The sequence below is a fragment of the Microbulbifer mixtoriginis (SeqCode) genome (assembly GCF_052467515.1).
The window spans coordinates 3,897,501-3,955,171 of the sequence record NZ_CP174314.1; the positions used below are offsets into that span (position 1 = coordinate 3,897,501).

The window sequence follows — 57,671 nt, forward strand, 5'->3', positions numbered from 1 at the left end:
AGTGACATAATCACCGTACTCTGCAGTATTGGAAATAGAATAGCGCATGTCAGCAATACCGCCCTGATACATCAGGTCGACAATCAACTTCAGCTCATGTAGGCACTCGAAATAGGCCATCTCAGGCGCGTAACCGGCCTCAACCAGAGTTTCGAAACCAGCGGTCACCAGGGCGGAAACCCCCCCGCACAATACAGCCTGCTCTCCAAAAAGATCTGTCTCAGTCTCCTCACGGAAATTAGTTTCAATAATTCCAGAACGGCCGCCACCATTTGCACTGGCGTAGGAAAGTGCCAGTTCTTTCGCATTGCCGGAAGCATTCTGATAAACCGCAATCAGAGTTGGCACACCGCCCCCTTCAAGATAAGTGGAGCGTACAGTATGCCCGGGACCTTTTGGCGCAATCATAATGACATCTATATCTGCCGGCGGCTCAATCAGTTCGAAATGCACATTGAACCCGTGAGCAAAGGCGAGTGCCGCACCAGATTTTAAATGGGGGGCCACTTGCTCTTTGTAAATATTGGCTTGGTACTCATCCGGTGCCAGAATCATTACCACATCAGCATCTTTGACCGCACTCTCTACCTCGGCAACACGCAGGCCGGCACTCTCCGCTTTGCTCCAGGAGCCAGAACCCTTGCGCAAACCGACAACAATATTTTCTACACCGGAATCCTTGAGGTTATTGGCGTGGGCATGCCCCTGAGAACCGTAACCGATAATCGCAACATTTTTCCCGCGAATTAAAGACAGTTCACAATCTTTATCGTAATAAACTTGCATGACTAAATTCCTATTTCCTGCTATCTAAACACTTAATACTTTTTCACCGCGGGCAATTCCAGAAACCCCGGAGCGCACGACTTCCATAATGGTGTGCTCTCCCAATGCCTGTAAAAATGCATCGAGTTTTTGACCGGTACCGGCAACCTGAACCGTGTACATACTGCTGGTAACATCCACTATCTGCCCACGAAAAATATCTACACTTCGTTTGACCTCATCGCGCTGGGCTCCATTGGCGCGCACCTTTACCAGCAATAATTCCCGCTCAATGTGAGAGCCTTCCGTAAGGTCAACCAGCTTCACCACATCAATTAATTTGTTGAGGTTTTTTGTTATCTGCTCGATCTTGTGATCATCACCTATGGTCACCATGGTGAGGCGTGACAAAGTGGCGTCTTCTGTAGGCGCCACAGTCAAGCTCTCAATGTTGTAGCCGCGCTGGGAAAACAATCCCACAACTCGGGATAGCGCTCCCGGCTCGTTCTCCATCAAAACCGAAATAATTCTCCGCATTTCCCTAACCCCTATGTCCGTTCGGTTTTGCTCAGCCACATATCACGCATGGAGCCACTCGGCATGACTTGCATCGGGTAGACATGCTCAGAGGGATCGACGTAGACATCGATAAACACCGTGCGATCTTTATGCGCAAAGGCCTCTTGCAGTTTTTCATGCAATTCTTCTCTTCGCTCAATCTTCACACCCAGGTGGCCATAGGCTTCTGCAAGCTTGACGAAGTCCGGCAGAGACTCTTCGTAGACACTGTTGGAAAGGCGCCCTTCGTACTGCATTTCCTGCCACTGCTTCACCATGCCAAGTGCCTGGTTATTGAGACACAGAATCTTAACCGGCAGATGGTATTGAGTAGCGGTGGACAATTCCTGAATACACATCTGGATACTGCCCTCACCGGTCACACAGACAACTTCTTTATCTGGGTGGGCAATCTTCACTCCCAGGGCAGAAGGCAGACCAAAACCCATGGTGCCGAGCCCGCCGGAGTTAATCCAACGGCGCGGCTTGTCGAAATGGTAATACTGGGCGGCAAACATCTGGTGTTGTCCAACATCAGAGGTCACGAAGGCATCGCCCTCGGTGATATCGTAAACCGCACGAATGACCTCCTGCGGCATGATCAGGGCGCCGTCAGTTTTGTATCGCGGAACGGTATAGAGGCCGTGACGTTCACGCCAGTCGTCTATCTGACGCCACCAGTCAACGATTGCTGACTGGTCCGGCTGTTCCTCACTGGATTTAAAGGCTTCCAGCATATCAGCCAGTACTGACTGCACAGTACCAACGATGGGAATATCGGCGACGATGGTTTTGGAAATAGAAGCCGGGTCCACATCAATATGAATAATCTTGGCTCCCGGACAAAATTTGCTGGGAGTATTGGTAACGCGGTCATCGAAACGCGCTCCCACCGCCAGAATGACATCTGCATGATGCATAGCGGTATTAGCCTCGAAGGTGCCATGCATGCCGAGCATACCGAGAAAACGTTTATCGCTACCGGGAAAAGCGCCGAGTCCCATCAAGGTATTGGTCACGGGATAATTCAAATGGCGAGCCAACTCAGTGAGCAGTTCGGAGCCATCTCCCTGAACCACACCACCGCCAGCGTAAATTACCGGTCGCCGCGCCGATAGCAACAACGCCACCGCCTTGCGAATTTGTCCACTGTGGCCCTTGCCCGCCGGAGTATAGGAGCGCATGCGCAGCTTATCCGGGTAGCGGTAGGGAAAGCGCTCGGCGGGGTTGGTTACATCCTTGGGTACATCAATCACCACAGGGCCAGGGCGGCCAGTCGTGGCTATATAGAAAGCTTTCTTAACGATCTCGGGAATATCCTCGGCGTTCTTCACCAGGAAACTGTGCTTTACGATTGGCCGCGAGCACCCAACCATATCGGTTTCCTGAAAGGCATCTTCACCGATCTTATCGCTGGGCACCTGACCCGAAATCACCACCATAGGAATCGAATCCATATAGGCGGTAGCAATTCCGGTAATCGCATTCGTGGCCCCTGGACCCGAGGTCACAAGTACAACACCCGCCTTGCCTGTTGAGCGGGCATAGCCGTCTGCAGCGTGAGTAGCACCCTGTTCATGCCGCACCAAAATGTGTTTGATGGACTTCTGCCTAAAGATGGCGTCATAGATATGCAGTGCCGAACCGCCCGGGTAGCCAAAAATCAGATCTACCCCTTCATCCTGCAGCGCGCGAACCAACATATCGCCGCCGGAAAGTAATTCCACTTGAGTCTCCTCAATTCACCTAGTTGGTAGGATAGCCATCACCAAAGAACCGCTAACCGAACGAACAACAAGAATGTTGAACGGCAATTGTAAAGGAAAATGATGACAGATATCAGCCTGTTGCGTGTTTACATGCCGATTTTTAGGATGAGATCATCGCGCGTAGTAAAACACCCAGCCTGAAACCGACACGGCGGTGTCCGAATTGCAGGCTAGCAGGCCTCCAGGGGTAGGGAGAGCCTCTCGGCGGAATTGCGGCGGAGGGGTGGTCCACCTGTGCTAGTGTCCTGGCCGCGGGTGTGCGGAGACGACTACTCGCCGAGGAAACAGTCGATTTTGCCAATCCAACATTGACTGTCAATAGACATGACTGAAAGTGTTAAGAGAGTTACAGGAAAGTCCACCGTTACCGGTACAATATGTCGGGTAAGGAAAGATACAACGATAAGGGGTAATCCAATGCGCGTCGCACTCGCAATGCTATTCTCCGGCCTGGCACTGGCCGCTCAAGCCAACGGCATCTACAAGTGGGTGGATGAGAACGGCGTGGTGCACTTTGGGGAGCAGCCACCCAGTAGCACTAAAGTTGAAGTTATAAAGAAGCCGAAGTCGGAGCGCTACAAACAATGGGAAGCGGAACAACAGGCTGCGATAGCTGCAGAAAAAGCCAACCAAGTGGCTGCCAAGCCCACTCCCGAGAGAAAAAATACCACAAAACAAGAAGTCCAGAGCCCCTCAAAAGTGGATGAGCAAGTAGCCCGCGCCCAGGCAGCTGCACGCGCACAACGCTGTGAGTCCTCCCAGAAAAACCTGAAAGCCCTGACTACCCACGCTCGGGTACGTGAAATCGACGAACAGGGCAATCACCGTATGCTGGGAGAAGATGAACGCCAGGAACGCATTACCAAGGAAAAACAGAGTATTCGCGATAACTGCTAAGCCCTAGCTTTTAAAGCTCTTTATAGGGCGTTTCGTTAAACTGCTCCAGGCTGTAACGCTCGGTGTAATAGCCGGGTTCAAACAGCCTATCTGCCCTGGGCACCGTCACCCGCGCAATACTCAGCTGCTTAACCAGATAGGGGCCATCCTGATCGGCATCGCGGATCATCAGACCGTAAAATTCGAAGGGGATCCAGTGGCGCCCTGGAGAAAGCTCAACCGCATATTGGGTGCTGCCAATGGGCGTCTGCTCATCGTTGTAGAGGGAACCACGGAAGTAAAAACGGCCCTGTTGCAATATTTCCACTTCGGCTTCCACTAGTAAATTACCCTCACTGGTAAGCGAGTCCCGCAAGTTGCCGGTATAGCTGCCCGTATCCTCTGACAGTGTAAATGCCGCTGCATCGCGCAGGCCATCGATATCCGTATCCACGATGATCTTATAAATACCCGTTGGCAGCGACTGTCCTTGGTAAGCTCCCGCCTCTATCTCCGCCTCGTAAACCAAGTCCCCGTTGCCATCTTCAAAGGTCAGTGAACCCAGCACATGTTGGTCATCCAACACCATCAGGGCGGTCAGGTCCGCTGGTACCTTGACACCATCGCTATCGGTCTGAAAGGCGAAGACACGCACGGTATCACCATACAGATAGAACTTCTGATCAGTCCACAGGGTCAAGGTGTCTCCATTGTCACTATAGGTAGTGCGCTGGTCTGGGGCATGGGTCTGGGAAATCGGATCCTGCGAAGCGCTCTTGATCGCGCGATTTTCCGGTGGATAGCGGTGAAATTTTGCCAGATCAGAGAGCAGTGACTGGTGCAATTCGGTCTTGACTGGCCGCGCCTGGATCTCCTGCCAAACCTGAATAGATTTATCCTCGACCGGTTTCTCTTCAACCAGCGCTACCTCTTGAAGCTCGGCCCTCTGTGGCTTTGGGGCATGGAGCCCGCCAGCTTCCGCCTTGGCAACAACCGCTGTGGATACTTCCCCACCCTCACCAGTGAACCAATAAGCCACAGCTGCGGCGATAAGGACAATGGATCCCAGGATGACTAAGCGCCCCTTGAGGCGATTGTTGCTGACGGACATGGGCTAGCTCCCGCAAAAATTACTGAGTACAGGCGGCAATTCGGCCGGCGCTGTTTTTACCAACCCCACAATTCAAACCATCGGGGATGCCATCGTAATCCGGAGACAAAATACCGCCATTGCGCTGAGCATCGTGATCGGTATAAATGCTGGCCAGATTGTAGGAACGAGCAGTACCCTTATTGTCGTTATCACAGGAGAAGGTGGCACTGCCGTAGGCAATACCCATGAAGGTGTCGTACTGCTTGAGGTTTGACCAGAGGCTTCGTTTGCCGGAACCAGAGCAGTTCATCTGGGAGGCGAGATTAATATAACCATCATCTTCACCATTCAGCAGTGCCGAGGAAACGCTTTCTGCACCGGGAAAGCCCGCGTAGCCGCCAATGGTATAGACAGGCGCACCCAGATTAGTGCCCACGTAATTACGCACGGTATAAATATCGTTGGTCTGCATATAGCGCACCGCGGCACACTCCCTGCCAAAGAAGAGGTCATTGATCACCTCATCATACCAAGTGCCATTACAGATACGATCCACGCCCTCGGTACCGGTGATTGCTCCACCAGTGGTGAAGATCGCAGCCACTCCGCTAATCGCACTATCAAAATCCACAGTAACCGCGTTGGCATCACTCAGGCTGGCAACCTGTACTTCCTCAGAAACGGTTTTACAGCTCTTGCTGCCCCACCAAGTTGTCGAGCACTTCTTAACATCCTGTACTTCAGTATCAGTGTCGTACTGATTGTAAGCACGGTTGTAGTAAGGTGATCCTTCAACAGCGTTGCCAGCGATATACATCATCTGCGCAGCGCCCTGGCTGTGGGAAATAATCCAGAAGGTATCATCGGCAGAACACTGGTTTTCGTGTTCGAACCTGTCTCCGGCTCCACTGCGGATCTGAATAATTTGCCGTGCAATTTCACCGGAGGTTTTATCGTGCCAGTAGGGCAGCTCACCCTCATCGGTAGAGTTGTACCCCACTACTCCGTAATTGCCGCCGCTGATTAGCAGCTGGTCGATAAAACTGCTGTTTTTATATTCATCGAAATAGGTTTCGCTCCAATAGTCCAGTGCCGGTTGCACTAAACTCCCATCGCTCGCTGTACTGGTTGTATGCCCCTCGACTCCATGTCCATGGACCAGGATGTAGCAGTTCTCCGCTACCGCTGCAGAAGTGCCTACCATCGCAGCAAAAAAAACAGACAGGCCTGCGCCCAGTCGTTTAGACAGTGTCATGGTTATTGACCTTTATAATTTTATAAGTGGATATTTACTGACCGCAGAGTCTCGAGGTATCCGTTTCGCAACACACTGCAGACCCCTGCAACTTATCTGCTGAGGTGGGTGCCGCAATAGGATTTATGGCGCCACAGGATGATCAAGTGCGCCACATGAGGCGACCGGTTCGTCATAATTCACATTATTGTTTTCTTAGATTGATACGCCTTTGCTATGATCGAATTAACGCCACCCGGACGGCAAAGAGTCATGAGAGACCAGAATAAAAATATGTCCGGCCATGCCGGCGTGCCTAAAATATTTGCGCCCTATTTCGTTACAGCTGCTGCGCGGCTGGGTATTCCTATTGGTACTCTAATTGAGCGGCTGCCTTTCGCATTTAGCTGGAATCCCCGCGAGAACGAGCGACTGAGTTACAGCGAGTTCAATGCACTGATTGAAAACCTGGTAGCACTTTCCCCAGTTTCTTCGCCGGGACTCAGTTTCAGTCGCTTTCCTATTATCTTGTGGCTGGAAGAAACCATTATCGAGGCGCAACCCTCCCTGCGGCGGCCACGGGAAATACTGCGCCCTGCGGAAATTGTTTTATCGCAAACCCTGGCGCCGCTACTAAGATTCGAAACAAGACAAGAAAAAGAATGTGAAGTCCTCACTCTGCAATGGCGCTTAGAATTATTTAGCGAACCGGTAAACCATTTCTTTGCCGAAATGTTAATGGCCCGAATCGCGGAATTATTGCGTACGCTGAACCCCCAGTTTACTGAGGTATGCGGTGTTAAGTTGCGCAGGCCAAAACCCGAGGATGATTCTATTTATGCCCGTATATTCCAAAGCCCAGTAGAATTTGACTGTGATACCAACGCCATTATTCTTGGCTCTGAAACACTGGATTTTCCTATCCCCAGCTACCACAAGTTACTGCGTAGCCAGAGCCGAAATGTTTTAAAAACTGTTTTACACAATACGCTATCGAGTTACAACTTAGCTGCGAGCCTGCGCTCATGGCTGGAAAAACACATTCTTCGCGAGGAAGTCACCATTAAACAGGCCGCCGCTCACTTTCGCACCAGCGGCCGCACCCTGCAAAGGAGATTGAAAGAACAGGGGGTTACTTTTCAGGAGCTAAAAGACAGCGTCACCCTGGCCCTGACCAAACGTCTACTGCTGTCCTCCAGTGAATCTGTCGAGAGTATCGCAATAAAGCTGCACTTTGCCGAGCGCGCGGTATTTACCCGCTTCTTTAAAAAACACGAGGGGGTTACTCCCAGTGAGTTCCGCCGCAGTAACACCACAAGAGGTATCCTCGACGCTTAAAAGTATCATGCACGAGGCCATTAATTGCCCTGCACTTGTGCCCTTATCTTTTCGTAATCCCGCCCCAAATAAAGATACATGGCAGGCACCACAAAAAGGGTAAACAATGTGCCAATCGTCATACCCGAGGCGACGACCAGCCCCATGGCAAAACGGGCCCCACCACCGGGCCCTGAAGCAATCAGCAGTGGCACCATTGCCAGCACCAGTGATGCCGTTGTCATCAATACCGGCCGCAGACGAATAGAAGTGGCCTCCTCTATAGCGGTACGCTTATCCACTCCCCCCATTTGTAATTTATTGGCAAACTCCACAATTAGAATTCCATGCTTGGAGATAACGCCGATTAGAGTCACCAGTCCCACCTGGGTGTAGATATTAAGTGTGGTTAGACCAAGACTTACAAAGATCATAGCGCCGCACACACTCATCGGGACAGTCACTAACATAATGAGAGGGTCGCGCCAGGACTCAAACTGGGCGGCCAGCACCAGATAAATTACTATCAGTGCAAAGAAAAAAGTTATGACCAATTCAGAACCTTCCGTTTTGAATTGACGGGATTGACCGGAGTAGTCCACAGAATACTCGGCTGGCAGTATTTGCCTCGCCGCATTTTCCAAAACGTCCAACGCTTCACCTAGGGTGACACCCGGGCGCGGCACTCCGGATATCGTAACCGCATTAAGTTGCTGGAAGCGTTTTAATTGCTGTGGTTCAACGATTTGGCGTAGATTAATCAGAGTATTAATAGGAACCAGGTCCCCATTAATCGCCCGGATATAATATTGCTTCAACTGGGCAGGAGTCAGGCGATCAACTCGCTCGACCTGGGGGATCACCTTATAACTACGATTATCGAGTGAAAAGCGATTAACATAAGCACCGGAAAGCATTGCCCCCAGGTCACGACTAAGGTTCACCATATCCACCCCCATAGTCGCAGCCTTCTCTCGGTCTATTTCAATAACGACCTTAGGCTTATCAATTTTCAGATCGGAGTCCAGAAAAATGAACTTCCTGCTTTGCAAGGCCTTTGCCATGATTTCACTGGCAACATCGGCGAGATTCTCCACTGGCTCTGTTGCCCCGATAACAAATTCCACCGGCAGTTGACCACCTGCAGTGGGCAAGCTCGGCGGCACAACCACAGCCACTTTAAGACCAGCGATGTTGCGCACATCCTCACTGATTAGTTCCTGCATTTGTGCAGTGTCACGTTTGCGCTTTTCCCAGGGCCCTAATACAAAGCCCGCCGTAGCATTATTGACACCACTGCTAAAAGTACCGGCGCCATTGAGCAGGAAAATATTTTCCACCTCAGTATAGAGATCAGCAATATCCACCAACTCCCCTGTATATTGCTCAACATAATCCAGTGTGGCATAAGCATCTGCTGTGGATATAGTGAGGACCAAGCCCCGATCTTCTGTAGGCTCCAGCTCCTGCGGTGAAGTAATAAAAAGAAAATAACAGCTCACCAAAACAATCAAACCGAAAAGCAAAATAACGCTGCGTTCCTCTAATGCGTTGTGCAGGCGCTTTTCAAAACCCTTCTGTAAATTCGCAAAGCGCCGCTCCAACCAGGCCTCCAAGCGTGTCCCCCCACCGTCACGCGGCTTCAGTATCCTAGAAGCCATCATTGGTGAAAGTGTTAGCGCGACCACACCCGATAGCAGTACGGCACCGGCGAGAGAAAAGGCAAACTCGATAAACAGAGTTCCGGTAAGGCCACCGAGAAAGCCAATAGGAATATACACGGCGATCAAAGTGGTAGTCATGGCTACTACTGGCCATGCTAGTTCTCGAGCCCCTACAATGGCTGCTTCGCGAGGCGTGAGCCCCTCTTCAATATGGCGGTGCACATTTTCCAAAACGATAATCGCATCATCCACGACTATGCCAATAGCCAGCACCATACTTAACAGAGTTAGCAAGTTGATGGAAAAGCCCATCAACAGCATCAGAAACATTGCACCCACTAGGGAAAGAGGAAGTGCGATGGCAGGAATCAAAACACTGCGCAAAGACCCCAGAAACAGGTAGATGACCACGATAACGATGATCACTGCCTCAACAATGGTACGCACCACTTCAGAAATAGAGTCCTGAATATACTCAGTACTATCATAGGGAATCTCTCCCTGCATCCCCTCCGGTAGCTGGGGAAAAATTTCACTCTCCAGCTTTTCCCGTACATGCTTGATAACATCCAAGGAGTTTGCATTGGGGGCGACTTCAATAGCAATAAAAGTTGCAGACTGCCCGTTAAATGTCACCGAGCTATCGTAAGTCTCCGCTCCCAACTCAATATCCGCTACATCTCTAAGTCTTACCAATTGATCGCCGCTCGCCCGCACCACCAGATTTTGAAAATCCACTTGGCGGGAAATATCCGTGTCTGCACGTATTTCTATTGCTACTCTAGAGCCCTTGGTAGCCCCCGCTGCAGAAAGGATATTGTTATTGCGCAGGGCATTGGCTACGTCTTCAGGTGTCACCTCCAACGCAGCCATTTCTTTAGGCTTCAACCAGGCGCGCATAGCAAAAATACTGTCCCCAAGCAAACGTGCACGCTGTACCCCGGCTATAGTAGCCAGCTTGGGCTGCACAACCCGAACTAAGTAATCGGTAATTTGATTGTTAGCAAGGATCTCCGAGGAAAAAGAAAGGTACATGGCAGCGGTTGTTTCCCCTTGCTGCATCTCCACACTGGAATCCTCAGACTCTTCGGGCAAGTCGCTGCGCAATTTATTTACCTTGGCAACAATTTGAGTCAGCACCTCGTTGGGGTCGTAATCAAATCGCACATAGGCATTGATGGTCGAGAGCCCCTGTACGCTGGTAGATACCATGTAATCTATGCCATCCGCCGTTGCAATCTCCTGTTCAAGCGGCGTGGTAATAAATCCCTGTACAAGATCGGAGTCTGCTCCCACATAGACAGTAGTGACTGTAATAACTGCATTCTCCAGTTCCGGATACTGGCGAATATTTAATTCAGTTATTGAGCGCAAACCCAGTAGAAAAATAAATAAACTGACTACTGAAGCTAATACCGGTTTACGAATAAATATTTCTGTAAAATTCACCGCAACACCCAGTACAAATTAACTGTTTTCAGGAGTGGGAGATGGGTCCTCTGGCGGCTTGTTCTCATTGTTGATTACCGCAGCCTCACCGTTGCGCAATTTGAGCAAGCCGCTGCTGGCCACCTCATCGCCCTGTAGCAATCCTTCTACAATTTCCACCAGATCACCGCGCTCCTCCCCGGTTTTAACAAAACGTTTGTTTGCGGTGACACTGTTATCAGAGGCATCCGTTTCCAACACAAAGACCGATACGCCATAGGGAGCAAACAACAGGGCCGTTCGGGGGACCGAAAGTACTCGACGGCTGGCTTCAATTTTTACAGAAACCTGGGCAAACATACCTGGGCGCAGGTGCTTCTTGGGGTTTTCGAGCGTAGCCTGTATCAGGAAATTGCGGCTGGCCCTATCTACTCTGGGGTCTACCGCGGTAATTCTCCCCAGATAGGTTTTACCGGGAAAAGCATCGGTAGTCAGGCTGATTGGCATCCCCTCCTTAACCAGAGAGTATTTCTGCTCTGGCAGGGAAAAGTCGACAAAGATAGGCGTGAGCTGTTGAAGAGTGACTACCGCGTCCCCCGGGCTGACATTCTGCCCAAGATCAATACGGCGTATACCTAGAACACCATTAAAAGGCGCCAGCACTCTACGCTGATCCACCCTGGCGCGCTGTACCTCGATATTGGCCACTACCTGATCCAAGGTGCTACGTGCACTATCGAGCTCTGCTTCAGTGGTCACACCACGAGCGGTAAGCGTTTTAATTCGTGCATAATTGCGCCTTGCCAAACGCAGCTCAGCATCCAGAACCTGCAGCTGTGCTTTCTCCGGCTCGGCGAATATTTCCACGAGAAGGTCGCCTTTGTGTACATACTGGCCGGACTTGAAGTGGATAGCACTAACCACACCCTCGGCCTCTGTCGTAACCTCAACACCATTGACGGCACGGACTGTACCAACCCCGCTTAAATCCTCTGGCCAATTTTGCACCTGCGCCTTCGCCGAGGTCACTGTAGGAGCCGGCAAACGCATATTGTCCAGAAATTGATTCACCATACGCTGGGCAATAAATTTATACGCAAAAATACCGCCAAAAAGTACCAGGCACCCGAGCAGCATAAGCACCATGCGTTTACTGATAATTTACCCCCGATCATTCACAACAATGCCGCGGATCAACAAGACGGGAAGTCTGACTCTGGGAGCCACCAACTGAACAGACCACCAGATTTAGTTTATAAAGAAAATCCCGTGCGTATTGTTAGACTCTCATTGGATTAGCCTGAAATGATATTTGAACGCCACGGAAGGGACGGAAGTGACGATAATGGTGAAAAGATAGGTACCTGCACCCAATTTTTGAGCGAGATTAAAGAAGGAGGAAGAAAACGAAATATCCTACTCTAAGAGTCGATGAAACAGATGTATAACCACCTGTTTCATCGACAGACAAACGAATAATACCGACTAGCGAAATACCGCCCGATCACCCTCGACATCCGCGTGGATAGTGGTGCCGGGAGTAAATTTACCTGCGAGCACATCTTGCGCCAGTGGGTTTTCCAGCCAGATTTGTATCGCCCTTTTCAGTGGCCGCGCGCCATAGACCGGATCAAAGCCCACCTCAGCAAGCTTATTCAACAGGCCCACGGAAACCTCCAGCTTCAGATCACGCTCGCTCAGACGGCGGCACAATTGTCGCAACTGAATTTCCGCAATGGAGCGCACTTCCGCCTTATCCAGCGGGTGGAATACCACTACCTCATCAATACGGTTAATAAATTCTGGGCGGAAGTGATTGCCCACCACTTCCATCACCGCATTTTTCATCTGTCGATAACGAATTTCGGCATCCAAGTCATCTCCACTCTCGGCGCTGGCAAACTTTTGGATCAGGTCCGACCCCAAGTTGGAAGTCATCACTACAACAGTATTGCGAAAGTCCACGGTGCGACCCTGGCCATCGGTCAAGCGACCATCATCCAGCACCTGCAGCAGGATATTGAATACATCCGGATGTGCCTTTTCCACTTCATCGAGCAACACTACTGAGTAGGGTTTACGACGCACCGCCTCAGTCAGATAGCCGCCCTCCTCGTAACCCACATACCCCGGAGGTGCGCCTATCAGGCGGGCCACCGAGTGCTTTTCCATAAATTCCGACATATCGATGCGCACCATGGCATCTTCGGTGTCGAAGAGAAATTGTGCCAACGCCTTACAGAGCTCAGTTTTACCAACCCCGGTGGGGCCCAGAAATAGGAAAGAGCCGTTGGGGCGATTAGGATCAGCGAGACCCGCACGGGAGCGCCTCACCGCATTGGCGACAGCTTCCACCGCTTCACCCTGGCCTATAACACGTTTGTGAAGCTCGTCTTCCATACGCAGTAATTTTTCCCGCTCGCCCTCCAGCATTTTGGAAACCGGGATACCTGTCCAGCGAGAAACAACTTCGGCCACTTCTTCATCGGTCACCCGATTGCGCAACAGGCGCGGCTCTTCACTTGCCTCATGGGTTGCAGCAGACTTCAACTGTTGTTCCAGCTGTGGGATAACACCGTACTGCAGCTCCGACATTCGGGTTAAATCACCGGCGCGACGCGCCGATTCCATATCCAACTTGGCCTGTTCCAGTTTCTCTTTCAGGTCGTGGCTACCCGCAAGCTGGGATTTCTCCGCTTTCCAAACTTCCTCGAGATCGGAGTATTCCTTTTCCAACTGGTGAATTTCCTCCTCCAACTTGGCTAAGCGCTTCTGTGTGGCCTCGTCATCTTTATCTTTTTTGACTGCCTCGCGTTCGATTTTAAGTTGGATTAAACGGCGCTCCAGTTTATCCATCGATTCCGGCTTGGAATCTATTTCCATGCGGATACGACTAGCCGCTTCATCGATCAGGTCGATGGCTTTGTCCGGCAGCTGACGATCGGTAATATAACGCTGGGACAATTTGGTGGCAGCAATGATGGCCGAGTCGGTGATATCCACGCCGTGGTGCACTTCGTAGCGTTCTTTTAATCCCCGCAATATGGCAATGGTATCTTCCTCGGTGGGCTCATCCACCAGTACCTTTTGGAAACGACGTTCAAGGGCCGCATCTTTCTCGATGTACTGGCGATATTCATCCAGGGTTGTGGCGCCAACACAGTGCAACTCACCACGCGCTAGAGCCGGCTTAAGCATATTACCGGCATCCATAGCACCCTCAGCTTTGCCCGCCCCCACCATGGTGTGCAGCTCATCAATAAACAGAATGATCCGCCCTTCCTGCTTGGAAAGCTCATTGAGAACAGCTTTTAAGCGCTCTTCAAATTCTCCACGGAACTTGGCGCCGGCTAGCAGAGCGCCCAAGTCCAATGACAACAGACGCTTGTCTTTGAGGCCCTCGGGAACCTCACCGTTCACAATTCTCTGAGCGAGCCCCTCGACAATCGCGGTTTTACCTACACCGGGTTCCCCGATCAGTACCGGGTTGTTTTTAGTGCGACGCTGCAATACCTGTATCGTACGACGAATTTCATCGTCGCGACCAATCACCGGATCCAGCTTGCCGGCTATCGCGCGTTCGGTCAGATCCAAGGTGTACTTATCCAATGCCTGACGTGCCTCTTCCGCATTGGGATCGTCAATTTTTTCATCACCACGCACTTTTTGTATCGCTGCCTCTAATTGTTTTAAATCGCCATTGGCATTGAGTATTTTGGCAATTTCCCCTGCAGCAGAATCAAACGCAGCGAGTAAAACTGTCTCACTGGAAATAAAACTATCACCATTTTTTTGCGCTTTTTTATCCGTGAGGTTCATCAGGCGCATCAGCTCCTGCGACATACCCACGTCCCCAGTGGGGGAACTGATAGTTGGCAGGTTATCCAGCCTTTTAGCCAGGTCATTGCGCAGACCATTTAGATTAAATCCGGCCTGCGACAAAAATGCAGGCACGCTGCCGTTATTTTGGTTGAGCAGCGCAAGCAACAGGTGCTCTGGATAAATTTGGTTGTGATCTCTGCCAACGGCCAGAGATTGTGCATCGGCAAAAGCTGCCTGCAGCGGGTTTGTCATTCTGTCTATACGCATGAATGCAACCTCTCCTACTCGGGGATTTTGTGTAGTACTGGGTCGATAGCAGCCAAGCGGCGCCACGCTTCAGTGTAGTGTTGGGAAATAAAATAGGGGCGGGAGGAAGGTTTTCAATGATTTAAATCAATTGGTGGGAATTCCTGACGTAAATCATTAATGCGCAAAATATTTTTTCTTAAATCTAGTTTAAATCCACACCTGAAGCTTGATTTTTGCAAGTAAGGCCCCAATAGATAGAAAGCACAGCAAAAATCACTCGCCTTTCTTTACAGTGTTCTCAGCTTTCATCATCCGCCAACCAGATTAATGAAGCCATTCGTCCGGTAGTTCTTTCCCTGCGGTAAGAAAAAAAACGTTCGGCTTCATTCACTGTACAATATTCCCCCCCATAAATATTTTCTATGCCAAGTTCAGCCAATTCAGCTCGCGCCAGGGCATAGATATCAGCAAGAAAGTGCAAGGGTTTCCTACTGTGGGGACGAAAACACTGAGCAATCGCCTCGGTATGCGTGCCACTTTGCGCATGCTCGAAAAAGGCTTCTAAAACATCGACGCCCGTTTCAAAAGCTTCGGGGCCAATCGCAGGCCCCAGCCAGACTAGTAATTCTTTTGGGTCGCAATCAAGCGCAGTAACCGTGTTACGCAAAATGCCCTCGGCCAAACCGCGCCACCCCCCATGTGCTGCAGCTACCCTGGTGCCCGTCTTGTCGCAGATAAGCACCGGCAGACAGTCGGCTGTGAGAACCGCGCAAGCAGCGCCACCGCCAAGGTTAAAGCTGGCATCAGCGGTACGCACAAGCCCATCGCTCTGTGCCTCAATGACCTTGTCACTATGAATCTGCTCCAGCCACTGAGGCACCGCCGGCAGCTTCAACTCCTCCGACAACTGCTGCCGATTGGCCATTACTGCAGACTCCTCATCCCCCACATGGGCGCCGAGATTGAAGCTGCTAAAAGCTCCGGTGCTAACACCGCCATTGCGCAAGGTAGTGACGGCACGCACCCTGGCTGGCGCCGGCCAAGAGGGAGTCAGGTAATGATCGAGGGACATAGTTTTTCTGCTTTATATCGATGTTGCGGAGCGGGCCGTGACTGCACACTCCACCTCCAGTGAAGATATAGTCACAGATTTCACTCACTCCGATCCCTATTGAGGAGCTCGAGCAACTGAAGCATATCCGTTGGCATAGGAGCACACCAGTGCATATTTTCCCCGGTGCGCGGATGAACCAGAGCCAACTCTGCAGCGTGTAGGGCCTGACGGGGAAACCCCTGAAGTGCCTCAACCAGCTCCCTGTTAGCTTCGGCGGGCAATTTAGGCCTCCCACCATAAAGCGGGTCGCCGACCAATGCATGACGTATATGGGCCATATGTACCCGAATCTGGTGGGTACGCCCGGTTTCCAGCTTGCAGCGCAACAGGGTGTGGGCACGGAAGCGCTGCTGTACTTGATAGTGCGTGATGGCTTCTTTACCACCAAAATCGAGTACCGCCATTTTCAGTCGATTCTGGCGATGGCGACCGATAGGCGCGTCGATGCGACCGGGGCCGGTAATATAGCCTTGTACCAAAGCGTCATACTGCCGACTGACCGTCCGCTGCTTCAATTGGTCTACAAGGTGTACCTGTGCCGGTAAAGTCTTGGCGACAACCATTAGGCCACTGGTGTCTTTGTCCAAGCGGTGCACAATGCCAGCACGGGGAATCACCTCCTGATTTGGGCAGTGGTGCAGCAAGCCGTTTAGCAAAGTGCCATCAGGATTACCCGCAGCCGGGTGAACCACTAGGCCTGCAGGCTTATTGATCACAATGAGACTATCGTCTTCATAGACAATATTCAGGTCCAGGGCCTGGGCGCTCCAGCTTCCCTGAGCCTCCAATTCCGCGCGTAGACTGAGCTGCTCACCGCCAAATAGCTTATCCTTAGGCTTGGCAACAGCACCATTCAAGGTGAGCTGGCCGCCTTTGATCCAGGATTGCAGGCGAGCGCGGGAGTAATCGGGAATTAATTCGGCTGCTGCCTGGTCTAATCTTCGACCAGCCATACTGGCCGGAACTTCAATATCGAGTTTTAGGTGGTCATTCATCAAACAATTGCAAATACTTTGGGCAGCTCCGGGACTGTGTTTAAATGTCTGGAGCGCCAGATTAATCTTGGCGGATAGTTTAATAAGGTAGAGTGTGAGAATGATAGAGCGAGGGGCTATGCAAGCCTGGAAAATGCTGTCGCTGGCCTTGGTGTCGGTATTATTGGTTGCCTGTGCCAACACCGATGACTCAGAAGAGGGCCTGCCCACTGGCAACCGCACTGAACAAGCCTTCTACGAGGCTGCCCAGCGGCAACTTCGCACTAGCCAGTGGGATCTGGCGATCAAGAACCTGCGCGCCCTGGAAGACAACTTCCCCTTCGGCAACTATGCAGAACAGGCCCAGCTGGAGCTGATCTACGCCTATTACCGCAACTATGAAAACGATGCCGCCATCGCCGCAGCGGACCGTTTTATCCGGCTGCATCCGCAACACCGCAACGTCGATTACGCCTACTACATGAAGGGACTATCCTCCTTCACCGAGGGCGCCGGCCTGTTTGAGCGCTTTATGCCTACCGACCTCACCAACCGAGATCCAGGCGCTGCTCGCGAATCCTTCGCCTACTTCTCTCAGTTGATGGCCCGCTATCCGGAAAGCCGCTACGCCGCAGATGCACAGAAACGCATGATTCACTTGCGTAACCTGCTGGCTCGCTATGAGATCCATGTGGCCAACTACTACTTCAAGCGCGGCGCCTACCTCGCCGCCGCCAACCGTGGCCGCTATGTTGTGGAAAACTTCCAGCAGACTCCGGCCGTACCCGATGCACTTGCAGTGATGGTACAGGGCTACCACATGATGGAGATGCCGGAGCTGGAAGCCAACGCCCTGAGCGTGCTGCGCAACAACTATCCCAAGCATCCAGCGTTCAATGAAGATGGCACTTTCAACTATGACTTCTTCAAAGGCGCTAGCGGTCGCAGCCTGGTACACCGTGTTACCCTCGGGTTGTTTGAAAAGTCTGATCCCGAAGGTTTCGATAGCCGCGAGCTGTATAACCCCGAGTACAACCGCGATGAAGCCCCTCTCCCTCCGGAGCTGATGTAATACCCTTACAGAACATAAAACGGCGCCTTTCGGCGCCGTTTTATGTTCTAGTCCAGCTTACTCGCCAGCCTTCCAACCATTGGTTATCGGGTAGCGCCGATCTCGGCCAAAACCCCGCTCTGAAATCCGCACACCCACGGCAGCCTGGCGACGCTTGTACTCATTGCGTGATACCAGGCGCACCACACGCTCAACAATGCTGCGCTCAAACCCCTGCTTAACAATTTGCTCGGCACTGAAGTCTCTGTCGACGTAGAGATTCAGAATCTCATCCAACACTTCGTAGGGAGGCAGACTGTCAGTATCCGCCTGATCTGGGGCCAACTCAGCACTTGGCGGCCGTGTGATAACAGTTTCAGGAATGACTTCCGAGACCGTATTTCGATAGCGCGCCAACTCAAACACCAGTACCTTGGGCACATCTTTTAGCGCGTTGAAGCCCCCAACCATATCTCCGTAAAGAGTCGCATAACCGACTGCCATTTCACTCTTATTACCGGTGGTCAGTACCATGGCCCCCTTCTTATTGGAGATCGCCATCAGCAATACTCCGCGAGCTCGCGCTTGCAGGTTTTCCTCGGTGGTATCTCTCGCACTACCAGCAAATTCTTCCGCCAATGCCCCCATGAAGGCATCGAAAATGGGCTCGATTCCAATTTCCCGGTAATTGACGCCAAGGCGCTGTGCCTGATCGGCGGCATCGGTCTTACTCAGATCTGAAGTGTAATGGAATGGCATCATCACTGCTTCCACCCGATCTTTGCCCAGTGCATCCACGGCAATCGCCAGGGTCAAAGCCGAGTCAATGCCACCTGAGAGTCCCAGTACCACACCGTTAAAACCATTTTTATTAACATAATCGCGTACTCCCAGTACCAGCGCCTGATAAACCGATGCCAGATCCACCATAAGAGGCGCCACCTCACCGGGTAATAGGGTTACTCTTCCACTCTGCTGGGAAACCGATACGGGCAGTAACTGCTCGGCAAATTCTTCTGCCCTGGCGCAGATCTGTCCATCGGCATCCACAGCCATTGAACCCCCATCGAAGACCAGCTCATCCTGACCACCACACCAATTCACATACACAATTGGTGTTTCCGCTACACGTGCCTGAGTGGATATCAACTCCTGTCGCTGAAGAGATTTACCGCGATGAAAGGGAGAGGCATTGATATTCAGAATCAATTTGGCCCCTGCCTCTACGGTTTGCTGTATGGGTTCCCGATGCCAGATATCCTCGCAAATGCTAAAGCCTACTGAAATACCCTTGATATCCACGACACAAGGTCGATCACCTTTGGTGAAATAACGCTTCTCATCGAATACTTGATAGTTTGGCAATTTTTGCTTGGCATACTCCGCCACCAACTCTCCGTTGGCAATCAGGCCCGCCATATTAAATAGCTTGCCGTTTAGATGTCGGGGATAGCCGATCAGAATTGCACAGGGCAGCTGAACAACTTTCAATGCTTCCAGTGCAGCCTCAACGCGAGTTTGCATACTGGGACGCAGCAGTAAATCCTCTGGAGAATAGCCACACAAAGTCAACTCGGGAAAAAGGACCAGATCGGCACCCAATTCACGGTGGGCCCTGTTAGCCACCTCAATCACTCGAGCGGTGTTACCTGGAATATCTCCTACGAGAGAATTGATTTGTGCCAGCACTAGCTGCAAAGTAGACATGGTTAAACCTCGGACAAGACAGGCCGCCATTGTAACCCCTGTGGGCTATAACGGCAGCGGTCACCATAACAACATACCGGGAAACCACCTTGAGTAGTGCCAACGACACCAGTACAACCCCCTCTTTTCAACACCATGAGCTATTGCGAATTTGCGCAATTTATCGGCTATCTATCGCCCTAGTGTTACTTGGAATTTTCTATTCAGATATAGGAGCCGGCGCCCTTGGAGATACTGCACCGCTACTTTTCTTATATACAAGCGTGGTGTATTCCCTACTTAACTTTGGCTGGTTAATTTTTTTACGCCAGCAGGCCTATCAAGTAGGCACAGGGCAAATTGGTATCATTCTGGCCTGTGATATTCTGGTTTTCCTTCTTTTAATTGAATCCAGTGGTGGCTTGAACTCCGGTCTCGGCTATCTACTGCTAATCAATTGTTCAATCGGATCTATTCTTTTAGACCGCCGAATGAGTGCCTTCTTCGCGGCGCTGGCAAGTCTCGGAGTCATCGGCCTAGAGTTGTATAATTTGATCTCAGGTAAAGGCACTAGTCAGGATATTGTCGCCGCAGGAAGCTTAGGCCTGTTGCTATTCGCCACGGTGAGCGCATTACAGTATTTGTCTGTACGTATTCGTAGTGCCAATATTCGCGCCGACCAGCAAAGCCGCCAAGCTGCACACCTTCAGCGGCTGGCACAGCAGATTATTGAGCGTATGGGCACCGGAGTACTGGTAATGGGCCCTACTGGCCAGCCCGAGCTGATAAATCAGGCAGCCCGACGGCTCTTGGGAGAGCAGTTACACGCTGAGAGCCTCGCAGGGAGCTCACTACTCCAGTCGATTCGCCAGTGGCGAGATACTAAAGGACCCGATACTTCACTGTTACAAGGGGACAATGGTAGAGAACTGCACCTAAACTTCGCGAAGCTCGAGCATGAAAGCGGCAACAGTACACTGGTATTCGTAGAAGATAATCGCAAGCTAGCCGTAGCTGCACAGAAATTGAAACTTGCCTCTCTCGGACATCTCACCGCCTCCATCGCCCATGAGATTCGCAACCCTCTCTCGGCTATCAGCCATGCTGCCCAACTGTTGTCTGAGTCCTCCCAATTGGCTGAGGAAGATCACTATCTCACCGAGATCATCTGTAGGCAGAGCCAGCGGGTTAATCAGATTGTCGAAAATGTTATGCAACTCTCGCGGCGCCGAGCAGGCGATCCACAGGAACATGACATCAGTAGCTGGCTACAACAGTTGATCCAAGACTATAACGCCGGATCCATTGGGGCAGATCAAGTTGAGCTCGACCTACCTGAGAACCCCCTCAAAGCCAGGTTTGACTCGGCACAAATGGCCCAGGTGGTCACCAATTTAACCGACAATGCCCTGCACCACTCTCAAGTAGCCTCCGGCAAGAGACATGCCTCAATTAGTGTGTACTACAATTCTGAGCGCGGTTGTACTCAATTGGATGTGAAAGACCAAGGGCCAGGGGTTCCACAGGCACACCAAGACAAGATTTTTGAGCCTTTTTTCACCACCGGCAGCCGCGGCAGTGGTCTGGGTCTTTATATTGCCCGAGAACTCTGTGAAACCAATCAGGCCAATCTCTACCACTGCCGTAGCAAGGATGATATGAGTTGCTTTAGAGTTGAATTTGCTCACTAAAAGAATGTGACTTGATTCTGCTCAGGAATATTTCCCAAAATGTATGAGAATATTCGTAAAGAATTTCTGACATAATCAGAATCGGCACCTTTGCCCACAATCTCCACAAAACAAGAAAAGACAGAGAATTGATGCTACCTCTGGCCCTGGTTGTCGATGACGAACCGGATATCTGCAAACTAATCACACTCACTCTGCAGCGCATGGATGTGAACTGTCACACCGCCGCCAGCTTAGCGGAGGCAACACGCCTGCTTAAAGAGAACCACTACGATTTTTGCCTGACCGACCTGCGTCTGCCAGATGGCGATGGTCTACAGCTAGTCGAGCATATCCAGAGCGGTGTTCTTCGAGACTTGCCCACCGCAGTGATTACCGCGCACGGCAATATGGATACTGCCATTAAGGCGCTAAAGCTCGGCGCATTTGACTTTGTCAGTAAACCGGTCGATTTAGAACGGCTGCGCAACCTTGCTCAGCTGGCCCTACGCCTGAATAGAGAGCGAGATCCACAACAGAGCAAGAGCGCGAAACAGCTGCTTTTAGGGGAAGCCCCCAATATGCGCAAGCTGCGCGAACAGATAGCCAAAGTTGCGCGCAGTGATGCCCCGGTTTATATCAGTGGCGAATCGGGCTCAGGTAAAGAACTGGCTGCCCGGTCCATTCATTCCCAGGGAGCCCGTGCCGACAAACCTTTCGTCCCCATTAACTGTGGAGCCATTCCCACTGACCTTATGGAGAGCGAGTTTTTTGGGCATAAAAAAGGCAGTTTTACCGGCGCACATAAAGACAAAGCGGGCCTACTACAGAGTGCTCAGGGCGGTACTCTATTTCTCGACGAAGTTGCCGACCTACCCCTGGATATGCAGGTCAAGCTTTTGCGTACAATACAGGAAAAACGTATTCGGGCTATAGGCGCAAGTCAGGAAACTCCTATCGATGTACGTATCCTCAGCGCTACTCACAAGGACCTAGCCAAAGAGGTCAGCGAAGGGCGCTTTCGCAACGACCTCTATTACCGCATCAATGTAATCGAAATATCCACACCCCCTCTACGCGAGCGCAGTGAAGATATACCCTTATTGGTCGATGCCATTATGCAGCGTATTGCCCAAAATTCAGGGACAATACCCCCTGGCATATCTACCGATGCCATGCAAGCCCTACAGGCTTTCCCCTTTCCCGGTAATGTTCGCCAACTCGAAAATATCCTCGAACGCGCCTTTACCCTATGCGATCATCAGGAAATTTGCCTTGATGACCTGCTACTGGAGAAGGATGAGCAATCGCAAGATCGAGAGGCTTCCTCTACTAGCACTAAAGGTGAAGCCTTAAATAGAAACCAATCGGAAGAAAACAATCGCTTTGATCCCAGCCAGTACAACTCCCTAGATGAATTCCTGCAGGATATTGAAAAAGAAGCAATTGAAAGCGCACTCACCAAGACTCGCTGGAACCGTACCGCCGCAGCTCAGAAACTTGGTATCAGTTTTCGCTCACTGCGTTACCGGTTGAAGAAATTGGGGCTGGAGACTTAAGGTGGTCAAGGGATATCACACTGATCCGTGTGATATCCCTTAGACATTCTTTTTAGCCATTAACAAAGTAAAGAGTAAAAAAAGAAGAGTCTCACCAGCACTCTGAAGTATTTGATCCAGTTGCCGTCCTAGCTCCTGCTTCATCCAACTTTAGCGCAGTGCATTCACTGTCTTTACTTTGGCTCTTTCCTGCAACAGGTTGCGCAGTAAGATCAAAAGTTGCTGCCGCTAAAATACCTGTGACTGTGTAGTAACCTTTCTCAGATTCAATACTGTTTCCCTCTGTGATTGATGCTGCGACGGCACAATTATCATTATTGTAAGTGCTATAAGTTGTAAAGCAGCGCTGTAACCTATGTGCAACGTCATTTAATACGGTTTGCGCATCAGTTCGATTCCCCTCTCTTATCATTTCCATATACGAGGGGATGGCTACAGCGCTGATGATCCCAATAATCAGAACAACAACCATCAATTCCACTAGAGTAAAACCTGAATTTGGTTTTTTAACATTCATTTTCATAAGCTACTTTCACCTAACGTATCCGTCTCCAAGAGATCCTTTCAATACCCCCAATCCGAAAACCGCCAGTAGTTCCAGCATTCCCACCAACATCTATGTATGGAGCAATAATTTTTCTTCCCGCAATAATTACATCGGAAAAACCGATAATAGCCTCGTCAACTTTTTTAGATCCACCAATGATCGACTCTCCAGCAAATCTAGGATCACCCAATGCTACTAATTCCATAATCCAGCCTGAGGCACCGGCAACACAAGGATCATCCGAAGGGATCAAAGTTGGGAAAATCAAGCGGTCATTAATCAGCAGGGGTTTACTAATTACTCTCTCTCCACTTATTGAAGAACCAGTAGAATTAAAATCCAAATACCATCCACTTTTTGTCGGCCACCAACTAGTGTCCCCATCGTTGGTAACGCTCCTAGAATTACCAGTTTCAACTATACTTTTTTGCATCAAATCAGAACGGTTGGTGCCTGACAAAACCACCCCTTTATCCACTATTCCATAAAAGCTATGAATAATGCTTCCAGCGGTTTGATCTGTTTGGCTTACATATTTCCCTGTACCAAAGTAAACCATAATCGCCCCATCTACTTCCGCATTAGAACCAAGTACCGGGGTAGAAGTAATTGGTTGAACCTTTCCATTTGGGTCCCTCGCAGTAAATAAGGGAGCATTACCTGAAAAAGCTAACTGCCATTTGCTGCCGGAAATGTCGAACTTCCACATATTACCCATCAAGTCCCCAGCATAAGCAGCATGCACCACTCTATTTGAGTCAATCAGTAATGAGGGACCGGCCAATCCATTATCCGTATTAGTATTTGTGGCAATTACCTGGATATCAGCTGGGTCAGCTAAATCAATCACCAGCAACTTAGCTTTATCATTGGCTGAATTATAACCATTACCAAATATAACTTTCCAACCATCCTCTGTAGGGGCAATTATTGGTCGCCCAAGAATATTGCCAATATCAGGATTAGAACCATCAATTTCAAATAGTATGTCAGGATTCTCAGGATCAGTAATATCTAAGGCAAATAATCCTTTAGCCCCTGCGCCATAAGTTCCAACGAGAACATTCATCCACTTTGGGCTACCGCTTTTATTCTTGGCAAAGTAGGCATCACTGACAAACAAAGGACCATCAACAAGATATTGATGCGGGTTATCCTCAGTACCATAATCCAGCGCTGCAACATTCTTTAATTTTGAATATATAGCACTGGGGACATATGCAAACTTTTCTGATCCATCAGATGAGTCAAAGGCATGCAGCATGCCATCATTCGAACTTACATAGAGAATTTCACTGCGGTTATTTTTTCGACCTTCAAGGTAGTCCTGATAGCTATTCCCCCCAAGATTGTCTGGAAGTGTTTTAAATTTTTGATCTTTATTACTCGCCAATACAGGGCTTGCATTTACAACATCCCCTAGTAAAACAGCCCTGTCACGTAGACCATCGACGTCTTCACCACGCACCCAGCTCAATCTTTGCTTTGCCAAATCTTCATCGTCAGTACCAATTAAGGCCGTCTTCTGGCTACTGGTTAAATTTGACCAAGAAAAATTAACCGTATCAGAACCATCAAAAGTTATGATATCTCGATTATTCGTTGGAATTTTTCCCGCTGTTGAGGTACTCCAAAGAGTCGTATCAGAAAGTGTTCCATCACTCTCCAGCCTAATAGATTTTATTTCGCCACTCCAATCACCCGAGTTGAAAATAGCTTGAAAGATTGCACTGTCTGTGCTCAACCTCGTTGAATTGGCTGCAACAGATGAAGAGGAAGCCTCTCTCTCATTTATTCTGGTAAGTAGATCGGAAAGCTGAGATGCAAATACAGTCGCATTTGCTGCATTGTAAAACCCCCCCCTACTGTTAACCCCAGCGTGGAGTAAATCATCTAGCTTCGCCGCATCACTATTATTAGGGTTTGGCCAGGAAATTGCCGCACCAGATTCAATAGCATTAAAAGCGGTATCAGAGTCAACACTACCTGTCACTCCTAAACCTACACCAAAGGTTACCATATGTTGCCAGTCTGCCGGATCAGCGTCCCCACTATCGACTTTATTATCGAGACTGCCATGTAAATCATTTTCCCAGTAGTACCTGGCTATATCTGCAAGAGTATTCGAACGAGAATCCTGAAATGGATTTCCATCATTACCATCTACATTACCAAAGCTAGATATACTGCTGTAATCATTACCATAACCATCTGTCATCAAAATGGTATAGCTCGCCCTACACGCAACTTGAGCACTGGAGTCATTAGTTCCAGGTTCCCCTGCCCAAGGACCATTCCTATCCGTTCGACTGTAATAGTCACCAACTCGCTTTAAGGCACTTAAGAGTGGAGTACCTGCCTGAGGAATATCTACACCGTAAAGATTTTCAAAAAAATCTTCACGATCATCTCCAGAAAAAGCGCGTACACCACTAATAATGGTACCCGTACTAACCTGATCTACATTGCTGGTTCCTTTATTTAGGGTTCCAAACCCCACTCTGAGACCTTCTGTTTGAGAAGAAAATGCCTTACCAATTCCAGCACGGGAAAGTAATACCCGGGAACGGTAATATGAATACCAATTAGCAAAATTCTGGATCTCCTCCTCATAACTACAAGAAGTAGTCGATAGTTTACAATCCGTTCGATCTTCGCTACGAGGGAAAGTCAGACCGGATCGAATCTCTTTACGGGTATAGCTTGACGAATCAAAAAGACTACCATTACCGCTATATTGGAAGTAAGTAGCCGGATAAAAATACAAATAACCATTGCCACAAGCATCACTTTTATGGGAGTTCTTATTCGCAGAATCCCATAGCCAGCATTTTGCACGCTGATAATTATCAACTGTTAGATTTCTCCAACCTTTTGAAGTATTTGCTGGGTTATGGTAAGCCGCCTCTGGATTTGCCGCCGGCCAAAGAGAACCATCCTCCTTCGACCATGGTTCGTAGCGTATTTCTGGATTATAATATGTCTTATTATTATGAGCAGAACGGAAATAAGCCGCCCACTTATTATCATCTTCAAACCTTGGTATCGCCTGATCACCATTAGCCCAGTAATCACAACTTGATGTATCCCCATCTGCATATGGACAGGGTACAAATTTTACAGAGGAACTATTTGTTTCCGTATTTGGAAAAACATAGACGACCCGATCCAGCTTATTAAAGTAATTAGCCACTTCAGAAGGAGTAATCTCGAACTGCATTGAACCTGAGTCATCAAGAACAAACATAATATTCGGATCAGTACCCTGCTTTAAAAATAAAGGCTGTTGGGATAGCGTTAGGGACGCAGCACTATGGGCAATTCCAAGCGTTAGTGATGCGGCAATTACAGCAGAGAAACTTTTAATTTTTCTAGATATAAATGACATAGCTACTTTTCTCATCACCACTCAATCTTTCATAGTAGATTGCAAAATCACAACCGTATTTTCAGTACCGCCAACACCTCTACTAGTTATTCGGTAATAATTGGGAGGGACACCTTTATCCACAGACTCAAGATCAATAGCACCACCAGTTTCACCTGTATTACTTGCTTCAGTCGTCACCTTTTCCACAATATAAATTGGCTGGCTAGCTATATTTTCTAGATCAAGGTCAGCCTTTACCGACACACCAGACCAGCTAAAATCCAGCCAGAATCCACTATTTTTCGAACCATCTAACTCCTCACCATATCCAACAGTATCGCCATCAAAAATTGTACTAATAGGTTTATTAAGCTCGGTTATTAGATTTTCTTCAGCAACTCGAAGAGCAGACTCTGCGGCCTGAAACGCCAATTGACGATCCCGCATATTGCCTGCCATAAGTTCCTGCATACCACTCCCACGGATAGCCGCAAGGCCAATAAATGTCATTAGCAACAACATGACCAAGCCAACTAACAAAGTGGCTCCTCGCTCCTGCTTGAAAGTACTGATTTCTTTATACATAGGAGACCTTATTATAATTAGGGCACACGGCTTCTTATTGTTACAACACTGGTAAACACCTGCCGAAGACGACGATCCCCTGGGTTATTTATAACTTTACCGTCAAAAGTGTATGGCTGGGCTTCTTGTAAAACACTGTCTTCAATACTAGCCACTAGTAAATCTAAGCGAACAGTTGAAACTTTCTTCCAATCAAGAATAGAACCGATTTTTTCTGCAGTTTGATAGGCATCAATAACATCATCATCATTGATATCCAAACCATAAGTGATCTGCATATCTTCAACACCTTCGAGCAACTCTTGTTGCTTTCCATTTACTTCCCTAAATAAGCTAGGGCGCCCGGAAGTTCCATTGGCAATATAGTAAAAAGTTGATTCTAAATTAATTACTTGAGCATCTTTTCCAAAAGAATTATGTCCGTCAGTAGTCTCATCGCCCCAAACTGCTACTTTGTTACCTGGCTCAAAAGAGGCATCCGAATGTTGTATTCCAATAGTTTCACTGGAGCTGGAACCAACAAAGCCGGTTGCCTGAAAAACTCTCACATAGCTACAACTTGATACTACAACGATATCACCTTCACAAAATCCACTATATTTATCTTTACCTTTATCACACTCTCCACTTTCCACTCCAGTATTCTCTACAAATATCTGGGTCGGATTACTCATATCCGCTACTCCAACGCCACTACCAAAGGCACTGCGAATTAAAATCGCATCAGTGCCTGCCAGTGCGCCATTTGGAAACCCAGCGACATCCTTGGAAGAATCCTCACCTTCTACAGCAACATCATATCTATAACTAATCAAGTCGCTGTTATTAAGGAAATTTTTCATATCTCCGCTACCTGAATGACGCGAAGGGTTTGCACATCCAACATAGCCAGCCATTCGAATATCTTCACTTAAAAACTCTATCGCCAAACGCCCAGTTTCCTGAACTCGCGACATTGCATTTTGCGTACTAAAGGTTAGGTTACTCGATAGAAATAGTTGGGTGACACCAGCTAGAAGCACTAGACCTACGGTAATTGATACCATAAGTTCTACCAGGGAGATCCCCGATTGTTCACGCATATACATCCCTCTAAATTCTCGTCATATACTGGAAGTTACTTTTATCCGCATTACCATCTGATCCGGTGGCATCATGTTCAGCCCATTGGATGACCACAGTACAAATATTATTTGTATCACATGAAATACCACCAGAGCCTTCTGGTAATAGCTCATTAAGTGCTTGTCGCCACTCGATCAGGTCAGATTGTGCCTGATTACCACTAGCCATTGGAGGAGCATCATTAATACCTAAATTATAATCAGCCAATCTGCCACGGCTCGCTCTCATTCGATCTAATAAATCGTAAGCAAGAATATTTGCTTGAGATCGCATGTAGGCACTATGATTGTACTGAAGTGCCCTGCTCTGTAGTGCGGCCAAACCAAGTAAAGATGTTGATAAGATCAATACGGTTACCATCACTTCAATTAAACCAACACCATACTGTGCATTAAATTTTTTCATATTATTCACAGCTTGTTTTAGATATTGAAATAACACCGGAGCTAGCGAGCACAATATTTTTTGCGCTATCTCCTGTACAGCCAGATGTTTTTACACTGATATTCGTCTGGACAAACCGACCTAGTGTACCCATACCCGTAAACCGCACAAACTTTGTTGCCGCATTTTGCGTAACACCAATAACAGCTTCCTCACCCTTAAAATCCCAACTGCGCAAAACACTATCAACAACAGGGTCAATAGCATTTTCTGTCAAGGCTCCATCAACAAAAACTATCCAGCCATCAGACCATTTATTTTCTCCTGCACAACTAGAGCCATTACTACTTGCACAAATTGATACATTAGTACCGCGTTTTACCGCCTCACTACGAGAATAATGAAGCGCATTAATAAAATCATCGGCTAATGCAAATGACCTGTAATTATTAATCATATCTGTAAAGCTTGGGATAGCGACCGAGATTACAATTGCTAATACTGTCATAGCTACCAACAACTCAATTAAAGTAAAGCCGCTTTGAGTCTGCTTTTCCCCATGAGTACTTATAAATCGCTTACGATGCATTATTTCCTCAATTTACTCATAACTTACGTTCACTCATCCGCCAAGCATCTAGCAGTTAAAAGTCACCCAACGGTATAGTTAACAATTTAGCATCCTCACTTTCTTATCTCTATTAGCGACCGACAAGCGGCTTTTTCTGGGGGCTTAATGGTCTTCATAAGGAGAACTACTTCAAGGAGTAGAGATATGTATGAAGAATAAACAAGGGTTCACATTGCTTGAATTACTGATAGTACTCACTGTATTGACGGTACTGGTGATGATCGCAACACCAAGCTTTATTTCAATGATTCAAGAGACACGCCTAAAAGCAGTAACCGAAGAACTGTTTAATGCTGTTCAATTGACTCGTACAAATGCTATTACCCACAATCAAAGAGTAACCATGAGAAACTTCGGAAGTTGGGAATTAGGCTGGGAGATTTTTCTGGATCCTGATAATGACGGTTTACGCAGTAACGATGAACACTTAATTCTCAAAAAAGAAGCCCTGAAGGAAGTGCAAATAGCACCTAACTCGCCAGTAAAGGACTATATTTCTTTTATAAGCTCAGGTGAAAGCCGGAAAACAGGCTCGCCATTGGGGGCGTTCCAAGCTGGAACACTACATGTCTGCGCTCAGGAGGTTCAGGCCGCACAGGCTCTAATCCTATCAAGAAGTGGGCGAATGCGGATTGAAAAGGCAGATATCGGCAACTGCCCCTAAAAAGGAAGTTACAATTATCAACATTTAGAAAGGCGCTAGCGCAGCTCCTTGGGCAAAGAGAAGCGAATATTCTCCTCACGCCCATCCATCTCTTCTGGCACTGTGGCACCAAGCCGTTGCAATTTGCCAATCACCTCTTGCACCAGTACCTCTGGAGCCGAGGCACCGGCGGTGATGCCAATGGATTTTTTGCCTGTGAGCCAATCGGCATCAATATCAACAGCGCCGTCGATTAATTTGGCATCGGCACCACAGCGCTCGGCCAGTTCGCGCAGGCGGTTGGAGTTGGAGCTATTAGGGCTGCCCACAACCAACACCAAGTCGCTCTCCAGAGAAAGTTGGCGGACAGCATCCTGGCGGTTTTGGGTGGCGTAGCAGATATCATCCTTGCGCGGACCGCGGATGTTGGGAAAGCGCTGTCGCAAGGCATCGATTACCCGGGCAGTATCGTCCATGGATAAGGTGGTCTGGGTAACATATGCGAGATTATTCTCGTCATTCACCTTTAGCTTGGCCACATCCTCCTCGTCTTCGACCAAGTAGATAGCACCACCAGCAGTGCCATCATACTGACCCATAGTGCCCTCTACTTCCGGGTGTCCGGCGTGGCCGATTAGTATGCACTCGGCGCCATCACTGCTGAATTTGCTGACTTCGATATGCACCTTGGTAACCAGTGGACAGGTGGCATCGAATACACGCAGGTTGCGATCTTCTGCTTCCCTTTGCACAGCTTTGGATACACCGTGGGCACTGAAAATAACGATAACATCATCGGGCACTTCCGACAGCTCGTCCACAAACACGGCACCGCGCTCGCGCAGGCTTTCCACCACAAACTTATTATGTACCACCTCGTGACGTACATAGATGGGCGCACCAAAGACATCTAAGGCACGGTTAACAATATCAATCGCGCGGTCGACGCCGGCACAGAAGCCACGGGGATTAGCCAGTCGGATTTGCATTTTTACTTCAGCACTCTTTCGATAATCTATTCAACGGGTGAAAAATTGCCCTTATTGAATCGAATCCACTGCGATAATTTTTACGTGGAAGCTCAGTGTCTGCCCTGCCAGAGGGTGGTTGAAGTCAACGGTTACTTCATCTTCCTCAATCTCGCGAACTACACCGGGTAATTCACCACTTCCATTATCAAAGGAAACTACCAAGCCAGGCTCCAGTTCAATATCCGGAGCGAAGCTGTCGCGGCGCACCTTTTGCATGTTGGCCGGATTACGCTGACCGAAGCCCAGCTCAGGGGGGATTTCGATTTCCGCCTCATCGCCAGCTTTGAGACCGAAGAGGGCTTTTTCAAAGCCTGGCAGCAGGCTGCCATCCCCCACACTAAAAGAAGCGGGATCGCCTTTGAAAGTGGAGTCCACCTCGGTACCGTCATCCAGCTTAAGGCTGAAGTGCAGAGTTACGCGGCTGTGCTCGCCGATAACGCTATTACTCATGGTTCGTTAAACTTCCGCGTTATTTTTTGTCTTGTCGCCGTCTTTTTCTGCAAAGAAAAGCAACTCTATAACCAGCATGGCCGCGCCGATACTGATACCCATATCCGCCACATTAAACACTGGGAAATGCCAACTACCGTAGTACACGGAAATAAAGTCCCGCACATATCCCAGCAGAATGCGATCCCACAGATTTCCGAGAGCACCACCCAAAATCAGGGCCAGGGCACAGGGTTCCCAGCGCTTTAGCGCTGGCAAACGCCACAACCAGATAATGACCACAATGCTAAACACCATTGCGATCACACCAAAAAACCAGCGCTGCCAACCACCCGCATCAGACAGGAAGCTGAAAGCTGCACCATAGTTTTCCGCATAGGTGAACTGCAGAAAGCCCGGAACAATTTGCACCGATGGGCCGTACATAAATTCGCCCACAGCCCAGACTTTAGTGGCAACATCCAGAACCACCACAGCCAGTGCCAGCCAATACCAGCGCCAGGGGTGGCCGAATAGCAGATTAGTCTTAGGCATAGTGCCTTACCTCGCCCTCACCAGCCACATTCTCTACACAGCGACCGCAAATATCCGGGTAATCACTGTTTTCACCCACATCTGCACGGTAGTGCCAGCAACGCTCACATTTGGGGTGATCCACTTTGCTCACACCAATTTTAAGACCTTCAAGCTCGGTGCTTTCAGCACCCGCCGCATCGCTGAGAGGCTGCACTGAAGTGGAAGAGCAAATCAGTACGAAACGCAGTTCATTCTCCAACTCGAGCAATTTCTCGCGTAGATCATCATTGGCATACAGAGTAACTGCCGCCTGCAGAGACCCACCAATTGCTCCAGCAGCGCGCTGCTCCTCCAATACCTTGTTTACCGCCGTTTTCACTTCGGCCATTACAGCCCAATAGGCCGCACCTTTATCGGCTTCGGCTGACAGTTTGGGCAGCGGATACCACTCTTCGATAAACACGCTATCGGCATTATTACCAGGAATAAACTGCCACAACTCTTCCGCAGTGAAGCTGAGGATTGGGGCAATCCAGCGCACAAATGCCTGCACAATATGGTAGAGCGCGCTCTGTGCGGAGCGACGCGCGACACTATCTTCCTTGGTGGTGTACTGGCGGTCCTTGATGATATCCAGGTAGAAACCACCCATTTCAACCACGCAGAAGTTATGCAGCTTCTGGTAAATCTGGTGGAACTGGTAATTATCGTAGGCTGCCAGGATCTCATCCTGCAGGTGTGCAGCTTTATCCAGTGCCCAGCGATCTAGTGCCAGCAACTCTTCCTCCGGCAACAGGTCTTTTTGCGGATCGAAACCGGCTAGGTTAGATAGGAAGAAACGGGCGGTATTGCGCAGGCGGCGATAAGAATCGGCGGTGCGTTTAAGGATTTCGTCGGAAACGGCCATTTCACCACTGAAGTCGGTGGCCGATACCCACAGGCGCAGTACATCTGCACCCAACTTATTAATTACATCCAGGGGAGCAACGGTATTGCCAATAGACTTCGACATTTTGCGCCCCTGCGCATCCACGGTGAAACCGTGGGTGAGTACCTGTCTATAAGGCGCGCAACCATTAATGGCGATAGAAGTCTTCAGGGAAGATTGGAACCAGCCGCGATGCTGGTCGGACCCTTCCAGATATAGATCGGCGGGGAAGCGCAGCCCTTCGCGGCGCTCCAACACCGCGTAATGGGTCACACCTGAGTCGAACCAGACATCGAGGGTGTCGGTAACTTTCTCGTAATGTTCCGCCTCATCACCCAGAAGATCCCGAGCATCCAGATCAAACCAGACATCCATACCCTTTTCGTCAACCAGGGCCGCCACTTTATCCATCAACGCAGGAGATTCCGGATGCAGCTCGTGGGTCTCTTTGTTCACGAACAAAGCGATAGGCACCCCCCAGGTGCGCTGGCGGGAAATACACCAGTCCGGGCTGCCATTGAGCATGGAGTCGATTCGGGCCTTACCCCAGCCGGGAATCCACAATACGTCATCGGCGGCTTTTTGCGCCTGATCCAGCAGGTCATTTTGCCGCATGCTGATAAACCACTGAGGAGTCGCACGGTAGATCAGCGGTGTCTTAGTGCGCCAGCAGTGCGGGTAGCTGTGCTCCAGCTTGCCCTTGTGCAGCAGCACACCGCGCTCCTCAAGTAATGCAACAATCTTGTCGTCCACTTTATAGACATGCTCGCCAGCAAATAGCGGCACACTGTCGCGATAAACACCATTATTATCAATGTAATTGAGGGTCTCGATACCGTAACGTTTGCCTACCTGGAAATCGTCCGGACCGTGGTCTGGGGCTGTATGTACACAGCCGGTTCCAGCATCGGTAGTGACATGATCGCCCAGGACAATGGGCAGCAACTTGTCGTAGAAGGGGTGATGCACTTTCAAGTGCTCCAGGGCCGCGCCGCGAATGCGACCCACAACTTCCCCTTCGAAGCCTGCGCGGGCCAGTACCGCATCCTTTAAGGCTTCTGCGATCAACAGGCGGCGCTTGCCTGCCTGCACCACCACATATTCCAGTTCACCGTTTACGGAGACCCCCTGGCTCGAAGGTAAGGTCCAGGGTGTTGTAGTCCATATCACCACCGACAGTGGGCCTTCTCCGGCATGGCCACCAGAGGCATCGGCTATGGCCAGGTCCGCCTCTTCACTCACTGGGTAGCAAACGTCAATGGAATAGGAGACTTTATCTTGATACTCCACTTCCGCTTCCGCCAACGCGGAACCCCCCACCACACTCCAGTAGACCGGTTTGAAACCGCGTGCAAGATGGCCATTTTTCACCACACGGCCGAGGGCGCGAATAATATCGCCCTCAAACTGAAAATCCATGGTGCGGTAGGGGTTGTCCCATTCGCCAAACACTCCCAGGCGTACAAAATCTTTCTTCTGCCCATCCACCTGCTTGGCGGCATATTCACGGCACTTCTGACGGAAAGTCTTATGGTCCACCTTGCTGCCAGCTTTGCCAATTTTCTTCTCTACGCGGTGCTCAATCGGCAGGCCGTGGCAGTCCCAGCCAGGTACGTAGGGAGCATCGAAACCACTCAGGGTTTTCGACTTGATAATGATGTCTTTGAGAATCTTGTTAACTGAGTGACCAATATGAATATCGCCATTCGCATAGGGAGGGCCGTCGTGCAGGATAAATTGCTCGCGCCCGGCACGCGCTTCGCGGATTTTTTCGTAGAGCTTGTTGTCCTGCCATTTTTTCAGAATTGCCGGCTCACGCTGCGGCAAATTGCCGCGCATGGGAAAATCGGTCTCAGGCAGATTCAGGGTCGCTTTATAATCAGTCATTGGTTGTCTACTTCAGCTCTAGTAGAAAAATAAATTAGGTCGTCTCAGTTTATTGGTGCGGTCTAGGATTTTGTTTAAACCACTGCCGGGCATTTTCAATATCCTCGGCGATACGAGCCTTGAGAATATCCAACGAGGCAAACTTCTCCTCGTTGCGCAACTTGTGGCAGAACTCCACTGCGAGCTCTCGCCCATAGAGATTGCCATTGAAATCAAACAGGTTCACCTCCAGCAGGGGGCGCGCGCCCTCGCCCTCTACAGTGGGACGAAATCCCACATTGGCCACGCCATCTATGTCTTGGCGCCCCGTAGCAAGCTCAGAACCATCTGTGGCAGTGGTGCGCACCGTATAAACGCCAACTAACGGGGAGCGGTAGCGCTGCAGGCGCACATTGGCCGTGGGCGCGCCCAGCTGACGACCGAGTGAACGCCCAGGCGCCACCCTGCCGGTAATCTTGTAGGGCCGCCCCAAGAGGGCCTCGGCCAGCTCAAAATCACCATTCTGCAGGGCTTCGCGAATACGGGTACTGCTCACCCTGGAGCCGCGTATTTCCATAGTCGCGGTATCTTCCACGGTAAAGCCATGCTGGGCGCCCATCGTTTGCAGGAGGCTATAATCTCCACTGCGGTCGCAGCCAAAACGAAAATCATCGCCCACCACCAGATGGCGAATGCCCAGGCCATCGAGCAGTATCCGCTGGATAAATGCCTCAGCACTGAGGCCGCGCAGGGTATCGTTAAACTGCAGGCACAAGACTCGCTCCACGCCCACATCGAACAGCGCCAGCACTTTTTCCTTAAAACGCATCAGCCTCGCGGGAGCCTGCTCGCCAGAGAAGAACTCGTGGGGCTGGGGTTCAAATATAATGGCTACCGAAGGAAGGCCCTGCTCAAGCGCACGCTGCTGCAACTGGGCAATGATCGCCTGATGACCAAGATGTACGCCATCGAACGAGCCGATCGTCGCCACGCATCCTCGGTGGCGGGGGCGCAGGTTGTGCAACCCGCGAATTAGTTCGCGTTCCTGGGCCAAAACGATCTTCCCATCCTCATAAAATCGAGCCGCACAGTATAGCGGATTCCCACAGGGCGGCCAGTAGCGACTGGCCCATAGAATTCATGCCATATTGGCGTCTATTCAAAGTTAACTGGTGGCGCGGAAGTGACGTGGGCGCAGGCCTGACACAAATAGGGTAAACAGGTAGGCCAAGCCCCCTGCGGCTACTATTACACCCATACGCCAGGCCCGTTCAAACCAGCCCCAGGCACTCCAACTTTCCCAGACGTGAAGGAGCCCCATCAGCACAGCGATCATCGCCAAATTCGCCGCTATCAACCGCAACAGGAATCGCCCCCAACCCGCCTCAGGCATGTAAACGTCATCCCGGCGCAAACCCTTGTACAGTAACCAGGCGTTGATTGCCGCTTGGCAGGCGGTAGCCAGCGCCAGTCCCATATGGCCGAGTTTAAAATAATGATTCAGCGGGATAACAAACAGAAGGCTCAGCACCATCTTGGCCGAAATTGCGATCAAGCCGAAACGCACCGGTGTATAGGTATCCTGACGGGCAAAATAGCCCGGCGCTAGCACTTTGATCAACATAAAAGCCAACAACCCCAAGGCGTAAGCTCGCAGGGACCAGGCCGCCATCTGCATATCTCTGGGCTGCATCTGGCCGTATTGGAATAGCGTGGTCAATAGCGGCTCAGCTAATACCACAAGGGCTACCGCCGCAGGTAGGGAGATAAGGGTAACGCTGCGCAGCGCCCAGTCGAGGGTATGGCGAAAGCGGCGCGGATCTCCATCGCTGTGCAGACGAGACAAGCTCGGCAGTATCACCGTTGCCACAGCCACACCAAATACCCCCAGCGGTAATTCGGTCAGGCGATCGGAAAAATACAACCAGGAGACGCTGCCACTGGGCAGGAATGAAGCCAGCAGCGTATCCAATACCAAACTGATTTGAGTGACCGAGACTCCAAAAATTGCCGGAGCCATCAGGCGCAGAATTTTGCGCACCCCCGGGTGGCTCCAATCCCACTTGGGCCTTGGCAATAACCCCTCGCGCGCCAGAAAAGGCAGCTGAAACAGCAATTGCACCACTCCGGCCAAAAGCACACCCCAAGCCAAGGCCAGTATCTCCGGATCGAACCAAGCCGTACCTATAGTTGCCGCACCAATCAACACCAGATTCAACATAATTGGCGTCAGTGCCGGGATCGCAAAGCGATCAAAGCTGTTCAGAATAGCGCCGGTGAAACCCGCCAGTGAGATCAACATCAGGTATGGGAAGGTAATTTGCAACATGCCGGTGGCGAGCTCAAACTTTTCCCTTTCGCTGCCATCCCACCACCAGCCAAATGCAAAGATCCCCGTCACCAGAGGCGCGCACAATACGCCAAATAAAGTAACCAACAACAAAACACCGCCGAGTGCTCCCGCGACGCGATCATTGAGCTCTCGTGCTGCAGCAATGCCCCCCTTTTGGCGGTACTCCGCCAACACCGGCACAAATGCTTGGGCAAAGGCGCCCTCAGCAAACAAGCGGCGGAAAAAGTTAGGGATTTTAAACGCCACGAAAAAAGCATCGGCGGCATCCCCAGCCCCGGCAAAGCGCGCCAGGGCCATATCCCTGGCCAGGCCGGCAACCCGGGACAACATCGTTGCGGCCCCCACCACCGAGCTGCCGCGCAGGAGTCTGGATGTACCGGTTTTTTCGACGGGCTGGTCTTGGGTGGGCGGCGACTGGGGCAACGCTGTGACTCCTGGATTTGGGCGATATCTGCTGGCCGGCAAGTCTACCGCAATTCCACAAAAGTCATTGAGAGATGGATATCTTTATGCTCCTACGACCTGGAGCCCACGAGCCTATACTAGCTGTGAATTAGTGACGCGTCCCACGGAATCGGTGGCGCGGGGAGAAGACAGGATGACCATTAACGCTTTGATTATTGCCCTGGCACTGGCGATTGTGCTTTACATTGCGATAATGCGTGGCCCCCGCCCCCAGCGTGTGCGTGTCCGCGTAGATTCGCCCCGCGACCGGCGCTACCACCGCCTGAAATAACAGGACACACCGGTTGCCATCTTTCGCCACAATTGCGCAGCGATTTGCCACCACTGCGCCACGCCAGTGCCTCCTTGGAGCTTTTTAATAGCACTCAAACGGGCCACACACAGCCCCACCGAGTAAAAGAAAGCCTCCAAGGAGAGTAAGCAATGAAAAAAACATTAATGGTTGCAGCCCTGACTTCCCTGATCGCCTCTGGTACCCAGGCGAATGAACTCAACGAATCGAAACTGACCCCGGCCAAGCAGGCCACGGTCTTTACCACGGCAGCCGTTGCCGGTGCCGCTGTAGGGGGCCCTGTCGGGTTTATCGCCGGCGCAATCGGTGGAGCCTGGCTCGGCGAACAGGTCAAGCAAGCAGAAGAGGCTGATATGCTGGCAACACAACTGACAGAGAGCCGTGCAGAGCTCAGCAACCTGGCACAGCAACTGGATGCGGCTCGACTGTCCGCGAATGATGCCAGCCAAGTGGCACTGGATTCATTACAGTTCCAGATGCTATTCACCACCGGGGAAGACGAACTCCAGACCACCCAGCTTCAACAGCTGAATGCCATGGCAGACTTCCTGAAACACCATCCCCACCTGCAAATACAACTAGAGGGACACGCGGACCCACGGGGCAGCGATGGTTACAACAACGTGCTCTCTGACCAACGTGCCCTAAGTATTGAACAGGCACTGATCTCTCTGGGCATTGACGCCTCCCGCATCAGCCGTCGCGCTATGGGCTCCACCTACTCGGAGGCCCCCAAGGGCGATGTCGACGCTTACGCCATGGAGCGCCGTGTTGATATCCGCTTTTCCCTACCGGAATCCATGGCCGGACACTTCTAACAACTGCTAAACAGCCGCGATGGACTGCAAATCCTCGCGGCTGCGCAAGGTGACTTCAAATCGCTATTGCGCCTGTGGACTGATTAAAAGTATGGCCACAAACTCTCCTCCGTGAAAGAAACCCTGTTGTGCTTGCGGGCCATTTGCGCCCGCCTTTTTGCCAATAAGCTGCTATTTCGTGCATGATTCTCCGCCACAAAGGAAGCAGCCGGAATCAGCCATGAGTGCAACTATCGCTATTGTCGAAGACGAACGCGCCATCGCCGAAAATTACCGCGATGCATTGCGCCGCAGCGGTTATCGAGTCGATCTCTACAGCGCAAGAATTGAGGCCATGGAAGCTTTCCGGCAGCGACTGCCAGACCTGGCGGTAATCGACGTCGGGCTCGGCAGTGAAGTGGAAGGCGGTTTTGAACTGTGCAGGGAGCTGCGCGCTATGGCCCCCAGTCTGCCAATCCTGTTTCTCACCGCCAGAGATTCCGAACTGGATATTATTTCGGGACTACGCCTCGGCGCCGACGACTATCTCACTAAGGATATCTCCCTGCCCCATATGCAGGCGCGTATCAACGCGCTGCTACGCCGGGTCAGCGTACTGCGTGACCAGAGCGATGAAGGGGAGAGCCTTACCCAGGGCAAGCTGGAATTGGATATTTCCCGGTTGCATTGCCACTGGGACGGAAGGGTAGTTGATCTCACTGTCACTGAATTCTGGATTGTCCACGCTCTAGCCAAGCGCCCCGGGCATGTGAAGTCCCGCAGTCAGTTGATGGAGGCCGCTCGGGTAGTTCTGGATGACAACACCATCACCTCCCACGTAAAGAGAATCCGCAAAAAATTTCAGGCCCTGGATAATGAATTCAACGCTATAGGTACAGCCTATGGCATGGGCTATCGCTGGCAGCTCTGATTGCCTCGGCAACATAGCAGCCGGTCTACAGCTTTTCGGGGACCCGTAGATGAAACTTCGCCGACAACTCCTATTGGTGAGCCTTGTGGCGCTGGCTCTGCCCTGGGCCGGCTGTCAGTATCTCCGTCAGGTGGATGCGGCACTGGCCCAGGGCCAACTACAGGCCCTCGAGGCCACAGCTGCTGCAATTGCCGCGCGCCTGGCCAGCGCACCAGAGTTAATCGCTCCCGATCCCGCACGCCATGCTAGACCGCCTGGAAGCCAGCTCTACTTAAACCCCCTCTCCCACCCTCCAGTAGTAGATGGTTACGGAGACGATTGGCGTCCCTGGGAGCTTACTCCCCGAGAACTGCTCAATGAGCAGCACATGCCCCAGGCCCAGATCACACTCGGCCAGTATGCTGATCAGATCTACCTACTGCTAACAGTCAGTGATGAGACCCCAGCCTACCGGGACCCTCGCACAAACCTGCTCGCCGGAGGGGATACCGTTCAGCTGTTTACCAATGGGCGCCATTATCTGTTGCCGGTGGCGAGCCGGGGGCCTGTCGAGGCCTTTTGGCACAATCCACGCGAAGGCAGCTACCAACGCGAATTGCGCCTACGCGGGCGCTGGACCGCTTCACCGAAGGGGTATCAACTAGAGCTCAGCCTTCCCTACACACTCACACGTGGCAGCCTGTCCATTCAAATACTCGACCGCACCAGTAGCAACGGTTCCCCACCAGTTCACAGTACCAGCACCCTTCCCGCCGATGGCCTGCCGGGGCACTTAGTTGCTCCACTGCCCAAGCTGCAGGGGGAATTGGACCACTTTGCCCGCCCAGACCTGCGCTTGGCAGTCGTAGACAGCGAAGGATTCCTGCTCGCCAGTAACGGCCAACCACAGGTGGCCAATGAGGAGCAGAACACACCGCGGCCCTGGCTGCGCAGTTGGATTTATCGCAAACTGCTTGCCAGGGAAGAGCTACCAAAGCTACCCCAAAATGAACTGCCGCTAAGCAGTGGCATTGGACGTGATACAGCCGAGCAGTGGTTTGGCGGGCCACTACAGTCGCGTATAGGAGCAGTCAGTGTGCCCGTGATAACCCGGGCTGACGAAGTCGTAGAAAGGCCTCTGCTGGGACGGGTGCTTGTGTTGCAGTCCGCTGAGGCTATGCAGTCGATGACCGATAGCGCCGCACACAGGTTATGGTTGATTAGCTGTGCGGCAGCAGCAACCGCACTGCTGTTTTTGCTCGGCTACGCCAGCTGGCTATCTTGGCGCATTCGCAAGCTGCACCGCGCTGCGCGCAATGCGGTCGACAGCAGTGGCAAATTGCGTGGCAACTTTCCCCTCTCCTCTGCCAGAGACGAACTGGGCGCACTTAACCGTGCCTTTGCCAGTCTGCTGGGCGAGCTAGATCAGTATCACCAATACCTGCGAACCCTCGCCAGTAAATTGTCCCACGAGTTGCGCACGCCTCTCGCGGTGGTGCGCTCTTCACTCGATAACCTCTCCACCGGCAAACTGGATGAAGACAGCCGCCGCTATGCCGAACGCGCACTGGATGGCAGTGCCCGCCTATCCGGCATCCTCAACAGCCTCTCTGCGGCTAGCAACCTGGAAGCCAGCATTCATCAGGCAGAGCGCGAGCGCTTTGACTTGGCGGACCTGCTGGAAGTTATGGTGCAGTGCTATGGCGACGCCCACCCCCGCCACCAATTTTCTCTGAAAAAGCCTAATGGAGAGCTTCGCTGTGAGGGCGCGCCGGAGCTATTGGCACAGCTTTTAGATAAGCTGGTAGACAATGCCTGTAGTTTCGCCCCAAAGCACAGTGAGATTCAGCTTGCAGTCTACAGCGAAAAGGACGGATACCTAATTAGTGTGAGTAACGACGGTCCATTGCTACCCAATGGCTATGCACACAAGCTGTTCGATTCCCTGGTATCTGTGCGTAAGGAAGGTGACAACGCTGGGCATTTGGGCCTTGGATTGCATATCGCTAAATTGATTGCTGACTTTCACCGAGCCCGCTTGGAGGCTCGAAATCGCACAGATAATAGCGGTGTGGAGTTCAGCCTAAAACTGCCGACCCGCTAATCACGCACCAGCACCGGCAGACAAAGCGCAAGCTATCTGCCCAGATGGTTGACAAACAACCAGCTGTGGGGATAATGTCGCGTCCCGATCGGGCCCCAGGGCCTGTTAGTTACAGATTTATAGATTCCAGACAGGAGCAACCGGTGGCCAACTCACCTCAAGCGAAGAAACGCGCGCGCCAGAACGACAAGCGCCGCATGCATAACGCCAGTCTGCGCTCCATGGTGCGCACCTACATTAAGAAGGTAGTTGCGGCCATCGATGCAGGCGACGCTGAAAAAGCAAAAACTGCATACGCAGAAGCGGTTCCCGTTATCGACCGCATGGCAGACAAAGGCATTATTCACAAGAATAAAGCCGCTCGTCACAAGAGCCGCCTGAACGCTCAGGTTAAAGCTCTCGCCGCCTAATTCTTTAGGTAGCAGACACAAAAAACCCCGCAATGCGGGGTTTTTTTATGCCTGAAAGCCAGTACTTCTGCTAGAGCAAGATAAGGTTATCTCTGTGTATCAACTCATCGTCATCACGATAGCCGAGCAACTCAACAAAGTGCTCCGATGACTGCCCGAGAATCCTGGCACTCTCGCTGCTGTCATAATTTACAAGACCACGGGCGATCTCATGTCCCGCACCATCAAGACAGGAAACCAAGTCTCCCCGGTGAAAACGCCCCTGCACCGCGGTCACCCCCACCGATAGCAAACTCTTACCACCATCGCGCAATGCCCTCTCAGCACCACTATCGAGAGTGAGACTACCGCGCGCCTGTAGCTGCCCGGCAAGCCAGCGCTTCCTCGCCGCCAAGGGGTCCGCTTCCGGAAGCAGGAGAGTTCCCAAATCCTCACCCTTCCATACCCGCGTTACCACTCCCTCTCTGGCACCCCCGGCAATTACAGTGCAGGCACCGGAACGAGCCGCCAGTTGTGCCGCACGTACTTTGGTGGTCATACCTCCTCGTCCCAGACCACTGCGGGAGTCCCCCGCCATCCCCAGCAGCCTCGGATCCCGCGCCGAGGCCTCACCAACGAGCTCCGCATCGGGGTTATCGCGAGGATCTTCGGTAAAGAGCCCATCGGCATCAGTCAAAATCAACAGGGCATCCGCCTCGACAAGGTTAGCCACCAACGCCGCCAAGGTGTCGTTATCACCGAAACGTATTTCATCGGTTACGACGGTATCGTTTTCATTGACGATCGGCACAGCCCCCAAGGAGAGTAGTGTTCGCAATGTACTGCGCGCATTGAGGTAACGAGTGCGGTTGGAGAGATCATCATGATCCAACAAAATCTGCGCGCTGCGTATATCGAAGCGACCGAAAGCCTGCTCATAGACCTGCACCAAATGGCTCTGCCCTATCGCAGCTGCGGCCTGCAACTGATGGATCGACTCCGGTCTGCGGTTCCAGCCGAGACGATCCATACCCGCGGCTACTGCCCCAGAAGAAACCAACACCACTTCAACACCCTGCTGGCGCAATTCGGCGATCTGCGCCACCCAGGCGCAGATCGCCGAATTATTGACGCCTCGACCGTTATCAGTAAGTAGGGCACTGCCAATTTTTACCACCCAGCGCCGCCCCTTAGAAAGCCCTCTACGGGACACTGATACGGAGCCCATACTTCCTCCCTGGACACCGGCCCCTAGGGGCCTATCGAATTATCATCACATTGCCGGTAAAGAGCCGGAGCTGACAGAAATTCTGCGCGGCAGCACAGATTTGCCACCGGAAACAAACGATTCAGGAGCGATACTCAATATCGACATCGTGATCGTCATCATCCCAGTCTTCGTCATCATCGACATGCCCCTTGGCAGCCCTGCGCTTGGCGCGATGGCTATCCCGAAGCTCCTCGATACGCTCGCGGGCTTCGCGCTGCATCTGACGCTGCGCCTCCAGTTCGGCCTCAGCCAATTCCGGATCGCGATCCTCCTGCTCTTGGCGCTCCTCCAGGTAATCCATCAAGCGGCCGCTAAGTACATCCGTACCCTCACCGCGAATAGCCGCCACCCGGAACACCGGCCCTTTCCAGCCCAGCGCATCCACAACTGACTGACAGCGCTCTTCCAGTTCAGCAGCAGGCACCAGGTCAGTCTTATTCAGTACCAGCCAGCGCTCGCGACCCGCAAGAGTATCGCTAAAGCTAGCTAGTTCACGCTCGATAGCGCGGGCGTTCTCCACTGGGTCCGAACCATCAAATGGCGCCAGGTCTACCAAATGCAGGAGCACCCGGCAGCGAGTCAAATGCTTGAGGAAACGAATACCCAGGCCTGCTCCTTGAGCCGCCCCCTCAATCAAACCCGGAATATCGGCAATCACAAAACTGCGATGCCGCTGTACCTGTACCACGCCTAGGTTTGGCACCAAGGTCGTGAAGGGATAGTTAGCCACCTTAGGCTTGGCCGCCGATACCGCCCGAATAAACGTGGATTTGCCGGCGTTGGGCAACCCCAACATTCCCACATCCGCAAGCACCTTCAACTCCAACTTCAGGCTGCGAAGCTCACCCTCGCTACCATTGGTGGTCTGGCGAGGGGCTCGGTTAGTACTCGATTTAAAGCGCGTATTACCCAAACCGTGAAAGCCCCCCTGGGCGACCAGCAGGCGCTCACCGGCCCGGGTCATATCACCAACAGCTTCACCGGTATCCACATCGATTACTGTGGTACCCACAGGCACTTTAAGAACAAGGTCTTCCCCTTTGGCCCCAGTACAGTTACGCCCACGGCCAGGCTGGCCGCTCTCAGCGGCGTAACGGGGCTGGTAGCGGTAATCTACCAGAGTGTTGAGGGAATCATCGGCCTCCAGGTAGACGGAACCGCCATCACCGCCGTCACCGCCGTCCGGTCCCCCCTTCTCTACAAACTTTTCCCTGCGGAAACTCAGGCAGCCATTGCCGCCTTTACCCGCCTGCACAAATATGGGCGCCTCATCGACAAACTTCATAATCACTCCACCGCCACAGCGGTTGTCTCATCCGGTGCGCACATACACACACCTACCATCATATTCATCATACCAGCCGACAAGCCGCCACTCGCAGGCATCTGCCGCCCCAACTTCCCACCACCCCTCTATTAGGGCTGCCCCAACAAAAAAGCCCCGCAATAGCGGGGCTTTTTATGAAGCTAGGGCTTGCGACCGCTTAAGCAGTTTCGATAGAAACGAACTTGCGGTTGTTGGGGCCTTTAACTTCAAACTTCACAACGCCGTCCGCAGTGGCGAACAGGGTGTGATCTTTGCCCATACCAACGTTAACACCAGCGTGGAACTTGGTACCACGTTGACGAACGATGATGTTGCCTGCCGCTACAGCTTGGCCGCCAAAGCGCTTCACGCCCAGGCGTTTACTCTCGGAATCGCGACCATTTCGCGTACTACCGCCAGCTTTCTTATGTGCCATGAGTCGTTACTCCTCTCTTATGCCTTGATGCCAGTGATTTTAACTTCGGTGTACCACTGACGGTGGCCCTGGCGCTTCATGGAGTGCTTACGACGACGGAATTTGATGATCTTCACTTTCTCGCCGCGGCCGTGGCTTACCACTTCAGCAGATACTTTAGCGCCGTCTACAACGGGAGCGCCGATGTTGATTTTGTCGCCATCAACGACCATCAGCACTTTGTCGAAATCGATGGTTTCGCCAGTAGCTACTTCCAGCTTTTCCAGGCGAAGTACTTCGCCTTCTTCTACACGGTGTTGCTTGCCACCGCTCTCAATAACAGCGTACATATTTCTATGCTCCGGTATGGACGACACGAAGCAGCGGGAGGACTATCGAGTCACTGCTCCGCATTTCGGGAGCTTGCGCCGTGTTGTTTAACATCTATTTCGCCGGCGGCACCAGCAACAGTAAAGCCGCGGAGCCCGCAATCGACGGGGCGCAGATTCTAATCAATTCGCCGGGTTGATACAATAGCGGCCCTCTGCCGCCCGAGCCTTCGGGGGCGCCTGTCTAGTCGTATTAAGGAACTCTCAAATGCTGCCTTTTCACCGGGTCGCCGCCGAAGACTTTGCCGCGGTCAACCAGCGTATTCTCGACCAACTGCACTCGGATGTCCCCCTGGTGGAAAATATAGGCCACTACTTGGTTGAGGCCGGCGGCAAACGCCTGCGACCTCTGCTGGTGCTGCTATGTGCCAGGGCCTGTAACTATCATGATGAGGGCCATATTGATTTGGCCACCATTATCGAATTTATCCACACCGCCACCCTGCTACACGATGATGTGGTGGACACCTCCGATATGCGCCGCGGCCGCCTTACCGCCAATGCCAAATGGGGCAATGCACCCAGCGTCCTGGTGGGAGACTTTCTATACTCCCGCGCCTTCCAGATGATGATTGCCCTACAGGACATGCGCATCATGGCAATCCTCTCTGACACCACCAATACCATTGCCGAAGGTGAAGTACAGCAGCTGGTAAACGCCGGCGACCCAGAGGTCGGCGAAGAAAACTACTTCAGTGTAATTTACAAGAAAACCGGGGCGTTGTTCGAAGCGGCCTGTGAGACCGCCGCCGTTTTGGCCGACTGTTCTGCCGAGGAACAAAATGCCCTGAAACTGTATGGACGCCATTTAGGCCTCGCATTCCAGCTTGTGGATGACGCCCTGGATTATCGAGGCAACCCGGAAGAACTAGGCAAAAATGTCGGCGACGATCTTGCGGAGGGCAAGCCCACACTGCCCCTGATCTACACCATGGCCAATGGCAGCCAAAACCAGGCGGCTCTGGTAAAGGAGGCAATTGAACAGCGCAGTGCAGCAAAGCTGGTAGAAATTGTCGAGGCTATTGAGGCCTGCGGAGCACTGGATTACACCATGGAGCGGGCCCGCGCTGCCGTGGAGGATGCCAAAGCTCAGCTGGATTTCCTACCCGAGAGTGATCAAAAAACCGCACTACAACAACTAGCCAGCTTTGCCGTGGAGAGAAATGTCTAGCAAGCTCGGAGTATCGTCCTAGCCCTAGATACGAGAAGGCCAGATGTCGTAAACCAGCACCCATAAAAAAAGCCCCATAAAATGGGGCTTTTTTTATTTCAAGGCGGCAGCTCATGAAGCCTATTCAGAGCTGATCAGGAAATCATGAACGAATCAGCTTTAGTAGCTCTTCGGTCTTCTCACGCATCAAAGCCTTATCCCCGCGGGACTCAACATTGAGGCGAATCACGGGTTCAGTATTGGACATGCGTAAATTAAAGCGCCACTCGGCATAAGCCACACTCAGACCATCCACATGCTCGACACTGAGTGCATCTGCACCATACTTTTCCTCTGCAGCTTTAATAACCGCTGCCGCATCCTGCACCTTGGAATTGATCTCACCCGAGCAGGGGAAAGCTGCCATGCGCTCTCCGACCAACTGGGACAGAGTCTTACCACTTCGGCTGACCAGCTCTGCCACCAACAACCAGGGGATCATGCCACTATCGCAGTAAGCGAAGTCACGGAAATAATGGTGTGCACTCATCTCACCACCATAAATGGCATCTTCTTTGCGCATGCGCTCCTTAATAAAGGCATGACCAGTTTTGCTCTGGACTGGCTCACCCCCAGCAGCACGCACAATATCTTCCGTATTCCACAGCAGGCGCGGATCGTGAACCACTTTGGCGCCTTTGTGCTTGACCAGGAAGGCCTCGGCAAGCAGGCCGACCACATAGTAGCCCTCGATAAAATCACCGTTTTCATCGAAGAAGAAACAGCGGTCAAAATCTCCATCCCAGGCAATACCAAAGTCGGCGCCACTCTCACGCACCGCCTCTGCAGTTGAAGCACGGTTTTCCGGTAGGATTGGGTTGGGGATACCGTTGGGGAAATTCCCATCTGGCTGATGGTGAACCCGCACAAACTCAAAAGGCAAATGAGGGGCTAGCGCATCGACAACTGCACCTGCACCACCATTGCCCGCATTCACTACCAGCTTCAAAGGCTTCAGCGCTTTACTATCAACATAACCCAATAAGTGCTCAACAAAAGCCGGCCTGTGCTCAAAACTCTGCAGTCCACCGCGCTCTGCAACAGGAGCAAAGCTGTTTTCCTCTGCCAGGCGCTTGATTTCCAATAACCCGGTATCCCCACTAATCGGCCTACTACCCGCACGAACAAACTTCATGCCATTGTAATTCATGGGGTTATGGCTGGCGGTAACACAGATACCGCCATCAAAATCACCATGGAAAGTAGCGAAATACACTTCTTCGGTGCCGCATTCACCAATGTGGAAGACATCGGTACCAGCGTCGCGCAAACCATTCACCAGGGCATCCGTCAGCTCACCACTGGTAAGACGAATATCGTGCCCGACGACAACACGTTTCGCCCCCAGAAATTGGGCAAATGCCCACCCCACCCGATAAGCCACTTCGGTATTCAGCTCATCAGGCACGCGGCCACGCAAATCATAGGCTTTAAAGCAGGTCAGCTCTGACACTTATTTTTTCTCCTCGGCAGCCTGTTCCGGCAGATACACATTTTCAAAGACGTGGTTAGTGGCCTCAATAAACCCTTCCACAGAGCCACAGTCAAAGCGCCGCCCTTTAAAAGCGTAAGCAAGAACACAACCCTGGCGCGCCTGGGTCAGCAACGCATCGGTAATTTGCACTTCCCCATTTTTGCCCGGCGGGGTATCGCGGATAAGATCAAAAATATCTGGAGTGAGAATATAGCGGCCTATGATTGCCTTGTTGCTTGGCGCATCTTCAGCGGCCGGCTTTTCCACCATATCCGTTACCTGGTATAGGCCCGGCTTGATTTCATTGCCGGCAATCACACCGAATTTATGAATCTGCTCCATAGGCACTTCTTCGACGGCCACTATGCTGCAGCGAAACTGCTTGTAAAGCTGTACCATCTGCGAAAGTACACCAAGGTCATTATTCAGACATAGGTCATCCGCCAAAACTACCCCAAATGGCTCATCCCCTACTAAGCGGCGTCCCTGTAATATCGCATCGCCCAAACCACGCATTTCACCTTGGCGGGTATAAGAAAAGCTGGCACTGTCAATCACCTTCCGAACAGAGTCCAAATAGCGCTCTTTACCTGTCCCGGCAATTTGGTGCTCCAGCTCGTAATTGGTATCGAAGTGGTCCTCAATAGCGCGCTTACCGCGCCCAGTAACGAAACCTATCTCTGTAAGGCCGGCTTCGATGGCCTCTTCTACCCCATACTGCACCAACGGCTTGTTCACCAGTGGCAACATTTCCTTCGGCATCGCCTTGGTGGCTGGCAGGAAACGGGTGCCGTAACCGGCAACCGGGAATAAACATTTTTTGAGCATTATGCTCCCCCATGAACTTAAAACGAGCGCTCCCCCGCTCCCGGCGGGAACCTAACATAGCTAAAAAGAGAGTTCACTTACAAAGGATGGCGTCAAATTCCCTCAATGTGTCAGCGCTCTACACAAATGATCATATAAGATGTTGTGAAGGTAATTACTACGACAGTCACAAAAATAATTTTGACTGACTGGACAAGCGACACACAGCGCTTAGAATGCCCGCTCTTACAAAAACGCTCAACATGAGTTGCGTAACCACCCAAAGCCGGGGAGAAGATGAGTAATTTTGTTCAAAAAAGTAGCTACAACAGAGAGGAGCTACTGACCTGCTCCAGCGGAGAGATGTTTGGTCCAGGCAATGCACAATTGCCCGCCCCCAACATGCTGATGCTTGACCGTATCACCCATATATCAAAAGAGGGGGGAGCATATGATAAGGGTGAAGTCATCGCCGAGCTGGATATACACCCCGACCTCTGGTTTTTTGATTGCCACTTTCCCGGTGACCCGGTAATGCCCGGGTGCTTGGGGCTCGATGCCATGTGGCAGCTCCTAGGCTACTTTTTGGCCTGGAAGGGTAATCCCGGGCATGGCCGTGCCCTCGGCTGTGGAGAAGTAAAGTTTACGGGTCAAATTTTACCTACCAGCAAGAAGGTAACCTACCACATTCAATTGAGTCGGCTTGTTGAACGAAAGCTGGTTATGGGTATTGGCGATGGTACTGTGTCAGTGGATGGGCGTGAAATCTACACTGCAAAAGACCTTCGCGTTGGTTTATTTACTCGTACTGATAACTTTTAACTTTAATAAAGCTCAGGCGGGCAAAACTTTAAAGGCCTTTACTACCAAGTACTGTTGGAGATCACTATGCGTCGGGTAGTCATTACCGGGATGGGCATCACATCCTGTATCGGTACCAATACAAAAGAAGTTACCGATTCACTAAGAGCAGGCCGCAGCGGTATCCGCTTCCAGGAGGAGTACAAAGAGCTAGGCCTGCGCAGCCAGGTTGCAGGCCCTGTGGATATCGATTTCAAAGAACATATAGACCGCAAGCAACTGCGCTTTATGGGAGATGCAGCAGCCTATGCTTACATCGCCATGCGAGAGGCAATCGAAATGTCCGGCTTGGAGGAGAAAGACATCTCCAACCCTCGAACCGGCATTGTGATGGGTTCTGGCGGCACCTCCACCCAGAATATTATTGATGCCGCACACACGCTCAAGGAAAAGGGGGTTCGCCGTGTCGGCGCCTACCGAGTTCCCCAGGTGATGAACAGCACCGTTTCAGCCTGCTTATCCACACCCTATAAAATCAAAGGTGTGAACTACAGCATCTCCTCCGCCTGTGCCACAAGTGCCCACTGCATCGGCAACGGTGCCGAGCTGATTCAGATGGGCAAACAGGATATTGTCTTCGCCGGTGGCGGTGAGGAACTGGCCTGGAGTCTCACGCACCTGTTCGACGCCATGGGCGCTCTATCGAGCAAGTTTAACGACGACCCTACTAAGGCCTCACGCCCCTACGATGCCGATCGGGATGGTTTTGTTATCGCCGGTGGTGGTGGCTGTCTGATTCTGGAAGAAATGGACCATGCACTCGCCCGCGGCGCAACCATTTACGCCGAACTCACTGGCTACGGCGCAACTTCTGATGGATACGATATGGTGGCCCCGAGTGGAGAAGGCGCAGTGCGCTGCATGCAGCAAGCCCTGGCAAGTATGGATGGCAAAGGGCTTCAAGGCGGTGTGGACTACATCAACACCCACGGCACCTCAACCCCGGTCGGCGATATCGCTGAGCTAAAAGCCATGAGCGAAGTCTTTGCCGACAAAGTGCCCGCATTTGCCTCCACCAAGTCTCTAACCGGACACTCCCTCGGCGCTGCCGGCGTGCAGGAGGCCATCTACAGTCTGCTAATGATGCAAAATAACTTTATTGCCGCTTCCGCCAATGTGGAGCACCGGGACCCAGAAGCGGAAGGGATGGATCTAGTCACTGAATTGCGCGAGTGCGAGATTAAGCGTGCCATGTCCAACAGCTTTGGTTTCGGTGGTACCAACGCGTGCCTGATTTTCGATAAAGTTTAAAGCCGTTATCTTGATCCAAATAAAAAGGGCGCCACATTGGCGCCCTTTTTACAATCACTCTAAAGCTATTCCTGCGTCTCCGCATCCAGACGCTCCAACCACAGCTCCACCTGCCTAGTGAGGCCTTGGCGCCAGCTATGCTGCTGTATGCCAAAGACATCGCGCAACTTACCACAGGCCAACACCACCCCCCGGTTCTGGTCCGGCCCGGTTTCCAGTGCGCTGAATTGTGCGAACCTGCCCTCGTCGTAGAGTGACTGGGCTCGCTCCACAACCTCAAGGGCAAACTCCACCGCAGTACAGTCATCCGAGCTACCGTAGTGATAGATCCCTCTAGCCTCAGCGCCACTGGCTAGTTGCTGCGCCACTGCAACTGCAACACGAGCCAGATCCAGGGCCGTGACCGGGTTACCGCTATTGCAGCCATCCAGTGTGACCGGCTCACCCGTCACAAAACCCCGTAACACCCGCCCCAGCAGAGCATCCGGATTGCTATCCACCATCCAGCCAAAACGCAGAATTGTCAGATTCTCAAATTCTGATAAGGCTTCCTCACAAGCCAGCCATTGCCGCCCACTGTGAGATTGAGGTGCCGCCACCTCATCCTCGTCATATTTCCTCAGTTCACCACCGGCAAAGACCGCATAGGAAGAGAGGTGAATAACATGCTGACAGGAGCACTGTGCCAATGACTCAGCAACCTCTAGGGCTTCCGGCATACCCTGGTCATCCGCGCATGCCGACGCATTAATGACAATTGACGCGGGGCGCAACTTATCGAGTTCTGCGGGTGCGAGCAGCTGTATACGGAAACCAGCACGCTGCAGGCGTTTCTGCAGCGCGCTATCGATATCGTTTCCGGCGCGAATCAGCGCAACCCGATCCGGCTTATATCCGGTATGTAGATCAGACACAGGACAGGCCTGTTTTAGAAGGGGATATCGTCGTCAAAGCTATTATCAAAACCACCGGCAGGGCCCTGGCTTTGCTGCTGCGCAGGTTGCTGTTGGTTACTGGGAGCCGGGCGCCCCTGATTACCCTGCTGATAGCCACCTTGCTGGAAACCGCCCTGCTGTTCGTAACCGCCTTGCTGACCGCCCATCTGGCTCCCCATAGCTGCACCTGCCGCACCCATTGCGGCACCGCCCATACCCTGACCGAAACCGCCCTGCTCTCCGCGACCATCCAGCATTTGCATTTCGCTGGCAACAATCTCCGTAGTGTAGCGATCCTGACCAGTATTCTTATCCTGCCATTTACGCGTGCGCAGCGAACCTTCTACATAGACCTTTGCACCTTTACGTAAATACTCACCGGCAATCTCTGCCAAGCGGTTGAAAAATACTACGCGGTGCCATTCAGTGCGCTCCTGCTGCTGGCCAGTCTGCTTATCCTTCCAGCTCTCGCTGGTGGCTAAGCTGATGTTGGTAACCGCACCACCGCTCGGCATATATTTGGTTTCTGGGTCATTACCCAGATTGCCAATTAAGATTACTTTGTTGATACCCCTGGCCATGGCCCTCTCCTCTCTTCGACCCGGGTCCCACCCGGAGCACTAATCATTCAATATTAAATTTCAGGTACGGTTTCACTCGTACTCTGAGTATGTAAGCACGCAGCCACTTACAGCTGCAGACAGTGTATTTTTATACAGCAGCATACAACAGACACCCACTGTTAGTAAGCGCTACCCTCACGGATATCGGAGAGCCGCTCGCGCAGAGCCCACCAAAGCAGTATCCAAATTGCCACTACAGCAAAACCGAGCCCCGCTACAGCACTGGTGCCACCGAGTCCATACAGATATCCGCCCAGACTGCCGCCGACAAAGGTGCCAAAAAACTGTAGCGTCGCATACAGACCCGAAGCTGCCCCACGGGCATCCTCCGGGGCTTTGCGAGTCAACTGGGCCGGCAGCAGGGCTTCCAACAGATTGAAGCCCACAAAGAAAATACTCAGCAGCAGTACAACTGTTATTGTTCCATTCACCGGCAGTAACGCCGCGCTGCCAGCAACCAGAGCAAGCGCCGCCAGGTTCAACGCAAGCGGCACTTTGCCAGTACGCTCGGCCATTCGCATTAAGGGCAGCATAATGATAAAGGTGCCCAGCATTAGTGGACCATAAAGTTTCCAGTGCTCATCCGCCGGCCAATCCAGGCGATCGACTAGCACCAGTGGCAATGCCACAAACAGCGCCGTCAGTAGTAAGTGAGAAAAGAAGGCCCCGCTGACCAGGCGCCAGGTCAGGCCACTACCCAATACTTTGCGGAAACCGCCCTTAAATACCGCAGGGCGCTTTGCTACTTGAGGTGTTGGCACCACCCGCCATACCAGCAACATGCCGAGTACGGCCAGTACTGCTGTCAGCCAGAAAATGGCCGGCAGTCCGCCAACACCCGCGAGTGCCGGGCCCAGTATTACCGCCAACATAAAGGCCACACCGATCGAGGCCCCGATCACGGCCATGGCAATGCCGCGCTTCTCATCCCGGGTCAAATCAGCCACCAGCGCCATCACTGCGGCAGCGATCGCTCCACACCCCTGTAACACCCGGCCGACAATCAGCCCATATACGGAATCTGTCTGAGCAGCGACGATACTGCCTAGGGCGAATAGCGCCAGGCCGGTATAAATTACGGGTTTTCGGCCCCAGCGATCAGACAGAAGTCCCAGCGGAATCTGCAATAAGGCCTGACTCAAACCGTAGGCACCCATGGCCAACCCCAGCAGCATCGGAGTGCTATCACGATAGCCTTCACCGTACACCGTGAGCACCGGCAGCACCATAAACAGGCCGAGCATGCGAAACACATAAAGGGAAGCCAGCCCACCCAGGGCTCGGCGCTCAATAGAATTCATGCAGCTCCCGGAACAGCGTCAAAGTGGGCGCGCATTGTACAGCGAGTGAGCGCCAGGCTGTAGTGGGAGCAGTACAACTTTCGCGGAGATCTAGCCTCGACCATAGTCGTCATCGAAACGGACTATATCGTCCTCGCCCAGGTAGCTGCCGGACTGCACCTCGATCAGCTCCAGAGGGATGGTGCCGGGATTTTCCAACCGGTGCGTAACCCCCAGAGGGATATAGGTGGATTGATTCTCGGTAACCAGCAGCTCTTCATCACCGCGGGTCACCCTTGCGGTGCCACGCACCACAATCCAGTGCTCCGCGCGGTGGTGGTGCATCTGCAGTGAAAGCTGTTGTCCAGGCTTAACCACGATGCGTTTTACCTGAAAACGCGGACCCGCATCGATAGAGTCGTAGTAGCCCCAAGGTCTATACACCTTGCGGTGTCGCTGGGCCTCGCTGCGGCCGGAGCGCTTGAGGCTCCCCACCAGTTTTTTCACCTCCTGAACCCGCTGTTTGTCAGCAATCAGCAGGGCGTCGTCGGTATCCACCACCACCAGGTCCTCTACACCGAGTAAACTGACCAAGCGACTCTCCGCACGCACCAGGCAACCACTGCTGTCTTCCTGCAACACATCTCCTTGCAGCAGGTTGTCGTCGTCATCCCGCTCGGCCAGCTCCCACAAACCCAGCCAGGAGCCCACATCGCTCCAGCCAGCATCCATAGGCACTACAGCCGCCGACTCCGTGGGCTCCATAACCGCATAATCCACAGATTCATCGGCACAAGCGGCGAAGGCCTCTCTATCCACCCGGGTAAAGTCGAGATCTCGAGCGGCCTGCTCGTAGGCTGTGCGACAGGCACCGAGAATATCCTCTCGATGCTGGCCCAGTTCCTCCAGATAACGGGAAGCGCGGAATAGGAACATACCGCTATTCCAGGAATAACCGCCATCGGCCAGATAGGACTCAGCTGTCTCGGAATCAGGCTTTTCAACAAATTCTGCGACTGCCCAGGCACCAGCAGAAAGCCCTTCTCCGCGGCGGATATAACCGTAACCGGTCTCAGCTCTTGTCGGAACAATTCCAAAAGTCACCAAATGTCCCTGCTCAGCTAAGGCCCGGGCAGGCTTGAGTGCCTCCTGAAAGGCCGCCACATCGGCCACCGCGTGGTCCGCCGGCAGTATCAGTAGCAGGGGGTCTTCACCAGATTCAAGCGCTGCTAGGGCCGCCAGAGCGATAGCGGGTGCCGTATTGCGCGCACAGGGCTCCAGCAAAATAGATTGGGCACCGTGACCAATCTCGCGCAACTGCTCCGCTGCAGCAAAGCGATGCTCCTCATTGCACACTAAAATCGGAGCCTGTAGCTGTGCCACGCCTTCCAACCGCCTCGCGGTGGCCTGCAACATGGTTTCTTCACCTGTTAGCGGCAAAAATTGCTTTGGGTAGGTTTCCCGGGACAGTGGCCACAGGCGCGAGCCAGTGCCGCCACAAAGAATTACAGGGATCATCAGCGCTTTCTGTTCATCGGTTGGTTTTTTGCGGTAGACGATTTTGGCACATTGGGTCGCGAGTTTATACTCGGCTGTTTTCCCGGCACCGCAGTTGTGATCGCCCCGTGCGGAGCAAGTCCGTGGCCCGGCCCAGTATTAGCAGCAATATAGGTAGAGCGTGGACACGATTTATGTGAGGGGTGCTCGCACCCACAACCTGAAAAATATCGATCTGGACATCCCCCGCGACAAGCTGATCGTGATAACCGGACTGTCTGGTTCCGGTAAATCCTCCCTGGCCTTTGATACCCTTTACGCTGAAGGCCAGCGCCGCTATGTGGAATCCCTGTCCACCTATGCACGGCAATTCCTATCGATGATGGAAAAGCCGGATGTGGATACTGTTGAGGGACTGTCGCCGGCCATCTCTATTGAGCAGAAGTCCACCTCCCACAACCCGCGCTCCACCGTAGGCACCATTACTGAGATTTACGACTACCTCAGACTGCTGTTCGCCCGTGTCGGCGAACCGCGCTGCCCGGAACACGACGAACCGCTACAGGCCCAGACCGTGAGCCAGATGGTGGATCAGGTACTGACCCTGCCGGAGGGCACTAAGCTGATGCTACTGGCACCCGTAGTACGCGACCGCAAGGGCGAGCACCAGCATGTATTTGAGCAGCTGCGCCGTGACGGCTTCGTTCGAGCACGTATCGATGGCGTTATCTGTGATCTGGACGACACGCCCAAGCTGGACAAGCGACGCAAGCACACCGTAGAGGTTGTGGTAGACCGCTTTAAGGTGCGCGATGACCTGCAGTTACGCCTGGCGGAGTCCTTCGAAACTGCTTTGAATCTCACCGATGGCATCGCTTCCATCAGTTTTATGGATGGTGACCAGGAAGACCGACTTTTTTCCGCACGCCACGCCTGCCCCGTCTGTGACTATTCACTGGACGAACTGGAACCGCGCCTGTTTTCCTTCAACAACCCGGCCGGCGCCTGCCCCAGTTGCGACGGCCTGGGGGTTAAGCAGTTCTTTGACGAGGATAAGGTGATTCTCGACCCAGAGAGCAGCATCTCCGAGGGTGCTATTCGCGGTTGGGACAGACGCAACATCTACTACTATCACATGCTCGACTCCCTCGCCGAGCACTACGGCTTCGATCTGGACAAACCCTGGAAGAAACTACGCAAGGGGCACCGCAAGATCATTTTACAGGGCAGTGGCGATGAGGAAATCGACTTCAGCTATGTGAATGATCGCGGCGATGTTACCGTGCGGCAGCACACTTTCGAGGGCATTATTCCCAACTTCCAACGCCGTTATCGGGACACCGAATCCCAATCTGTACGCGAAGAACTGGCCAAATACCTGAGCACACAAAAATGCCCTGAGTGCCATGGCACCCGACTGCGCCGCGAGGCCCGTCATGTCTTTGTGGACAATCGTACCCTGGCACAGATTACCGAGCTGCCCGTCGGCGATGCTTTCAACTATTTTGATCTCGAGCTGACCTTCAGAGGTGCCCAAAAAGAAATTGCCGATAAAATTCTTAAAGAGCTGCGCGATCGCTTTCGCTTCCTGGTAGATGTGGGGCTCAACTACCTAACTCTGAATCGCAGCGCAGAAACTCTATCTGGCGGTGAGGCACAGCGGATTCGCCTGGCCAGCCAGATCGGGGCCGGCCTGGTGGGCGTAATGTATATCCTCGACGAACCTTCTATTGGCTTACACCAACGGGACAACGAACGCCTACTTAACACTCTTACCCATCTACGCGATATCGGTAACACAGTCATTGTCGTTGAGCACGATGAGGACGCTATCCGCAGTGCCGACTTTATTGTCGATATAGGCCCCGGTGCCGGTGTTCATGGTGGCGAAGTCGTCGCGGCTGGTACCGCGGATAAAATCACCAAATGTAAAAAATCTCTCACCGGACAGTACCTGTCCGGAAAAAAGAAAATTGCTGTACCGGAAGAGCGCTATATCCCCAACGAGGACTATATGCTGCGCCTCGAAGGTGCCAGCGGCAACAATTTGCAAAACGTAGACCTGGAAATCCCCGTAGGCCTGTTTACCTGTGTCACTGGTGTCTCGGGCTCTGGTAAATCTACCCTAATCAATACCA

48 protein-coding genes (2 of these 48 cut by a window edge) are annotated in these 57,671 nt (G+C 51.9%); 15 read left to right on the forward strand and 33 right to left on the reverse strand.

All coding sequences use genetic code 11. From position 1 onward, the window contains the following. The 3 genes in view from ilvC to ACJJIT_RS16735 are tightly spaced (at most 24 nt apart) and all read right to left on the reverse strand, a layout consistent with a single transcriptional unit that may run on beyond the window. Nucleotides 1-786: the 5' portion of a ketol-acid reductoisomerase gene (gene ilvC / locus ACJJIT_RS16725; protein ID WP_444891386.1), read on the reverse strand. It extends 240 nt beyond the left edge of the window; 786 of the gene's 1,026 nt are visible here — the first part of the coding sequence; its start codon is at nt 784-786; its stop codon lies beyond the left edge, outside the window. Between the two features lie 24 nt (nt 787-810). After that, nucleotides 811-1,302: an acetolactate synthase small subunit gene (gene ilvN / locus ACJJIT_RS16730; RefSeq protein WP_252084471.1), complete on the reverse strand. Its 492-nt coding sequence runs from the start codon at nt 1,300-1,302 to the stop codon at nt 811-813. A gap of 11 nt (nt 1,303-1,313) precedes the next feature. Continuing rightward, nucleotides 1,314-3,050, reverse strand: coding sequence for an acetolactate synthase 3 large subunit (locus tag ACJJIT_RS16735; protein ID WP_444899113.1), 1,737 nt, complete (start codon nt 3,048-3,050; stop codon nt 1,314-1,316). A gap of 459 nt (nt 3,051-3,509) precedes the next feature. On the opposite strand from ACJJIT_RS16735, the gene ACJJIT_RS16740 reads away from it, so the two are divergent. After that, nucleotides 3,510-3,989 carry a DUF4124 domain-containing protein gene (locus ACJJIT_RS16740; protein ID WP_444899114.1) on the forward strand — a complete coding sequence of 160 codons (480 nt, stop codon included), beginning with the start codon at nt 3,510-3,512 and terminating at the stop codon, nt 3,987-3,989. Between the two features lie 10 nt (nt 3,990-3,999). Here the strand turns inward: ACJJIT_RS16740 and ACJJIT_RS16745 are convergent, their stop codons facing one another. Next, nucleotides 4,000-5,079 (reverse strand): DUF4785 family immunoglobulin-like domain-containing protein, encoded by a 1,080-nt coding sequence (locus ACJJIT_RS16745; protein WP_444899115.1) that lies wholly within the window; start codon nt 5,077-5,079, stop codon nt 4,000-4,002. A gap of 19 nt (nt 5,080-5,098) precedes the next feature. Continuing rightward, nucleotides 5,099-6,316 carry a hypothetical protein gene (locus ACJJIT_RS16750; RefSeq protein WP_444883729.1) on the reverse strand — a complete coding sequence of 406 codons (1,218 nt, stop codon included), beginning with the start codon at nt 6,314-6,316 and terminating at the stop codon, nt 5,099-5,101. A gap of 252 nt (nt 6,317-6,568) precedes the next feature. Here ACJJIT_RS16750 and ACJJIT_RS16755 point away from each other — a divergent pair, with 252 nt between their 5' ends. After that, a complete protein-coding gene (locus tag ACJJIT_RS16755) occupies nt 6,569-7,633 on the forward strand; it encodes a helix-turn-helix domain-containing protein (protein WP_444883728.1) in 1,065 nt (354 codons plus the stop codon). Between the two features lie 20 nt (nt 7,634-7,653). Here ACJJIT_RS16755 and ACJJIT_RS16760 read toward each other — a convergent pair whose 3' ends face one another. The 5 genes from ACJJIT_RS16760 to rluD all read right to left on the reverse strand — a co-directional run bounded on the left by ACJJIT_RS16760 (nt 7,654) and on the right by rluD (nt 16,884). Then, nucleotides 7,654-10,725, reverse strand: a complete 3,072-nt coding sequence (locus tag ACJJIT_RS16760) for an efflux RND transporter permease subunit (RefSeq protein ID WP_444899116.1) — start codon at nt 10,723-10,725, stop codon at nt 7,654-7,656. An 18-nt stretch (nt 10,726-10,743) separates the two neighbouring features. Further along, the gene (locus ACJJIT_RS16765) at nt 10,744-11,841 is read right to left on the reverse strand and encodes an efflux RND transporter periplasmic adaptor subunit (RefSeq protein WP_444887986.1); all 1,098 of its coding nucleotides are present in this window, start codon (nt 11,839-11,841) and stop codon (nt 10,744-10,746) included. A gap of 348 nt (nt 11,842-12,189) precedes the next feature. Then, on the reverse strand, nt 12,190-14,793 hold the full coding sequence (clpB, locus tag ACJJIT_RS16770) for an ATP-dependent chaperone ClpB (RefSeq protein WP_444899117.1): 2,604 nt from the start codon (nt 14,791-14,793) through the stop codon (nt 12,190-12,192). Nucleotides 14,794-15,073: 280 nt separating this feature from the next. Next, nucleotides 15,074-15,847, reverse strand: a complete 774-nt coding sequence (gene pgeF, locus ACJJIT_RS16775; RefSeq protein ID WP_444899118.1) for a peptidoglycan editing factor PgeF — start codon at nt 15,845-15,847, stop codon at nt 15,074-15,076. An 80-nt stretch (nt 15,848-15,927) separates the two neighbouring features. Beyond that, nucleotides 15,928-16,884 carry a 23S rRNA pseudouridine(1911/1915/1917) synthase RluD gene (gene rluD, locus ACJJIT_RS16780; RefSeq protein WP_444899119.1) on the reverse strand — a complete coding sequence of 319 codons (957 nt, stop codon included), beginning with the start codon at nt 16,882-16,884 and terminating at the stop codon, nt 15,928-15,930. A 118-nt stretch (nt 16,885-17,002) separates the two neighbouring features. On the opposite strand from rluD, the gene ACJJIT_RS16785 reads away from it, so the two are divergent. Beyond that, nucleotides 17,003-17,935: an outer membrane protein assembly factor BamD gene (locus ACJJIT_RS16785; RefSeq protein ID WP_444883721.1), complete on the forward strand. Its 933-nt coding sequence runs from the start codon at nt 17,003-17,005 to the stop codon at nt 17,933-17,935. A gap of 57 nt (nt 17,936-17,992) precedes the next feature. Here the strand turns inward: ACJJIT_RS16785 and ACJJIT_RS16790 are convergent, their stop codons facing one another. Then, complete coding sequence (locus ACJJIT_RS16790) at nt 17,993-19,621, reverse strand: NAD+ synthase (protein ID WP_444899120.1); 1,629 nt, start codon at nt 19,619-19,621, stop codon at nt 17,993-17,995. A gap of 89 nt (nt 19,622-19,710) precedes the next feature. Between ACJJIT_RS16790 and ACJJIT_RS16795 the strand changes: the two genes are divergently transcribed. Together ACJJIT_RS16795 and ACJJIT_RS16800 are read left to right on the forward strand one after the other, a co-directional pair. After that, a complete protein-coding gene (locus ACJJIT_RS16795) occupies nt 19,711-21,291 on the forward strand; it encodes a sensor histidine kinase (protein WP_444899121.1) in 1,581 nt (526 codons plus the stop codon). 131 nt (nt 21,292-21,422) lie between these two features. Beyond that, a complete protein-coding gene (locus ACJJIT_RS16800; protein WP_444899122.1) occupies nt 21,423-22,829 on the forward strand; it encodes a sigma-54-dependent transcriptional regulator in 1,407 nt (468 codons plus the stop codon). 91 nt (nt 22,830-22,920) lie between these two features. Here ACJJIT_RS16800 and ACJJIT_RS16805 read toward each other — a convergent pair whose 3' ends face one another. The 6 genes from ACJJIT_RS16805 to ACJJIT_RS16830 are packed head-to-tail and all read right to left on the reverse strand — an operon-like array spanning nt 22,921 to nt 29,429. Next, nucleotides 22,921-23,352: a type IV pilin protein gene (locus ACJJIT_RS16805; RefSeq protein WP_444887980.1), complete on the reverse strand. Its 432-nt coding sequence runs from the start codon at nt 23,350-23,352 to the stop codon at nt 22,921-22,923. Nucleotides 23,353-23,365: 13 nt separating this feature from the next. Beyond that, nucleotides 23,366-26,779: a pilus assembly protein gene (locus tag ACJJIT_RS16810; protein ID WP_444887979.1), complete on the reverse strand. Its 3,414-nt coding sequence runs from the start codon at nt 26,777-26,779 to the stop codon at nt 23,366-23,368. A 6-nt stretch (nt 26,780-26,785) separates the two neighbouring features. After that, a complete protein-coding gene (locus ACJJIT_RS16815) occupies nt 26,786-27,331 on the reverse strand; it encodes a pilus assembly PilX family protein (RefSeq protein WP_444899123.1) in 546 nt (181 codons plus the stop codon). A 17-nt stretch (nt 27,332-27,348) separates the two neighbouring features. Then, on the reverse strand, nt 27,349-28,413 hold the full coding sequence (locus ACJJIT_RS16820; RefSeq protein WP_444887977.1) for a PilW family protein: 1,065 nt from the start codon (nt 28,411-28,413) through the stop codon (nt 27,349-27,351). Between the two features lie 10 nt (nt 28,414-28,423). Next, nucleotides 28,424-28,861, reverse strand: coding sequence for a type IV pilus modification protein PilV (gene pilV, locus ACJJIT_RS16825; protein WP_444887976.1), 438 nt, complete (start codon nt 28,859-28,861; stop codon nt 28,424-28,426). Between the two features lies 1 nt (nt 28,862). Then, nucleotides 28,863-29,429, reverse strand: a complete 567-nt coding sequence (locus ACJJIT_RS16830) for a GspH/FimT family pseudopilin (RefSeq protein WP_444899124.1) — start codon at nt 29,427-29,429, stop codon at nt 28,863-28,865. 190 nt (nt 29,430-29,619) lie between these two features. On the opposite strand from ACJJIT_RS16830, the gene ACJJIT_RS16835 reads away from it, so the two are divergent. After that, on the forward strand, nt 29,620-30,135 hold the full coding sequence (locus ACJJIT_RS16835; protein WP_444887974.1) for a GspH/FimT family pseudopilin: 516 nt from the start codon (nt 29,620-29,622) through the stop codon (nt 30,133-30,135). A 35-nt stretch (nt 30,136-30,170) separates the two neighbouring features. On the opposite strand, the gene ispH is transcribed toward ACJJIT_RS16835, so the two are convergent. From ispH to murJ, 6 genes are all read right to left on the reverse strand, one after another. Beyond that, nucleotides 30,171-31,103 carry a 4-hydroxy-3-methylbut-2-enyl diphosphate reductase gene (ispH, locus tag ACJJIT_RS16840; RefSeq protein WP_252084450.1) on the reverse strand — a complete coding sequence of 311 codons (933 nt, stop codon included), beginning with the start codon at nt 31,101-31,103 and terminating at the stop codon, nt 30,171-30,173. Nucleotides 31,104-31,154: 51 nt separating this feature from the next. Next, nucleotides 31,155-31,595 (reverse strand): FKBP-type peptidyl-prolyl cis-trans isomerase, encoded by a 441-nt coding sequence (locus tag ACJJIT_RS16845; protein WP_252084449.1) that lies wholly within the window; start codon nt 31,593-31,595, stop codon nt 31,155-31,157. A gap of 6 nt (nt 31,596-31,601) precedes the next feature. Next, a complete protein-coding gene (gene lspA, locus ACJJIT_RS16850) occupies nt 31,602-32,129 on the reverse strand; it encodes a signal peptidase II (protein WP_444887973.1) in 528 nt (175 codons plus the stop codon). Further along, nucleotides 32,122-34,926 carry an isoleucine--tRNA ligase gene (gene ileS / locus ACJJIT_RS16855; RefSeq protein ID WP_444887972.1) on the reverse strand — a complete coding sequence of 935 codons (2,805 nt, stop codon included), beginning with the start codon at nt 34,924-34,926 and terminating at the stop codon, nt 32,122-32,124. The genes lspA and ileS overlap by 8 nt, the downstream gene beginning before the upstream one ends. 49 nt (nt 34,927-34,975) lie before the next feature. Continuing rightward, nucleotides 34,976-35,959, reverse strand: coding sequence for a bifunctional riboflavin kinase/FAD synthetase (gene ribF / locus ACJJIT_RS16860; protein ID WP_444887971.1), 984 nt, complete (start codon nt 35,957-35,959; stop codon nt 34,976-34,978). Between the two features lie 111 nt (nt 35,960-36,070). Next, nucleotides 36,071-37,681 carry a murein biosynthesis integral membrane protein MurJ gene (gene murJ / locus ACJJIT_RS16865; protein ID WP_444899125.1) on the reverse strand — a complete coding sequence of 537 codons (1,611 nt, stop codon included), beginning with the start codon at nt 37,679-37,681 and terminating at the stop codon, nt 36,071-36,073. Nucleotides 37,682-37,685: 4 nt separating this feature from the next. On the opposite strand from murJ, the gene ACJJIT_RS16870 reads away from it, so the two are divergent. The 5 genes from ACJJIT_RS16870 (at nt 37,686) to rpsT (ending at nt 42,236) form a co-directional block, all read left to right on the forward strand. Next, a complete protein-coding gene (locus tag ACJJIT_RS16870) occupies nt 37,686-37,994 on the forward strand; it encodes a hypothetical protein (protein ID WP_444887970.1) in 309 nt (102 codons plus the stop codon). Nucleotides 37,995-38,146: 152 nt separating this feature from the next. Further along, complete coding sequence (locus tag ACJJIT_RS16875) at nt 38,147-38,833, forward strand: OmpA family protein (protein WP_444899126.1); 687 nt, start codon at nt 38,147-38,149, stop codon at nt 38,831-38,833. 220 nt (nt 38,834-39,053) lie between these two features. Beyond that, nucleotides 39,054-39,743 (forward strand): proteobacterial dedicated sortase system response regulator, encoded by a 690-nt coding sequence (pdsR, locus tag ACJJIT_RS16880; protein ID WP_252084443.1) that lies wholly within the window; start codon nt 39,054-39,056, stop codon nt 39,741-39,743. 49 nt (nt 39,744-39,792) lie between these two features. After that, the gene (locus ACJJIT_RS16885; RefSeq protein WP_444887969.1) at nt 39,793-41,826 is read left to right on the forward strand and encodes an ATP-binding protein; all 2,034 of its coding nucleotides are present in this window, start codon (nt 39,793-39,795) and stop codon (nt 41,824-41,826) included. Nucleotides 41,827-41,969: 143 nt separating this feature from the next. Beyond that, complete coding sequence (gene rpsT / locus ACJJIT_RS16890) at nt 41,970-42,236, forward strand: 30S ribosomal protein S20 (RefSeq protein WP_020411431.1); 267 nt, start codon at nt 41,970-41,972, stop codon at nt 42,234-42,236. 70 nt (nt 42,237-42,306) lie between these two features. Here rpsT and proB read toward each other — a convergent pair whose 3' ends face one another. The 4 genes from proB to rplU form a co-directional block, all read right to left on the reverse strand. After that, nucleotides 42,307-43,443, reverse strand: a complete 1,137-nt coding sequence (gene proB, locus ACJJIT_RS16895) for a glutamate 5-kinase (protein WP_444887968.1) — start codon at nt 43,441-43,443, stop codon at nt 42,307-42,309. Between the two features lie 121 nt (nt 43,444-43,564). Continuing rightward, a complete protein-coding gene (cgtA, locus tag ACJJIT_RS16900) occupies nt 43,565-44,770 on the reverse strand; it encodes an Obg family GTPase CgtA (protein ID WP_444899127.1) in 1,206 nt (401 codons plus the stop codon). Nucleotides 44,771-44,969: 199 nt separating this feature from the next. After that, on the reverse strand, nt 44,970-45,227 hold the full coding sequence (rpmA, locus tag ACJJIT_RS16905; protein WP_067086922.1) for a 50S ribosomal protein L27: 258 nt from the start codon (nt 45,225-45,227) through the stop codon (nt 44,970-44,972). Between the two features lie 17 nt (nt 45,228-45,244). Next, nucleotides 45,245-45,556 carry a 50S ribosomal protein L21 gene (rplU, locus tag ACJJIT_RS16910; RefSeq protein ID WP_252084438.1) on the reverse strand — a complete coding sequence of 104 codons (312 nt, stop codon included), beginning with the start codon at nt 45,554-45,556 and terminating at the stop codon, nt 45,245-45,247. Between the two features lie 247 nt (nt 45,557-45,803). Between rplU and ispB the strand changes: the two genes are divergently transcribed. Then, a complete protein-coding gene (gene ispB, locus ACJJIT_RS16915) occupies nt 45,804-46,766 on the forward strand; it encodes an octaprenyl diphosphate synthase (RefSeq protein ID WP_444899128.1) in 963 nt (320 codons plus the stop codon). Nucleotides 46,767-46,908: 142 nt separating this feature from the next. On the opposite strand, the gene ACJJIT_RS16920 is transcribed toward ispB, so the two are convergent. Further along, nucleotides 46,909-48,258: a phosphomannomutase gene (locus tag ACJJIT_RS16920; protein WP_444899129.1), complete on the reverse strand. Its 1,350-nt coding sequence runs from the start codon at nt 48,256-48,258 to the stop codon at nt 46,909-46,911. Then, complete coding sequence (galU, locus tag ACJJIT_RS16925) at nt 48,259-49,107, reverse strand: UTP--glucose-1-phosphate uridylyltransferase GalU (protein ID WP_444883699.1); 849 nt, start codon at nt 49,105-49,107, stop codon at nt 48,259-48,261. A gap of 276 nt (nt 49,108-49,383) precedes the next feature. Here galU and fabA point away from each other — a divergent pair, with 276 nt between their 5' ends. Continuing rightward, a complete protein-coding gene (fabA, locus tag ACJJIT_RS16930; protein ID WP_252084434.1) occupies nt 49,384-49,908 on the forward strand; it encodes a 3-hydroxyacyl-[acyl-carrier-protein] dehydratase FabA in 525 nt (174 codons plus the stop codon). A gap of 66 nt (nt 49,909-49,974) precedes the next feature. Continuing rightward, entirely contained in the window at nt 49,975-51,198 is a 1,224-nt protein-coding gene (fabB, locus tag ACJJIT_RS16935) for a beta-ketoacyl-ACP synthase I (protein WP_444899130.1), read from the forward strand. Between the two features lie 65 nt (nt 51,199-51,263). Here fabB and ACJJIT_RS16940 read toward each other — a convergent pair whose 3' ends face one another. The 4 genes from ACJJIT_RS16940 to ACJJIT_RS16955 form a co-directional block, all read right to left on the reverse strand. Further along, nucleotides 51,264-52,112, reverse strand: a complete 849-nt coding sequence (locus ACJJIT_RS16940) for a sugar nucleotide-binding protein (RefSeq protein WP_444899131.1) — start codon at nt 52,110-52,112, stop codon at nt 51,264-51,266. Nucleotides 52,113-52,126: 14 nt separating this feature from the next. Continuing rightward, nucleotides 52,127-52,714 (reverse strand): single-stranded DNA-binding protein, encoded by a 588-nt coding sequence (gene ssb / locus ACJJIT_RS16945; protein ID WP_252084431.1) that lies wholly within the window; start codon nt 52,712-52,714, stop codon nt 52,127-52,129. A 161-nt stretch (nt 52,715-52,875) separates the two neighbouring features. Continuing rightward, nucleotides 52,876-54,057 carry an MFS transporter gene (locus ACJJIT_RS16950; protein ID WP_444899132.1) on the reverse strand — a complete coding sequence of 394 codons (1,182 nt, stop codon included), beginning with the start codon at nt 54,055-54,057 and terminating at the stop codon, nt 52,876-52,878. A 90-nt stretch (nt 54,058-54,147) separates the two neighbouring features. Then, complete coding sequence (locus ACJJIT_RS16955) at nt 54,148-55,554, reverse strand: mannose-1-phosphate guanylyltransferase/mannose-6-phosphate isomerase (RefSeq protein WP_444899133.1); 1,407 nt, start codon at nt 55,552-55,554, stop codon at nt 54,148-54,150. A 160-nt stretch (nt 55,555-55,714) separates the two neighbouring features. Between ACJJIT_RS16955 and uvrA the strand changes: the two genes are divergently transcribed. Continuing rightward, a protein-coding gene (gene uvrA / locus ACJJIT_RS16960; RefSeq protein WP_444899134.1) for an excinuclease ABC subunit UvrA crosses the window boundary here: on the forward strand, nt 55,715-57,671 show its 5' portion. 869 nt of this gene lie beyond the right edge of the window; the window shows 1,957 of its 2,826 coding nt (coding positions 1-1,957); its start codon is at nt 55,715-55,717; its stop codon lies off the right edge, out of view.

What these genes read in the sequence shown, in the direction of transcription:
- ACJJIT_RS16950 (WP_444899132.1), bottom strand. Translation starts at nt 54,057, where the DNA reads ATGAATTCTATTGAGCGCCGAGCCCTGGGTGGGCTGGCTTCCCTTTAT.
- lspA (WP_444887973.1), bottom strand. Translation starts at nt 32,129, where the DNA reads ATGCCTAAGACTAATCTGCTATTCGGCCACCCCTGGCGCTGGTATTGG.
- ACJJIT_RS16745 (WP_444899115.1), bottom strand. Translation starts at nt 5,079, where the DNA reads ATGTCCGTCAGCAACAATCGCCTCAAGGGGCGCTTAGTCATCCTGGGA.
- rluD (WP_444899119.1), bottom strand. Translation starts at nt 16,884, where the DNA reads ATGAATGACCACCTAAAACTCGATATTGAAGTTCCGGCCAGTATGGCT.
- pilV (WP_444887976.1), bottom strand. Translation starts at nt 28,861, where the DNA reads ATGAAAAAATTTAATGCACAGTATGGTGTTGGTTTAATTGAAGTGATG.
- ACJJIT_RS16805 (WP_444887980.1), bottom strand. Translation starts at nt 23,352, where the DNA reads ATGAAAATGAATGTTAAAAAACCAAATTCAGGTTTTACTCTAGTGGAA.
- ACJJIT_RS16875 (WP_444899126.1), top strand. Translation starts at nt 38,147, where the DNA reads ATGAAAAAAACATTAATGGTTGCAGCCCTGACTTCCCTGATCGCCTCT.
- ACJJIT_RS16885 (WP_444887969.1), top strand. Translation starts at nt 39,793, where the DNA reads ATGAAACTTCGCCGACAACTCCTATTGGTGAGCCTTGTGGCGCTGGCT.
- ssb (WP_252084431.1), bottom strand. Translation starts at nt 52,714, where the DNA reads ATGGCCAGGGGTATCAACAAAGTAATCTTAATTGGCAATCTGGGTAAT.
- ACJJIT_RS16755 (WP_444883728.1), top strand. Translation starts at nt 6,569, where the DNA reads ATGAGAGACCAGAATAAAAATATGTCCGGCCATGCCGGCGTGCCTAAA.
- ACJJIT_RS16785 (WP_444883721.1), top strand. Translation starts at nt 17,003, where the DNA reads ATGCAAGCCTGGAAAATGCTGTCGCTGGCCTTGGTGTCGGTATTATTG.
- ACJJIT_RS16955 (WP_444899133.1), bottom strand. Translation starts at nt 55,554, where the DNA reads ATGATCCCTGTAATTCTTTGTGGCGGCACTGGCTCGCGCCTGTGGCCA.
- ACJJIT_RS16845 (WP_252084449.1), bottom strand. Translation starts at nt 31,595, where the DNA reads ATGAGTAATAGCGTTATCGGCGAGCACAGCCGCGTAACTCTGCACTTC.
- rpmA (WP_067086922.1), bottom strand. Translation starts at nt 45,227, where the DNA reads ATGGCACATAAGAAAGCTGGCGGTAGTACGCGAAATGGTCGCGATTCC.
- ileS (WP_444887972.1), bottom strand. Translation starts at nt 34,926, where the DNA reads ATGACTGATTATAAAGCGACCCTGAATCTGCCTGAGACCGATTTTCCC.
- ilvN (WP_252084471.1), bottom strand. Translation starts at nt 1,302, where the DNA reads ATGCGGAGAATTATTTCGGTTTTGATGGAGAACGAGCCGGGAGCGCTA.
- fabA (WP_252084434.1), top strand. Translation starts at nt 49,384, where the DNA reads ATGAGTAATTTTGTTCAAAAAAGTAGCTACAACAGAGAGGAGCTACTG.
- ACJJIT_RS16800 (WP_444899122.1), top strand. Translation starts at nt 21,423, where the DNA reads ATGCTACCTCTGGCCCTGGTTGTCGATGACGAACCGGATATCTGCAAA.
- ispH (WP_252084450.1), bottom strand. Translation starts at nt 31,103, where the DNA reads ATGCAAATCCGACTGGCTAATCCCCGTGGCTTCTGTGCCGGCGTCGAC.
- pgeF (WP_444899118.1), bottom strand. Translation starts at nt 15,847, where the DNA reads ATGTCCCTCGATCATTACCTGACTCCCTCTTGGCCGGCGCCAGCCAGG.
- ACJJIT_RS16835 (WP_444887974.1), top strand. Translation starts at nt 29,620, where the DNA reads ATGAAGAATAAACAAGGGTTCACATTGCTTGAATTACTGATAGTACTC.
- ACJJIT_RS16815 (WP_444899123.1), bottom strand. Translation starts at nt 27,331, where the DNA reads ATGTATAAAGAAATCAGTACTTTCAAGCAGGAGCGAGGAGCCACTTTG.
- ACJJIT_RS16740 (WP_444899114.1), top strand. Translation starts at nt 3,510, where the DNA reads ATGCGCGTCGCACTCGCAATGCTATTCTCCGGCCTGGCACTGGCCGCT.
- ACJJIT_RS16790 (WP_444899120.1), bottom strand. Translation starts at nt 19,621, where the DNA reads ATGTCTACTTTGCAGCTAGTGCTGGCACAAATCAATTCTCTCGTAGGA.
- proB (WP_444887968.1), bottom strand. Translation starts at nt 43,443, where the DNA reads ATGGGCTCCGTATCAGTGTCCCGTAGAGGGCTTTCTAAGGGGCGGCGC.
- ACJJIT_RS16750 (WP_444883729.1), bottom strand. Translation starts at nt 6,316, where the DNA reads ATGACACTGTCTAAACGACTGGGCGCAGGCCTGTCTGTTTTTTTTGCT.
- fabB (WP_444899130.1), top strand. Translation starts at nt 49,975, where the DNA reads ATGCGTCGGGTAGTCATTACCGGGATGGGCATCACATCCTGTATCGGT.
- ACJJIT_RS16765 (WP_444887986.1), bottom strand. Translation starts at nt 11,841, where the DNA reads ATGCTGCTCGGGTGCCTGGTACTTTTTGGCGGTATTTTTGCGTATAAA.
- ACJJIT_RS16820 (WP_444887977.1), bottom strand. Translation starts at nt 28,413, where the DNA reads ATGCGTGAACAATCGGGGATCTCCCTGGTAGAACTTATGGTATCAATT.
- clpB (WP_444899117.1), bottom strand. Translation starts at nt 14,793, where the DNA reads ATGCGTATAGACAGAATGACAAACCCGCTGCAGGCAGCTTTTGCCGAT.
- ispB (WP_444899128.1), top strand. Translation starts at nt 45,804, where the DNA reads ATGCTGCCTTTTCACCGGGTCGCCGCCGAAGACTTTGCCGCGGTCAAC.
- galU (WP_444883699.1), bottom strand. Translation starts at nt 49,107, where the DNA reads ATGCTCAAAAAATGTTTATTCCCGGTTGCCGGTTACGGCACCCGTTTC.
- cgtA (WP_444899127.1), bottom strand. Translation starts at nt 44,770, where the DNA reads ATGAAGTTTGTCGATGAGGCGCCCATATTTGTGCAGGCGGGTAAAGGC.
- rplU (WP_252084438.1), bottom strand. Translation starts at nt 45,556, where the DNA reads ATGTACGCTGTTATTGAGAGCGGTGGCAAGCAACACCGTGTAGAAGAA.
- ACJJIT_RS16810 (WP_444887979.1), bottom strand. Translation starts at nt 26,779, where the DNA reads ATGAGAAAAGTAGCTATGTCATTTATATCTAGAAAAATTAAAAGTTTC.
- ACJJIT_RS16830 (WP_444899124.1), bottom strand. Translation starts at nt 29,429, where the DNA reads ATGCATCGTAAGCGATTTATAAGTACTCATGGGGAAAAGCAGACTCAA.
- pdsR (WP_252084443.1), top strand. Translation starts at nt 39,054, where the DNA reads ATGAGTGCAACTATCGCTATTGTCGAAGACGAACGCGCCATCGCCGAA.